The 53,129-nt window shown below is 64.3% G+C and carries 40 protein-coding genes; 15 read left to right on the forward strand and 25 right to left on the reverse strand.

Annotation, left to right across the window (positions count from 1 at the left end):
* The first annotated feature begins 112 nt into the window (after window positions 1-112).
* From ACLL97_RS01040 to ACLL97_RS01055, 4 genes are all read left to right on the forward strand, one after another.
* Window positions 113-1,090, forward strand: coding sequence for an epimerase (locus ACLL97_RS01040; RefSeq protein WP_411278617.1), 978 nt, complete (start codon window positions 113-115; stop codon window positions 1,088-1,090).
* Window positions 1,087-1,707, forward strand: a complete 621-nt coding sequence (locus tag ACLL97_RS01045) for a hypothetical protein (RefSeq protein ID WP_411278618.1) — start codon at window positions 1,087-1,089, stop codon at window positions 1,705-1,707. The genes ACLL97_RS01040 and ACLL97_RS01045 overlap by 4 nt, the downstream gene beginning before the upstream one ends.
* Window positions 1,708-1,810: 103 nt before the next feature.
* A complete protein-coding gene (locus tag ACLL97_RS01050) occupies window positions 1,811-2,965 on the forward strand; it encodes a 6-bladed beta-propeller (protein ID WP_411278619.1) in 1,155 nt (384 codons plus the stop codon).
* Between the two features lie 119 nt (window positions 2,966-3,084).
* Window positions 3,085-3,540 carry a hypothetical protein gene (locus ACLL97_RS01055; protein ID WP_411278620.1) on the forward strand — a complete coding sequence of 152 codons (456 nt, stop codon included), beginning with the start codon at window positions 3,085-3,087 and terminating at the stop codon, window positions 3,538-3,540.
* Between the two features lie 101 nt (window positions 3,541-3,641).
* Here the strand turns inward: ACLL97_RS01055 and ACLL97_RS01060 are convergent, their stop codons facing one another.
* Complete coding sequence (locus ACLL97_RS01060) at window positions 3,642-3,875, reverse strand: hypothetical protein (RefSeq protein ID WP_411278621.1); 234 nt, start codon at window positions 3,873-3,875, stop codon at window positions 3,642-3,644.
* A 123-nt stretch (window positions 3,876-3,998) separates the two neighbouring features.
* Window positions 3,999-5,627, reverse strand: coding sequence for an endonuclease/exonuclease/phosphatase family protein (locus ACLL97_RS01065; RefSeq protein WP_411278622.1), 1,629 nt, complete (start codon window positions 5,625-5,627; stop codon window positions 3,999-4,001).
* Window positions 5,628-5,643: 16 nt separating this feature from the next.
* Between ACLL97_RS01065 and ACLL97_RS01070 the strand changes: the two genes are divergently transcribed.
* Window positions 5,644-7,551 carry an ABC transporter ATP-binding protein gene (locus ACLL97_RS01070; protein ID WP_411278623.1) on the forward strand — a complete coding sequence of 636 codons (1,908 nt, stop codon included), beginning with the start codon at window positions 5,644-5,646 and terminating at the stop codon, window positions 7,549-7,551.
* A gap of 15 nt (window positions 7,552-7,566) precedes the next feature.
* On the opposite strand, the gene ACLL97_RS01075 is transcribed toward ACLL97_RS01070, so the two are convergent.
* The 3 genes from ACLL97_RS01075 to ACLL97_RS01085 form a co-directional block, all read right to left on the reverse strand.
* Complete coding sequence (locus ACLL97_RS01075) at window positions 7,567-8,592, reverse strand: hypothetical protein (RefSeq protein WP_411278624.1); 1,026 nt, start codon at window positions 8,590-8,592, stop codon at window positions 7,567-7,569.
* A 295-nt stretch (window positions 8,593-8,887) separates the two neighbouring features.
* Window positions 8,888-9,454 carry a TlpA family protein disulfide reductase gene (locus tag ACLL97_RS01080; RefSeq protein ID WP_411278625.1) on the reverse strand — a complete coding sequence of 189 codons (567 nt, stop codon included), beginning with the start codon at window positions 9,452-9,454 and terminating at the stop codon, window positions 8,888-8,890.
* Between the two features lie 207 nt (window positions 9,455-9,661).
* A complete protein-coding gene (locus tag ACLL97_RS01085; protein ID WP_411278626.1) occupies window positions 9,662-10,918 on the reverse strand; it encodes a VanZ family protein in 1,257 nt (418 codons plus the stop codon).
* 68 nt (window positions 10,919-10,986) lie between these two features.
* Between ACLL97_RS01085 and ACLL97_RS01090 the strand changes: the two genes are divergently transcribed.
* Genes ACLL97_RS01090 through ACLL97_RS01105 form a run of 4 tightly spaced genes read left to right on the forward strand, consistent with a single transcriptional unit; the run spans window position 10,987 to window position 16,475 of the window.
* Window positions 10,987-14,154, forward strand: a complete 3,168-nt coding sequence (locus ACLL97_RS01090; RefSeq protein ID WP_411278627.1) for a WD40/YVTN/BNR-like repeat-containing protein — start codon at window positions 10,987-10,989, stop codon at window positions 14,152-14,154.
* Window positions 14,151-15,413, forward strand: a complete 1,263-nt coding sequence (locus tag ACLL97_RS01095; RefSeq protein ID WP_411278628.1) for a serine hydrolase domain-containing protein — start codon at window positions 14,151-14,153, stop codon at window positions 15,411-15,413. Before ACLL97_RS01090 ends, ACLL97_RS01095 begins: the two co-directional genes overlap by 4 nt.
* 41 nt (window positions 15,414-15,454) lie before the next feature.
* On the forward strand, window positions 15,455-16,105 hold the full coding sequence (gene trhA / locus ACLL97_RS01100; protein WP_411278629.1) for a PAQR family membrane homeostasis protein TrhA: 651 nt from the start codon (window positions 15,455-15,457) through the stop codon (window positions 16,103-16,105).
* A 4-nt stretch (window positions 16,106-16,109) separates the two neighbouring features.
* Window positions 16,110-16,475 (forward strand): hypothetical protein, encoded by a 366-nt coding sequence (locus tag ACLL97_RS01105; RefSeq protein ID WP_411278630.1) that lies wholly within the window; start codon window positions 16,110-16,112, stop codon window positions 16,473-16,475.
* Between the two features lie 850 nt (window positions 16,476-17,325).
* Here ACLL97_RS01105 and pdeM read toward each other — a convergent pair.
* The 9 genes from pdeM to ACLL97_RS01150 form a co-directional block, all read right to left on the reverse strand.
* On the reverse strand, window positions 17,326-17,997 hold the full coding sequence (pdeM, locus tag ACLL97_RS01110; RefSeq protein WP_411278631.1) for a ligase-associated DNA damage response endonuclease PdeM: 672 nt from the start codon (window positions 17,995-17,997) through the stop codon (window positions 17,326-17,328).
* Window positions 17,994-20,555 (reverse strand): ligase-associated DNA damage response DEXH box helicase, encoded by a 2,562-nt coding sequence (locus ACLL97_RS01115; RefSeq protein WP_411278632.1) that lies wholly within the window; start codon window positions 20,553-20,555, stop codon window positions 17,994-17,996. The genes pdeM and ACLL97_RS01115 overlap by 4 nt, the downstream gene beginning before the upstream one ends.
* Window positions 20,552-22,153 (reverse strand): ATP-dependent DNA ligase, encoded by a 1,602-nt coding sequence (locus tag ACLL97_RS01120; RefSeq protein WP_411278633.1) that lies wholly within the window; start codon window positions 22,151-22,153, stop codon window positions 20,552-20,554. The genes ACLL97_RS01115 and ACLL97_RS01120 overlap by 4 nt, the downstream gene beginning before the upstream one ends.
* Window positions 22,150-23,193, reverse strand: a complete 1,044-nt coding sequence (locus ACLL97_RS01125) for a ligase-associated DNA damage response exonuclease (RefSeq protein WP_411278634.1) — start codon at window positions 23,191-23,193, stop codon at window positions 22,150-22,152. The genes ACLL97_RS01120 and ACLL97_RS01125 overlap by 4 nt, the downstream gene beginning before the upstream one ends.
* Window positions 23,194-23,708: 515 nt before the next feature.
* Window positions 23,709-24,500, reverse strand: a complete 792-nt coding sequence (locus ACLL97_RS01130) for a YdiY family protein (RefSeq protein ID WP_411278635.1) — start codon at window positions 24,498-24,500, stop codon at window positions 23,709-23,711.
* Window positions 24,501-24,539: 39 nt separating this feature from the next.
* Complete coding sequence (locus ACLL97_RS01135; RefSeq protein ID WP_411278636.1) at window positions 24,540-25,445, reverse strand: pirin family protein; 906 nt, start codon at window positions 25,443-25,445, stop codon at window positions 24,540-24,542.
* Window positions 25,446-25,509: 64 nt separating this feature from the next.
* Window positions 25,510-27,405 (reverse strand): serine/threonine-protein kinase, encoded by a 1,896-nt coding sequence (locus ACLL97_RS01140; RefSeq protein WP_411278637.1) that lies wholly within the window; start codon window positions 27,403-27,405, stop codon window positions 25,510-25,512.
* 121 nt (window positions 27,406-27,526) lie between these two features.
* Window positions 27,527-30,073, reverse strand: a complete 2,547-nt coding sequence (locus ACLL97_RS01145; protein WP_411278638.1) for a zinc-dependent metalloprotease — start codon at window positions 30,071-30,073, stop codon at window positions 27,527-27,529.
* Between the two features lie 106 nt (window positions 30,074-30,179).
* On the reverse strand, window positions 30,180-32,279 hold the full coding sequence (locus tag ACLL97_RS01150; RefSeq protein WP_411278656.1) for a TonB-dependent receptor: 2,100 nt from the start codon (window positions 32,277-32,279) through the stop codon (window positions 30,180-30,182).
* A gap of 218 nt (window positions 32,280-32,497) precedes the next feature.
* Between ACLL97_RS01150 and ACLL97_RS01155 the strand changes: the two genes are divergently transcribed.
* From ACLL97_RS01155 to ACLL97_RS01175, 5 genes are all read left to right on the forward strand, one after another.
* Window positions 32,498-33,217 carry a DUF4331 family protein gene (locus ACLL97_RS01155; protein WP_411278639.1) on the forward strand — a complete coding sequence of 240 codons (720 nt, stop codon included), beginning with the start codon at window positions 32,498-32,500 and terminating at the stop codon, window positions 33,215-33,217.
* Window positions 33,218-33,249: 32 nt separating this feature from the next.
* The gene (locus tag ACLL97_RS01160; protein ID WP_411278640.1) at window positions 33,250-33,810 is read left to right on the forward strand and encodes a DUF4331 family protein; all 561 of its coding nucleotides are present in this window, start codon (window positions 33,250-33,252) and stop codon (window positions 33,808-33,810) included.
* Window positions 33,807-35,063: a tetratricopeptide repeat protein gene (locus ACLL97_RS01165; protein WP_411278641.1), complete on the forward strand. Its 1,257-nt coding sequence runs from the start codon at window positions 33,807-33,809 to the stop codon at window positions 35,061-35,063. The genes ACLL97_RS01160 and ACLL97_RS01165 overlap by 4 nt, the downstream gene beginning before the upstream one ends.
* A 1-nt stretch (window position 35,064) precedes the next feature.
* A complete protein-coding gene (locus tag ACLL97_RS01170; protein WP_411278642.1) occupies window positions 35,065-35,664 on the forward strand; it encodes a HupE/UreJ family protein in 600 nt (199 codons plus the stop codon).
* Window positions 35,665-35,759: 95 nt separating this feature from the next.
* Window positions 35,760-36,224, forward strand: a complete 465-nt coding sequence (locus ACLL97_RS01175) for a DUF6702 family protein (RefSeq protein ID WP_411278643.1) — start codon at window positions 35,760-35,762, stop codon at window positions 36,222-36,224.
* Between the two features lie 37 nt (window positions 36,225-36,261).
* Here ACLL97_RS01175 and ACLL97_RS01180 read toward each other — a convergent pair whose 3' ends face one another.
* The 4 genes from ACLL97_RS01180 to ACLL97_RS01195 all read right to left on the reverse strand — a co-directional run bounded on the left by ACLL97_RS01180 (window position 36,262) and on the right by ACLL97_RS01195 (window position 41,772).
* Window positions 36,262-38,841, reverse strand: coding sequence for a zinc-dependent metalloprotease (locus ACLL97_RS01180; protein ID WP_411278644.1), 2,580 nt, complete (start codon window positions 38,839-38,841; stop codon window positions 36,262-36,264).
* A gap of 222 nt (window positions 38,842-39,063) precedes the next feature.
* Window positions 39,064-40,698, reverse strand: coding sequence for an alpha/beta hydrolase family protein (locus ACLL97_RS01185; RefSeq protein WP_411278645.1), 1,635 nt, complete (start codon window positions 40,696-40,698; stop codon window positions 39,064-39,066).
* A gap of 18 nt (window positions 40,699-40,716) precedes the next feature.
* Window positions 40,717-40,923 carry an Arc family DNA binding domain-containing protein gene (locus tag ACLL97_RS01190; RefSeq protein ID WP_411278646.1) on the reverse strand — a complete coding sequence of 69 codons (207 nt, stop codon included), beginning with the start codon at window positions 40,921-40,923 and terminating at the stop codon, window positions 40,717-40,719.
* 18 nt (window positions 40,924-40,941) lie between these two features.
* Window positions 40,942-41,772 carry an SPFH domain-containing protein gene (locus ACLL97_RS01195; RefSeq protein WP_411278647.1) on the reverse strand — a complete coding sequence of 277 codons (831 nt, stop codon included), beginning with the start codon at window positions 41,770-41,772 and terminating at the stop codon, window positions 40,942-40,944.
* 477 nt (window positions 41,773-42,249) lie between these two features.
* On the opposite strand from ACLL97_RS01195, the gene ACLL97_RS01200 reads away from it, so the two are divergent.
* Entirely contained in the window at window positions 42,250-45,528 is a 3,279-nt protein-coding gene (locus tag ACLL97_RS01200; RefSeq protein ID WP_411278648.1) for a WD40/YVTN/BNR-like repeat-containing protein, read from the forward strand.
* 64 nt (window positions 45,529-45,592) lie between these two features.
* On the opposite strand, the gene ACLL97_RS01205 is transcribed toward ACLL97_RS01200, so the two are convergent.
* From ACLL97_RS01205 to ACLL97_RS01235, 7 genes are all read right to left on the reverse strand, one after another.
* Window positions 45,593-46,780: an MFS transporter gene (locus ACLL97_RS01205; protein ID WP_411278649.1), complete on the reverse strand. Its 1,188-nt coding sequence runs from the start codon at window positions 46,778-46,780 to the stop codon at window positions 45,593-45,595.
* 75 nt (window positions 46,781-46,855) lie between these two features.
* A complete protein-coding gene (locus ACLL97_RS01210) occupies window positions 46,856-47,344 on the reverse strand; it encodes a hypothetical protein (protein ID WP_411278650.1) in 489 nt (162 codons plus the stop codon).
* Between the two features lie 12 nt (window positions 47,345-47,356).
* Window positions 47,357-49,270, reverse strand: a complete 1,914-nt coding sequence (locus ACLL97_RS01215) for an ATP-binding protein (protein WP_411278651.1) — start codon at window positions 49,268-49,270, stop codon at window positions 47,357-47,359.
* A 3-nt stretch (window positions 49,271-49,273) separates the two neighbouring features.
* Window positions 49,274-50,191 carry an enoyl-[acyl-carrier-protein] reductase gene (locus ACLL97_RS01220; RefSeq protein WP_411278652.1) on the reverse strand — a complete coding sequence of 306 codons (918 nt, stop codon included), beginning with the start codon at window positions 50,189-50,191 and terminating at the stop codon, window positions 49,274-49,276.
* 68 nt (window positions 50,192-50,259) lie between these two features.
* Window positions 50,260-51,312 carry an L-threonylcarbamoyladenylate synthase gene (locus ACLL97_RS01225; RefSeq protein WP_411278653.1) on the reverse strand — a complete coding sequence of 351 codons (1,053 nt, stop codon included), beginning with the start codon at window positions 51,310-51,312 and terminating at the stop codon, window positions 50,260-50,262.
* Between the two features lie 450 nt (window positions 51,313-51,762).
* Window positions 51,763-52,581, reverse strand: a complete 819-nt coding sequence (locus ACLL97_RS01230; RefSeq protein WP_411278654.1) for an SDR family oxidoreductase — start codon at window positions 52,579-52,581, stop codon at window positions 51,763-51,765.
* 60 nt (window positions 52,582-52,641) lie between these two features.
* Complete coding sequence (locus ACLL97_RS01235; protein ID WP_411278655.1) at window positions 52,642-52,902, reverse strand: hypothetical protein; 261 nt, start codon at window positions 52,900-52,902, stop codon at window positions 52,642-52,644.
* Window positions 52,903-53,129: the final 227 nt, after the last annotated feature.

The raw sequence follows: 53,129 nt of genomic DNA on the forward strand, positions 1-53,129 counted from the left end.
CCGCCAGACGCCACGGCAATTCATTCAGCACCTGTTCCACGAGACGCACGTGCCGTACGCCGCCTGACGGCACCACGCACGACGTTGCGGCCTCGTCAGTAACCGAACAGCATTGGGCCAGGTCGGGACGATCTTGGCGCGCACGTTTCATGCACGCGGCGTCGAGGTCGTGGTATTGAGTCGGCAGCCGTACCGTGCCCCGTGGCGGACGGTGCGCTGGGACGCGCGGTCGCGCGGGGAGTGGGTACAGGAGCTCGAGGGGGCCGATGGACTGATCAACCTCGCGGGACGCAGCGTGAATTGTCGCTACACGCCGGCGAATCGAACGGCGATTTTGCCGTCGCGCGTCGAATCCACACGGGCACTGGGCGAGGCTATTACGATCTCGTCGCGCCCGCCGGCATTGTGGCTGCAATCGAGCACGGCCACGATCTACGCGCACCGCTACGACGCGCCGAACGACGAAGCGACGGGAATCGTTGGCGGCAGCGAAGCGGATGCGCCCGATGCGCCCGATGCGCCCGATGCGCCCGATGCGTGGCGCTTCAGCGTTGCCGTGGCCACCGCCTGGGAGCGCGCGGCAACGGCGTTCGCGCGGCCCGAGACGCGACTGGTGTTGCTGCGATCGAGCATGATCATGAGCCCCGATGCAGAGGGTGTGTTCGACACGCTGTTGGGCCTCGTGCGCGGGGGGCTCGGCGGCACCTCGGGCAACGGGCACCAGTTCCTGTCGTGGATTCACGACATCGACTTTGTGCGGGCGCTGGACTGGATCATCGCGCGCGAGCATCTGGCCGGCGCGATCAACCTGGCCTCCCCCGGGCCGCTGCCCAATGCGGCATTCATGCGCACCCTGCGCGAGGCCTGGGGCACGCGCGTGGGCTTGCCGGCCATGGCCTGGATGCTCGAGATCGGGGCCATCTTCCTGAAAACCGAGACCGAGCGGGTGCTCAAGAGCCGCCGAGTGGTACCCGGACGCCTGCTCGAGGACGGATTTGTCTTCCAATTTCCCCTGTGGGACGAGGCGGCGCGTGACTTGTGCACACGTTGGCGACATCGGGAGCTTGCGGTCGAGTACCTTTCATCGTGACTCAGATTCCGATTACACGACCGGTGAGCCTTGATGTGCAGCTCACCGTCCTTCACCCCGATAAGTCGCTCGCCGTTGGCGTGCCGCTCCGGGTGATTCTTGGAACGGCGGCCGACTGGCAGTCGCCGACGGCCGGTGAGGAGATGCTCACCGGCGCCGATGGTACCGTGCAACGTACGCTGCCGGTGGTGCTCGCCTCGCAGCGTCGCCAAGTGGCAACGAACTTCGTGGCGCGGCTGATGGCCTCGCGTGAAACCACGCGGCAAGTACAGGTGGGCGTCGTCATGGAGTACGCGGGGCGCGCTTGGTTGACGGCGATCACCGTGGATCGTCGCGCCAACGGGGCCAGCCTGCGCCTCGATCCGATGCGCGTGTACGGCCGCGCCTCCGATGGCCGTTTCACCGACGATGTGCCATTGAACGACGGCTCGTGGCACAAGCGGCTGCCTAGCGGCAAGATGGCCTCGCTGCCGGGATTCGTGGTCACGTCAGCCTCACTCGATCCGGAGTCGCCCGCTGCCGATAACGCGGCGTGGCGGTTGCGAGTAACATTGCAGCAGTGGGAGCCGCATGTGATGCCCGTGCTTTCTGGAGCGGGAGCCGGCGCCGCGCCCTGAATTGGCTCGGTGGCGTGACGCGCATGTTGCGCCGACGAATGTCGGCGCGCTAAGGTAGCCCACCGCGCGGCATTCCACGTTCGACTGTCCCACGTTCCGTCCAATGCCCAACCTTCGTTTCGTATGTGTCCGTGCCGTTGTGTTGCTGGTGGGCCTGACGACCCCCCTCGCGCGGGCATCCGCGCAGCGTGTCTTGCCTCCGCGATGGCGCGGTACGATCGAGTTGACCATTGGAGGCGCCGATGCCGACGACAATGCGAGCTTCGGTCGGATTTCCGGACTCGCGGTCGATGCCACGGGACGTGTGTTTGTGGCCGACGCGCAGGATCAACAGATTCGCGTGTTCTCGTCGACCGGGGCGTCGGTGGCACGTATCGGTCGTAATGGATCCGGCCCCTTGGAGTTCAAACGGCTTGCCACGATCGCGTTCGGCCCTGATCGACTCCTCTGGGCGCGCGATGAGGGCAACGCTCGCATGCTCGGCATCGATGTATCGGCGACGCCGGTACGCGGCGTGAAGAACGTGCCGCTGACCTCGTTCACCGGTGGAAGTCGCTTACCGATCACCTTCGACCCCAGCGGATTGATCATTGACGAGACGAGCTGGTTCGACCCATCGACCACCAGTTTCCGCCCGGTTCGCGTGGGTCGCAACGCGAGCGGTGCGATCACGCGCAGCGACACGTTGGATGTGCCACCGGGAGCATCTGCCGGCGTACACAAAGTCACGCGCGTCGAGAAGGATGCGAAGGGGAATCACGTCGGCACGTCGCAGCGATACTTCTGGCAGCCGTTCGGGCCGCAGTGGATTCGCCAGTACGGTCCGGGCGGCCTACGCGCCGATGTCGTGACGTCACGCTATGAGGTAAGGATCTTCGACGAACGGGGAACACGCCTCCGGACCCTGTTGCGCACGGTGCCCGCCGTACCCTTGTCGGCGAGGGAGCGCGTCAAGGCCGATAGCTCGATCTCGGAATTGCAGGTGGATCTGCCGTTTGGCGTGCCGTCGGCCAAGTCACCAATCGTTGGACTCACGTACGCAAAGGATGGACGTCTCTGGGTTGAGCGCGCCGTCGCCGATGGCCGTCCACGCGAAGCCGACGTATACGATTCAGCCGGCCGACTCATCGCCGTCGCGGAATGGCCACGAGCGATCGACATGTTCAACGGACATCCGTCTATCAGCGGCAACACGTTGACGACCGTCGCCACCGACACTGATGGCGTCGAGCGCGTCGTACGGCTTCGTTTTCGCTGAACGCCACAGGTCTCGCCGGGTCGCTCGCTTGCCAAGCCTACAACCGCCGGCAATACTCCGTGACTCGCTGCGCGCTGCCCCTCCGCGCTGGCCGAATTTCCCCGTTTGCCGAGCACACCGTGCCTCTCAAAGAATATCCGGACCATCATGATGCGGAACTCGTACTCAAGTTGTACGAGCTTCGTCGTGAAGACGTCATGCGCGAATCGCGTACGCAGGTCATCGCCAAGTTTCTGCCCACGAGCTTCGAGGACGTAATCGCGGTAACGAAGGGCGATCATCCGCTCAACGCGGCCTTCCGTCAGTGCACGTCGTACTGGGAGATGACGTACGCCATGGCGCGCCATGGCGTGATGCACGCCGACTTCATGCTCGAGAGCAACGGCGAAGGCCTGTTGATCTTCTCGCGCATCGAACCGTGGCTCGCGGAGTATCGCGCGCAGGTGAACCCGATCGCGTTCCGCAATGCCGAGTGGGTGTCGAAGGAAACGGAGATGGGTCGCCTGATTCTCGAGCGCTTCCGTAAGCGCATGCAGGCGCAGCTCGACGCTGCGAAGGCCGCGAAGGCGTCATGACGACGTCACCTATGTCACGTCGAACGTGATGTAGGTGTCCCACTCGTCGTGGATGCTTCGTGCTGGTGCGCGAGTGCCGCGGCGTGCACCGATCGTCGCGGCTACGCCAGAAAACGGCGGGCCAGCTGTTCGAGTCGGTCGTCGCCCTGCTGCTCCGCTTCGACACGCAATTCCTCGACGAACGGCATGAGCAGCGGCTCACCCCAGTAGTAACCGGTGGCACGTTCGGCGAGCTGGGTCTCGTTCACCCGAGCCGCCTCGAGCAATGCCCGAGCGCAGGCGCGATCGTAGCCGACGTCACTGCGCTCCGGCAGGTGGTAATTGCGGCGGGGCATTTCGCCTTCCGCATCATCTCGTAGAAACGCCCGCGACATACCTGCCTCATCCGCTCATCATGGTTCCGCCCGGGTGCATCCCGGGCGTGGTGCAAGATAGCCAACTGGGCGACCGCGTGCGCTTTACCGCTTCCGGCGCAGGTCGGTCACCACGATCAGGTGATCCGCGGTCATGGCCGATGTCTCCCGGGTGATACCAAGCGCGGCGGCGACCGCGGGCGTGAGATCGAGACTCGAGAAGGTGAATCCGCCGGTGCGCTCGAACACCGCGTCAGAATACAGCGTGAGATCCAGACGCCCGGGGAGAAACTGCCCGACCTTCGGATCGGTCCATGTCGCGAGCGAGCGCTCACTCAGCCGCCACGAATCGCTGAGCGTGAGGTCGGAGGCGTCCACATCGAGCCCCTGCTGCAGCGTGTAAACCGACTCGTGGGATCCGATCGCGTTGAAGTCACCGGCAATCACGAGTGCTCCCCGCGTGGCGCGCGACGCGAACTCGCGCTGAATGTGCGCGCGGATCGCACGGCTCTGCAGCACCCGCAGCTGATCCTGCGGGCTACGAAAGAAGCCGCCACTCTGCAAGTCGAGCGGCACGAACAGCGTTGCAATACCGTCGATTGTGATCCAGGCGCCAGTGCTCGACAATTGCGCCTGCGCTTCGATGTCGAACAGATGCTGGGCCGCGCTCGGTGCCGTGGCGCGAACGCTGTCGAGCACGCCGGCTGGATACTCCACGCGCACCATCGACGCCGCTTGACGGATATCACGATCGCGCGTGGCGACCACCGTGTGCTGTCGACCACCAGTGCGGGAATACACGAAGCGCCAGCGACCGAGTGCAGCCAGCTCGGGCCGTGCGAAGAAGTCGGTGAGCGTGGCGTTGGAGGTTTCCGCGTAGGCCTCGTCGAGCAAGATCACGTCGGGCTGCACCGCCGCCAACAGCTTGGCGTGATTGGCGGGCGACCGGAAGGACCCTTCGGAAACATTCCACTGCGCCACCCGCACGGAGCCCGTGGCTTTCGCCGGAATAGCCGACACGATGGTGGTAGTGACACTCGTGTCTCGGGCAGTGGCGAAGACATAGCGCGCGGTCGGCAGCGCGGCGACGGTGCCGCCCGGTGATTCGAAGACCAAGCGGGCACGGACCGTGGCCCCGAGCCGCGCGAAGCCATCGAGCGCGCCGCCACGGGCGATGCGGAGCTCGAAACGCGTCGCACTCCACGTGGGGAACGCCACCACGCCCAACTCGTACGCACTGCGATAGGCGCCGAGGCCCGATACTTCCACCGTGCGCAGCGCCGCGCCGACACCGACGCCGTCCCCCTGCGCCTTGTCCGCTCGCGACAGGTCGAGCGAAACGTCAACACCGGCCAGACCGGTCGCCGCGTCAAACACCATGCCGCCCGTGTGCGCGTTGTCGTCGGCATCGATCAAGACGTGCAGTGTACCGGGCATGGTGGAGTGGCTGACACTGTCGCGTACCGAGAACGACAGGTACCACCACTGCGGATCATCGGTCGCCCACGCCTGCTGAAGCGGGCCGGACGATGACGCCGCCTGTGACCACAACGGCACGGCGGTCCAATCGTCGAAGCGCCCGTCGAACTGTATCGGGACGCGTGTGGCGGTTGGGCGCGCGATGACACCCGTGCGCGCGCCGATGCCTGTATTGCAGGCGGCGAGGGCGCCGAGCGTACCGCCCAGTACCACGCGACGGCCGAGGCAGAGTGCAGACGACGAGGATCGGTGCATACAGGAAAGTTATCCAATGGCCGCGATGGCCGGCGCGGGGGTGCCCACCCAGATTCACCGGATGGCCCGCCCCCGACAGTCTCCCCCACCGATCAAGTCATTCCGCGAACGGCTCGGCGCACTCAGGCACGTCGGGCCGCTCTTCCTGCTCGTGTGGGGGACCAGCGCGCCGCTCACAATAGCGACCATCAGCATCCGGCTCATCCGCTCGCTACTGCCGGTGAGTACGCTCTACGTAGGCAAGCTGATCATCGACGAGGTGATCCACACGGCGGCGCTGCCCGGGCATCCCGACACGTGGAATGCGTGGGTGGCCAGCGGACTGCTGGATCGCACGATGCAGCTGATCCTGCTTGAATTCGCGCTGGCCATCGGCGCCGACGCCTTGTCGCGCGCGGGATCGTTGGTGGATCGCATTCTCGGGATCAAGTTCTCGATCAGCACGACCATCCGCCTCATGGAGCACTCCGCCACGCTCGATCTCGAACAGTTCGAGGACAGCGAAGTGCAAGATCGACTGGAGCGGGCGCGCACGCAGACGTTTCAGGGGCTGGGCGTGATGGGGCAGCTGTTCGGGCAGGTGCAGACGCTGATCACGATCATCAGCTTTGCGGCCGGCCTGGTGATGTACGCGCCGTGGCTGATCGTGCTGCTGCTGGTGGCACTCGTGCCGGCCTTTGTCGGTGAGGCGCACTTCAATGCCCTGGAGTACGCACTGCAATGGTCGCGCACGCAACAGCGCCGCGTGCTGGAGTATCTTCGGCAAACGGGTGCGAGTGTGGAGACCGCGAAGGAAGTGAAGATCTTCGGATTGAATCGCTTCCTGATCGGCCGCTTTCGCGACATCTCCCTCGATGTGTACCGGGCCAATCGTGCGCTCGCTATCAAGCGTGAGAGTTGGATGGGACTGCTCACTGCCATTGGTACCGCCGGCTACTACACGGCGTACGGTTACATCGCGTGGCGCACGCTGACGGGTCAGTTCAGCATAGGAGATCTGACGTTCCTCGCGGGATCGTTCCGTCGGCTGGGTGACTTGCTTGCGAGCTTGCTGGTGGGATTCTCGAGCACGGCCAGTCAGGCACTGTATCTCGACGATCTCTTCTCATTCTTCACGATTACGTCGCGTATTCGTTCGCCGGCCAATGCACGCGCGATGCCCACGCCTATCGCCATCGGCTTTGAATTTCAGGACGTGGGTTTCCAGTACCCCGGTACCGAGCGATGGGCGGTGCGTCACTTGTCGTTCACATTGCACGCTGGCGAAACACTGGCATTAGTGGGCGAGAACGGCGCCGGCAAGACAACCATCGTGAAGCTGCTAGCGCGCCTGTATGAACCCAGTGAAGGGCGCATTCTGTTGGACGGGCACGATCTGCGCGAGTACGACCTCACGGCGCTGCGGGCCAATGTGGGCGTAATCTTTCAGGACTTTGTGCGCTACAGCCTTACCGCCGGTGAGAACATCGCGGTGGGGCGGATCGACGAGCGCGACGACACAGCGCGCATTGTGCAATCGGCCGAGCAGAGCTTGGCGGCGGAGATGATTGCACGGCTGCCGGCGAAGTACGACCAGCCGATCGGCAAACGGTTCTCCACCGGTGTGGAGCTATCGGGCGGCGAGTGGCAAAAGCTGGCGATTGCCCGGGCGTACATGCGTGATGCACAGCTCCTGGTGCTGGACGAACCTACGGCGGCGCTCGATGCGCGGGCGGAGTTCGAAGTGTTTCAGCGCTTCAAGGCGTTGAGCGCCGGGCGCACCAGCATGCTGATTTCACATCGTTTCTCGAGCGTGCGCATGGCGGATCGGATTCTGGTGCTGAATGAGGGCGCGGTGGACTCGATGGGCACGCACGAAGAGTTGCTGGCGCGGAAGGGGCGCTACGCCGAGTTGTTTGAATTGCAGGCGCAGGGGTATCGGTAGTGCAGCGGACTACGGTCAGCGTAGCGCACGCTCTAACGCCGCGCTGTCCCAGCGCAGCCGAACGATGGCCGGGAACTCCTCGAGCGAGACGGCAATGAGATCGCTGGTGCGTCCGTTCAAAACATTCAACCCGATGGGTATGCGAATACTCGCCCGATATCGTCCCGAGGCGGCGTCGTAGACGTCGAGTGTGCGTCCATCGAACGCTTCTCCCGCCGGGATGATGAACAGATTTGCGCCGACAATCGCCACGTCGCGGATGGCGGGCTTGGTACCGGCAGGCATCCCCGCCACGACGAGTCCGTTGTCGCCGGCGAGGGGTACGCGCGGAGGGAGTGGTCGGGCGTCGAGGCCATCGGCACCGGAGTCGAAGCTCATGGATGAACGTAGCGGAAAGATTCGACTCGTCACCGTACTGACAGCCGCTACGCGCCCATTGGCCCCCGACGCCACGCGCAATTGTGTGGCGAGACCCGACGCGGAGTCGGGCCAACCGGTCCAGCGGATCGAGCGGATGGGCGTGAACGCGGAATCCAGTCGCGTGGCGGTGGGCCGCCCGTTCTGGCCTCCAAAGGCGATGAGCGTAGAGCCTGACCCACGCGCCAGTCGCTGCGGTATGTCCGCCGTTGTGACGAGACGGGTAAACCGGCCGTTGGCATCGACGCGGGTGAACCGTGCGGACGCGCCATCGACGACCGCGACGCCTCCGCCTTGGACGGCGAGGATGGATGTGGGATTCGCCCACTCGTTGGGACCCTGACCGCGCCGTCCGGCACGCCAGAGCAACTTTCCAGTCGTATCGATCGCGCTGAGACGACCGTCGCCATAGTCGTAGTAGTAAACACGACGGTCATCAGCTGCCAGCAACAGTGGGCGAGCGAGGGTGTCATCGCGCGCGCCATCGCGCAGCGTGTCTATGCGAACTGTCAGCGAGACATAGCGTCGCGACGGTAAAAGATGCACGTCGGTGACCGAGTGATCACTCCAAAACAACGACGCGAGCGCAACCGATACCGATAGGTACGACGCGAGCGCGGTCATCGCTATTCGACCCAATAGCTGTAGCAGTCAGCCTTGGACGCGGATGGGTCAGGGCCGCCACCCCAACCGGCAAGTAGGCACCCATCGTTGGACGGAGCGCATTTGATTGGTAACGCCGAGGTTGCCATCCTCGGCGTACCTGCCACAACAATTACTGCCATGATCACTCGTGAGAAGCCGAAGCGCATTTACCCTTCCGCTGCTACTGGTGAGATAACCTTTACGCATGATTACGATGCCGGCCCGACTTCGATTCGTCAAGCAAACCGAAGCATTTCGTGTTGGAGGTTACGCGCTATCGCTCCGCCAGCGCACGCCGTATCGCTGGTTCCAGCGACAGCGGCCCTATCGGCCCCATCACGCGATGTCGTACACGACCATCGCGTCCGATGAGGATCGATGTGGGATAGCCGCGCACACCGCCCAGCTCGGCGATCACGTCGGATCCTACGATGGCGATGGGATAGCTGATGCGGCGCTCGGAGATGAAATCGCGAACCGTTCGCGGATCGCCTTTATCGACCGAGGCACCAAGTATGAGGAGACCGGCCGCTTTGTGGCGGTTCCACGTGGCCTCCAGCAGTGGCATCTCCGCGCGGCATGGTATGCACCATGTGGCCCACACATTCACGAGCACCACGCGCCCGCGGAGTGACTGTGACGTGATCGTGGAGTCGGTGAGTGTGCGTACGGCGAAGGTCGGCGCGGTGCGATCGCGCGCGGTGACGTTCACGAGGGCACCCACGTGCGGCAGCAGGCGTGGTAGAGCCCAGATGCCGAGCGCGAGCGCGAGCCACGTTGTCCAATGGAACGCGGCGAGTCGCCGCTTGAGCCAGGTGCGAGGGGAGTCGAGAAGTTTCACCTCACGAACGTAATGGCCTGCGGACGCTTGGCGTGTATGACGGACGGAAGCTGAACTGATGACACCGTGAAAAAGAGAAAAGGAGGGAAAGAGAACGAGACAACTTGAGTAGCCTTCTTTTCTCTTATTCTCTGTTGCTCCGTGTGATCAGTTCCCGATCTTTTGGAATATTTCTGATGGTGGAAGGCGCACAGGAGAAATCCACCCCTACGCCGCGTGCGCCACCATCGGCTTCGTCTCCGCCAGCGACGCCAGCAACCGTCGCCGGTCCACCAGTGCACGTACGTGATCGCGCTGCAGCAGATACAGCCAGCCGCCGAACAACGCTGCGACCACGGTGAAGATCCAGAGCAACACACTCGCTCCCGTGTCCGGATACCACCCGCGCGCAAGTTCCAGTAGCAACGAAATCCCCCCGGCCCACAGTGCCACTCTCGGTGCCGCTGCTCGCAGTCCGCGCGCGTCGCGGCCGTGGAACTCGGCGATGACGTAGCCGACGAGCGTGAAGGCGGCGACGTGCTCAAGCAGTCGGTACACGACCGGCTGTGTGAGCTCCACCTGCGACGGCGCAAGCGCCACGGTCCACTGCCACACCGGCATCGCCGCATCCAGTGGCCAAAGCGACGAGAGCGCCAGATATGCCGCGAAGAGCGGTAGCACGAGCCGCAGCGTGGGTAGTTCAAAGCGGCGGTGCACATCGACGGCGCGGTCGCGAGTCGTCGCGATGCCGCGCAGGAGCGCGACTCCAATGGTCAGCGTGGCACCGGCGCAGATCAGGTCGATGTCGCCGCGCGCACCCGGGACCACGGCCACGATCACCCAGCCCAGCGCCATCGCGACCAGCCATCGCCGATCCTGATGTCGCTGGGGAGCGAGATAGGCGGCGTGCACGGTGCCCAGAATCGCGCCGGCAAAGGCGGCTACTGGTAACACGAAAATCCGGCGCACACCGCCTTCGCTGCCCAGTCCGATCAGCCAGCAGAGGGGAATGAGCTGATAGACCAGCCCCATGAGCGGCAGCTCGAGGGCCAGCGACTGCACGGCGGTGTCGTCTTCCACGCGCCGTGCCAGCCGGGCGAACGCCCACGCCCCGATCGCGGCGCCGGCCGTGTTAGTGGCCAGGTCCAACAGCGACGTAAACCGTGTGGGCGAGAAGAGCTGCAGCGTCTCGATACTGCCACTCAGAGCGGCGCCGAGCACCACGACCCGCGGCCAATCGGGCGGCGCTCCGCGGGGCCGCGTGAGCTGGTACACGAAGCCGAACGGCACGAACATCAACACGTTCATGGCCAGGTCTGACCAGTTCCATATGTTGGTCAGGCCGTGCGCCGGTGTCCACTGAAAGCGGAACGGCGCCATCGTGATGATCGACGTGATCAACGCGAGGTAGCCGAGCACCGCCCGTCCGAGGCGGAGGGCGGTAAAATCGGCGGTGCGCCGGAAGCGGAAGCGAGGTGAAAGCATGCTCCAGGGAGTATCGGCCGGTGATAACTTTTCATGGTCCTAATTCCACCCCTGCCAGGCGTTTTCCGATGCGTTTTCTGCTGCGTTATTCCGCCCTTCTGACTCCGCTCGCCTGCGGCGTCCTGTTCCAGACCGTGGTCGCTCCGTCGGTCGCACGCGCACAAGCGTCGCGAGCCGCTGCCGGACTCTCGGCGTTCGACTCGACCACCTTCACGGCGATCTCGTGGCGCAACATCGGCCCGTTTCGCGGGGGCCGCTCGGTGGCCGCCGTGGGAGTGCCGTCGCAGCCGCTCGTCTACTTCGCGGGCTACACCGGCGGTGGGTTGTGGCGCACTGACGACGCCGGCAACAGCTGGCGCAACATCTCCGACGGGTTCCTCAAGACGGGGTCGGTGGGTGCGATCGCGGTGGCACCCAGCGACGAGAACGTGATCTATGTGGGCATGGGTGAGCACGCGATCCGTGGTCAATCGTCGACGTACGGCGACGGCATGTACAAGAGCACGGATCAGGGCCGCACCTGGACGCATATCGGACTGACGTCCTCGCGACAGATCTCGGCCGTGCGCGTGCATCCCAGCAATCCCGACGTGGTGTACGTCGCGGTGCAGGGCGATCGCTGGAAGGGCACGAGTGACCGCGGCATTTACCGCACGACCGATGGTGGCAAGACGTGGACGCAGCTGCTGAAGGGCGACAACGCCTTCAGTGGCGCGAGCGACCTGTCGATGGATGCAACCAACCCGCGCATCCTGTACGCCGCGATGTGGGATCATCAGCGCACACCGTGGATGGTGCGCAGCGGTGGCGCGGGCAGCGGTATCTGGAAGTCGGTGGACGGCGGCGATACGTGGAAGCGCGCCCAGGAAGGACTGCCCAAGCTCGTGGGCAAGATCGGCGTGTCGGTGTCGCCGGCCAATCCTGATCGGGTGTTCGCAATTGTGGAAGCGGAGAACGGGGGACTGTTCCGCAGTGACGATGCCGGCAAGACATGGCGGCAGATGTCGGGCGACCGCCTGATTCAGACGCGCTCGTGGTACTACATGAACGTCACGGCCGATCCCAAGAACGCCGATGTGGTGTGGGTGATGAACGCGCCGGTGATGAAGTCGATCGATGGGGGTCGCACGTTTGCCAGTGTATCGGCCACGCATGGCGACAACCACCAGCTGTGGATCAATCCGACCAATCCGAATTACCTGATCAACGCCAACGATGGCGGCGCGTCGATTTCGCTGGATGGCGGCAAGAGCTGGAGTACGCAGGACAATCAGCCCACGTCGCAGTTCTATCATGTGGCGGTCGACGACGGTTTTCCGTACAAGCTGTACGGCGGTCAGCAGGACAACAGTTCGGTGATCATCCAGTCGAAGAGCGACGGTGGCAGCATCGGGATTCGCGAGTGGACCGAAGGGCCCGGCTGCGAGAGCGCCAACATGGGCGTGAGCGCGAAGAACCCGCGCTACATCTACGGCGGCTGCTATCAGGGTCTCATCGACGAGATGGATGCGACGAATGGATTGTCGCGCACGATCATGCCGTGGCCCGAGATGAATCTCACGGAGCCCACCGACAAGACGAAGTATCGCTTCAACTGGACGGCGCCGATCGAAGTGTCGATGCACGACGACAAGGTCGTGTACCATGGTGGCAACGTGCTGTTCAAGACGACCACGCGCGGACAAAGCTGGACGCCGATTTCTGGCGATCTCACGCGCAACGACAAAACGCGTCAGGGTTGGGGCGGTGGTCCGATCACCAACGAAGGCGCGGGCGGCGAAGTGTATGCCACGATCGTGGTGATCGAAGAGTCTCCGCACGATGCGAACACGATGTATGTGGGCACCGACGACGGCTTGATTCAGCGCACGCGCGACGGAAGCAAGACGTGGACGAACATCACGCCGGCGGCGTGGGGTGATGGGCTGGTGAACGAGATTGCGATCTCGCCGCACGATGCGGGCACGCTCTACGTGTCATTCCGCAGGGATCGCCTGGGCGACCCCACGCCGCACATCTTTGTATCGAAGGATTATGGCGCCACGTTCACGCGGATCGTGAAGGGGTTGCGCGACGATGAGCCGGTGCGTGTGGTGCGTGAGGACACCGAACGGAAGGGTCTGCTGTTTGCGGGTACGGAAACGGGCGTGTACGTGTCGTACGATGCCGGTGCGCAGTGGCTGCCATTCCGCGGCAACTTCCCCGTTGTGCCGGTCACGGACCTTCAGGTGAAGCACGGCGATCTGATCGCAGCCACCGAAGGTCGTGCATTCTGGATTCTCGACGACCTCTCGGTGCTGCGTCAGCGCGCGGATGCGATCGAGAAGGCGGCGATGCATTTGTACGCGCCGCGCGCCGCCGTGCTGGCCGGCGGCGGAGGTGGCTTCGGCACGCCGCGTAATGTGGGCAAGAATCCGCCGAACGGCGCCGTGGTGAGTTTCCGCGTGGGCGTGGTGCCCGATACGGCCGCCTCGTTGCTGCTCGAGTTCGTGGATGCGAAGAACACGGTCGTGCGCTCGTTCGCCACGAAGGGCGACTCGATCAACAAGTTCACCGTGAAGCCGGGGCTCAACACGTTCAACTGGAACCTGCGTCGTGCCGCCCCCGCGCGCCTCGCTGGCGTGTTGCTGTTCGGCGCACCGGGAGACGGTGGCGCGCGCGTGGTGCCGGGGCTGTACACGGTGCGGCTCACGATGGGCAGCACGGTGCTCACGCAGAAGCTGGAGGTGAAGCAGGATCCGCGGCTCGACGTGCCGGCGCGGGTGGTGGCCGAACGTGATTCGGTGGCGAATCTCCTGTCGAGCCGCATCAACGAGATTCACGAGGCGGTGTTGCGGGTGCGTGATTTGAAGACGCAGGTACAGGGCTACGTCACGCGCGCCAAGGAAACGAGCGCACCGGACACGATCGCCAAGGCCGGCCGCACACTCACCGACAAGCTGGGCAAGCTCGATCCGCGCATGACGACCAAGGCTGGCAACGGGCAGGACATTATCAACTACGCGAACGGCATCAACGGCCAATACGGCTTCTTGCTGGGTCAGGTGGAAGGCAACAGCGAACTCACGCAGCCGGTCAAGGATCGACTGGTGGAGCTCGAGAAGCTGTGGCAGGCGCTCAAGGCGGAAGTGGAGCAGGTGGAGACGGTGGACGTGAACGCCTTCAACGCCCTGTTGCAGAGGAGCAACGTGCCGGGCGTGATCGGCGCCGCGAAGAAGAAAGGACCGATTGCATGACTACAGTTTTGAGTGTTGGGTTTCGAGTGGTGGGTGTTACGGCGCTGGTGAGTGGGCTGGCGATGCCACTGTCTGCGCAGAAGGGGCGCGCTGTCGCGGCGCGGTATGTACCGCCGGCGGGGGCTTGGGAGCGTCGATCGCCGAGTGCGATGGGGATGGACTCGGTGAAGCTTGCCGGTGCGATTGCGTACGCGATTGAGAAAGAGAGCAAGACTCCGCGCGATCTCGAGCTCAATCACTACCAAACGTTTGGTCGCGAGCCCTTCGGGGCCGCGATCGGACCGTTGGCCCCGCGTGGTGGTGCCACCGGCGTGATTGTGCGCAAAGGCTATGTCGTGGCCACGTGGGGCGATCCCAACGCGGTCGAGATCGCGAACAGCGTGACCAAGAGTTTCTTGAGCACGGTGGTGGGCCTGGCGTTCGATGCGGGTCGTATTCGCAGTGTAGACGACACGGTGTCACAGGTGATGCCGCCCATTCTGCGTGCGTATCCGAACGGCACGGGACTCGGTGCCGACTGGCCAGGCGACGCGAAGTGGCTCCGTCCTTTCGACAGTCCGCACAACAGGCGTCTCACGTGGGATCACTTGCTGCGTCAGGTGAGTGACTGGGAAGGCACGTTGTGGGGCAAGCCGGAATGGGCCGATCGTCCGGCGCAGCCGGTGAATAGTTGGACCACGCGCCCGCGGGTGGAGCCGGGTTCGGCGTATGAGTACAACGACACCCGCGTGAATGTGCTGGCGTTGGCGGCGCTGCAGGTGTGGCGTGAGCCGCTGCCGGAAGTGCTGCGGACCAAGATCATGGAGCCGATCGGCGCGTCGAATACGTGGCGCTGGTACGGCTACGACAACTCGTGGATCGTGCTCGACGGCAAGATGGTGCAATCGGTGAGCGGTGGCGGCCACTGGGGTGGTGGCATGATGATCAACGCCTGGGACATGGCGCGCTTCGGCTTACTCACGCAGCGCCGTGGTGTGTGGGGCAGCAAGCAGCTGCTGTCCGAAGCGTGGGTCGCGAAGGCGCTCACGCCAACGCCGGCGCAACCGACGTATGGGTACATGAACTGGTTCGTGAACACCGACCGCAAGTATGTCCCGGCCGCGCCACCGCAAGCCTTCGTGCATGTAGGCGCCGGGAATAACATCATCTATGTGGATCCGGTGAATGATGTCGTCGCCGTGGTGCGCTGGATCGACACGAATGCGTCGGTGAATGGCTTCGTGGAGCGACTGCTGACTTCGCTCGCGCCGGCCAAGTAGGGCGACGATTGCGGCAACTCGATTCGATTAGATTTCATCGTATGCCTTCGGATCGAGTAGTCAGTCTCCGCGAGGAGCTCGCCAACGCCGTGACGCACGGCGTTGGCCTCGTGCTCAGTCTGATCGGGATGCCCATCCTGATTCTCGCCGCACTGAGCCGCGGCGAGCGCGTGACGGTAATCGGTGCCAGTGTCTTCGGCGCTACCCTGATCGCATTGTATGCGGCGAGTACGCTGTATCACGCGATCCCGCATCCCACGATCAAGCAGCGGTTGCGCGTGGTCGACCACGCCGCGATTTATCTGCTCATCGCCGGCACCTACACCCCGTTTACGCTTGGCGTACTGCGTGGCACGTGGGGCTGGACGCTGTTCGGCATCGTATGGACGCTGGCCGCGCTTGGTATACTGTTCAAGGTGCTCTTTGGCAGCGGCGCGATGGCGAAGTTGTCGACGGCGATCTATGTGGCGATGGGCTGGGTGATCATCATTGCGATCAAACCGCTGATGGCCTCGATGGATCACGCAGGGCTGATGCTCTTGATCGCTGGTGGTTTGTGCTATACTGGTGGCGTGATTTTCTACGTAGATCGTCGCCGGGCGTGGACCCACCCGGTGTGGCATCTGTTCGTGATGGGTGGCAGTATTTGCCACTACTTCGCCGTGCTCTGGTACGCTGCACCTGCGCGATAGGCGGATGTTTCCTCTCGCAGTTCTCGGTCCGGCCGCGCTGTTCTTCATCGCCGGCGGACTGCATTTCGTGATGCCTGGCTTTTTTGATCGCATCATGCCGCCGTGGATACCCAACGCGCGCCTCGCTACGTACGTGAGCGGAGCCTTCGAAATTGCTGGTGCGATCGGATTACTCATCCCCGCCACACGCGTCGCCGCCGCGTGGGGCCTGATCGCGCTGCTGGCCGCGGTGCTGCCGGCCAATATCCACATGCTGAATGAGGCTCGCGCCGCCAACGCGTCAGCTGGATATATCGCCGGACTGTGGGTCCGCTTACCGTTGCAGCCGCTGCTGATGTGGTGGGTGTGGCGGGTGGCGATTCGCCGCTGACCGTTCCATTGCTTGTGGTGCCGTTCGAACGTGCGGAAGAACCGCTAAACAATATGGATCACTCACGAAAAACGCGCCCGACCACACGATCGCCGTTGGGCACAGAAGTGAAAACCGTTGAGCGGTTCAATTGGCGGTCATTCGCGCCAATCCGCAGTCCAGCTGTTCCTGTATATCACACCACTCCACGCGGTGACAACGAGCAATTCAACAAAAGGCCTGACCGCTGATCGACACGGATTACTCACGGATAATACGCTCGACTACTCGATCGCCGGTGGGCAAATCCATTCAAGATGTTGAGCCGCTGAATCCGCGGCGGCGGGACTACGGCAAACGAACGAGCGCAACGGTTAATGACTGCGTCTGCACGGCTTCACACCGGCCCGTCGTCGGAACAACAACGTTAGGGTTCACAACATCAGCGTAGCCGGCAGCACGTACCGTCACCCGAAAAGTCCCTGCGCGACCCGTTCCAGTCGAAGAGATACGAAGCGGGTCAGCGCTCTCTTGCGAGGTGGACCCGACGCTGACCATGCCTTCTTCCAGCATAAGCGAGACGGTGGTGCTTGGTGGACGTCCAGTGAGCGCGTCCGTAATGGTCACGGTGACCGCAGACGCCGGAGAGCCGACACAGGTGTCATTAGCGGTCAAGATGCCACAGCCGAACGCGCTCAGTAGCACGCAATTCGATGAGATGGTGCGAACGCGCGCCAATACACGCGGCTGCGCGCGCACACTAACAAACGATTCAACCGGCATTGGAGTCTCCTTATGGAGGCGGAAGAGTAACGCGCAAGACGTGAGGCCGCTATCCACGTGACATCTCCTTGTGCCATGCGGTGAGGCGCTAAACCGCGATCACGTCACGGTCAGCAATCACGAACAGCGTATCCTGATCCGATCGCTCGTACATGCCGGTGCCGGTGAAGCTGGAGAAGGCAGGAAGCACGCCGACGCGGGGACCGAAGACAAACGCGGCGAGCCGAATGTGCTGTCGACCGCGGCCGTATACCGACACGCAGGGGTGCAGATGTCCGGCGAGCACGTAGCCGTTGGGGTGCTCCTCCGGTTCGTGTACGCCAATGAGCGAACCGATGGCGTAGGGTGCGTCAACACAGGCGATGCGAAGCGCCGCGGGCGGGTCGCCGGCGTGGGTATCGTGATTGCCACGTACGAGGGTGATGTCGACCGTTGCATGCGCCTCACGCCACGCCGTAATCGTAGCCAAGGTGTCGGCATGACGACCGGCGCGCGCGTGCAGCAGGTCGCCCAACACCACCAGTGATGTCGCGGCGGTCTCGTGCAACACTCGACTGAGCCGCGCCAGATCGCTGGCCGTGGTGCCACTGGGAACCGGCACAAACGCCGCCCGAAACGCGGCGGCCTTGCCCCAGTGCAGGTCGGCCACGACTACCATATCGCGCCCCGGAAGCCAGATCGCCCGGTCGGGCAAGAGCACCAGCTGTTCGCCCGCCACGGTGTGCGTGACAGCACCGGCCGGCATCGCGCCGGCTGTCACTTCACTACCTTTGTGGCGCGTCCATCGTGCGCACGAAACTCCATCGCCTTGCCCGAACGCGTAGACTTCTCGGCGGACACCGTCATGCGGCGTACCCGATCCGCCAACTTCTCCGACGACACACGGGAACGCGTGGAGTCCACCAGCAGCGGAAACGCCAGCGGCGTAGGTCGCTCCACGTCAATCACCCGCACTGTGCTGTCCGACAGACGAGCGAGCACACGACCGAGTCGGCTCGACTCAAGCTGCCGCTCCAGTACTTCACGGCGTGCCTGATGAATAAGCAAGTTGTCAGGATCATAGTTCACGAACACATCGTACAAGAGACTACTCGATGCTTGCATCTGCTTGACTGACTTGGATTGACCGGGATAGCCGGAGAAAATCAGTCCCGCCACGCGCGCGATCTCCCGAAACTGTCGCCGCGCCAGCTCGGCGGCGTTCAGACTCTGCGTAATGTCGTGCAGCAAGTGGTCGGTCGAGAGCAATCCCGACTCCAGTGCGTCCTCCAGCGGTGCCGGTTCGGCGGTGAGAAGTTCAAAGCCGTAGTCGTTGCAGGAAAACGAGAATGTTGTCGGCGCGAGTTGCGCCATGCGATAGGCGAAGAGGGCCGCCAAACCCTCGTGCACGAGACGTCCTTCAAACGGATACACAAACAGGTGAAAGCCGTCGCGTGTTTCGCAGCGCTCGATGAGAAGTTCGTCGGGACGAGGAATGATGCTGCGTTCCGCCTGCAGGGTGAGCACCGGCCTCACCGATTCCATCTCGTGGCCACTAAAAACGCCTTGGCGCGCCTCCTCGAGCTTGAGGCGTACGGCGTGCGAGAGTTCGGTGCTGAGCGGCATGCGCGCGCCCTGCCAGCGCGGAATAGCGCCCGAAATTCCCTTGGCTCGGCGCACCCACGCGGTGAGGTCGCGCAATCGCACAAACTCCAACGGCGTACCGGCGAAAATGAACTTGTCTCCGGGAGAGAGCCGCGAAACGAAGCTTTCTTCGACCGTACCCAGTCGGCCGCCTGTCAGATAGCGCACGGCGATGGCGGCGTCGCTGACGATGGTGCCGATATTCAGCACGTGTCGTAGCGCAACTCGACGGTCGGTGACCTCGTACCGCCCGTTCACGAGCTGCACTCGCGCGAACTCTGGATAGGCCTTCAGCGCATCGCCGCCGCGGGTCACGAAGTCGATAACCCAGTCGAGTTCCGACTCGGTGAGCAGTTGGTACGCGCGCGTGCTGCGCAACTCGACCAGCACGTCGTCGCGAGTAAAGCCGCCGCCGAGCGCCAGCGTGACCAGATGTTGCGCGAGCAGGTCGAGCGGTCGGTCGAGTGGATCACGACTCTCGATCGAGCCGGCAGCGATCGCATCTCGCGCGGCGGCGACTTCCACCAGTTCGAAGGCGTGCGTGGGCACGCAGAGAATGTGCGACACCCGACCCGGCGAATGGCCCGATCGACCGGCGCGTTGCATCAATCGCGCCACGCCTTTGGGGCTGCCGATCTGCATGACCAAGTCGACCGGGGAGAAGTCGACGCCGAGGTCGAGCGAGCTGGTGGCGACTACGACGCGATAGCGCCCTGTCTTGAGACCGTCCTCGACATCTTCGCGTTGGGCGCGCGAGAGCGAGCCATGATGGATTGCCGTGAACTCAAACCAGGCGGGGTTGGCGGCGATGATCGATTGAAACCAGATCTCGCACTGTGAGCGGGTGTTGGTGAACACGATCGCGCTTTGCGCGGCCTCCAGTCGCTCCATGACCTGCGGCAACAGTTTGGTGTTGAGATGGCCAGCCCACGGAAAGCGGTCCATCTCGCCGGGTGTCACCGCCTCGATGTGTGTGTTTTTTGGAACGACGCCGCGCACGAGGCGTCGCGGCCGCGACTGTCCGTTTGCGTCGTAGCCAAGGAGCGTGTCGGCGGCCGTGTCGAGATTGCCGAGCGTAGCCGATACGCCCCACGTGCGCAGTTGTGGGCAGATGCGTCGTAGGCGCGCGAGCGCAAGTTCCACCTGGGCACCGCGTTTGGTGGAGAGCAACTCGTGCCACTCGTCGACCACAACGCAGCGGACATCGGCGAAGATCGCTTCGTGATCCTTGCGGCAGAGCAGCAGCGAGAGTGACTCCGGCGTCGTGACCAGCGCCGACGGCAATCGCGTGCGCTGGCGGGCGCGCGTTGCGGCCGAGCTATCGCCGGTGCGCGACTCGATCGTCCAAGGTAATCCCAGTGCTTCGATGGGCTCGCGCAGCGCCTGTTCGGTGTCGGCCGCCAGCGCGCGCAGCGGTGTGATCCACAACACGCGTAACGGCGCAGCATCACTGCGCTTGCGCACCGATCGCGGGCGCACCGGCTCAGCGAGTGCTTCGAGCACGGGCCCCATCCACGCGGCGTACGTCTTACCCGTACCGGTGGCGGCGTGAATGAGCCCCGACTCCCCGCAAGCATACGCGCTCCATACCTCACGTTGGAACTCGAACGGGCTCCACCCACGCGAGGCGAACCACGCGTGTACACGCGACTGCGCGTCTGGCCATGCGTCCATCGTGGCGATCGCCGGTGTCACAGCAGCGCCTTCACCGTTTCCAGTGTATCGGCCTCGCTGACCGGCTTATCTTTGCGCCGGCGCACGATCCGGGGAAAGCGCACGGCAATGCCGCTCTTATGACGCGTGCTGCGCTGAATGCCTTCGAACGCGAGTTCAAAGACCAGTTCTGGCTTCACCGTGCGCACTGGTCCGAACTTCTCGACCGTGTTCCGACGAATGAACGCATCTACCTCGCGAATTTCGATATCAGTGAGCCCCGAGTACGCCTTGGCGAAGGGTACCAACGTGTCGCCATCCCAAATAGCAAAGGTGTAGTCGGTGTACAGCCCGGCGCGCCGGCCGTGCCCGGCTTGCGCGTATACCAGCACCGCGTCCACCGTGAGTGGATTCACCTTCCACTTCCACCAGTCGCCGACCTTCCGTCCCACACCATACGCCGACGAGCGGCGCTTGAGCATCAGCCCTTCGGCGTTCATGCTGCGCGACAGGTCCCGCGCGTCGTGCGCGGCTTGCCACGACGCAGTCTCGAGCACCGGCGACAACCCCATCGACGCCCCGCCAGGCAAGCGCGACACAATCGACGCGGCCAGCACTCGTCGCTCGTGCATGGGTTGCTCGCGCACATCGATGCCCTCGTATTCGAGGCAGTCGTATACGAGCAAATGACAAGGCACGTCGGCCACTAATTTCTTGCCGACGGTCTTCCGACCGATGCGTCGTTGCAGTTCACTGAAGGGAAGCGGTGTACCATCGCGCCACGCCAACAGCTCGCCATCGAGTACGGTGCCGTCGGGCAACCACTCCGCACTCGCCTCCACTTCGGGAAAGCGATCGGCCAGCAGCTCTTCACCGCGACTCCACAGGAATGTGCGTCCACGTCGTCGCACGAGCTGCGCGCGGATGCCGTCCCACTTCCACTCGAGCTGCCACTGATCGGGCGCGCCGAGTGACTCCAGCTCGGCCTCCAGTGGATAGGCGAGATAGAACGGATACGGGCGACTCCAATCGGCGTCCGTCGTTTCCGTGGCCACCAGCTGCGTATACCACGTCTCACTCGGCTCCCACTGGCCCATGAGTCGATGCGCGATCGATTCGACGCTGATGCCGGAGACCTGCGCCAGCGCACGCACCACGAGACCGTCGGAAACGCCCACGCGAAACGATCCGGTGAGCAGTTTGTTGAAAAGGAACCGCGAAGTCCCCGTGAGCTCTTGCCACGCGTGGCTGAGCGCATCACGCTGCGCGTTGGGCGCCATCCGTGCGAGTGGAAGCAGCCGCTCCGTCACCCACCACGCGAACGGGCGCTCGTTGCCTTCCTCGTCACTGTCGCTGGGGTCGCGTTCCGGAACCAACAGCGAGATCGTTTCGGCGAGGTCGCCCGCCTGAGCGTAACATTCTTCAAAGAGCCACGCGGGCACGTCAGCTGCGAGCGCGGCCCACGCGCGCAGATCAGGTGAGCGGACCAGTCGCTTCGGCCTACGCCCGACGAGGAACGAGACCGCCCATGCCGCATCGTGAGCGGGGGCTTCGTGAAAGTAGGTGACCAGTGCGGCGACCTTCTCACTGGTCGCCGTGGTGGCATCGATGGCGTCGTAGAGTGCAGCAAATCGATTCACGGCGTGACGGCCGGCGCCGGTTGGACCACCAGCGGTTCGATCGCGGCATCGTCGTGCTCACCTTCGTATCGAGTGGCGATGGCCTGCGCGTCGAGGCCGTGGTCAGTGAGCCATTTCACGACGGGGCCGGTAAATCCATGCGTCACCCACACGCGTTCGGCGCCGGTGGCCTCAACAGCGCTCAAGAGCTGCGGCCAATCCACGTGATCACTGAGTGTGAATCCCATGTCGACGCCACGTCGACGTCGCGCGCCACGCACCCGCATCCATCCACTCGCAAAGGCGGCGCGCGTGCTCCCGAATCGGCGGGCCCACGTCGATCCATCAGCGCTCGGTGGCGCGACCACGATCGCGCGCGACGTCGCCGCCGATTTAGTGGCCGTGAGCGCGTAGGTGGTGCTCGGCATCGCAATACCGCTGTCGCGATACACCTGTGTCATGCGCTCTACGGCACCATGCGTGAGGATCGGTCCGATGGTTGGATCGAGCCCGGCCAGCATGCGCTGTGCTTTCCCCAGCGCATAGCCATACAACAGCGACACGTGCCCGTCACCCGCGTTTTGCGCCCACCACGCGTTGATATCGGCGAACACGCGCTGTTGCGATGGCCATCGATAGATCGGTAGACCGAAAGTACTCTCGGTGATAAACGTGTGGCAGCGCACGGGCTCCCAGGCTGCGCACGTGGGATCGGGGTCGGTTTTGTAGTCGCCCGAGGCCACCCACACTTCGCCCTGGTGCTCGAGCCGGATCTGCGCCGATCCCAGAATGTGGCCAGCGGGATGCAAGGAGACCGTGACGCCGTTGATGTCCCGCGTCGCGCCGTAGGCGATCGATTCGAGGCCTGCTGCCCACGTGCCAAGTCGTTCGCGTGAGACGCCTTCGCCATCGCGCGCGACGAGGTAGCGCTCACATCCCCAGGTAAGGTGATCGCCGTGTGCATGCGTGATGAGCGCGCGCGGTACGGGGGCCCAAGGGTCGATATAGCAGTCGGCAGCGGCACAGTAGAGTCCGCGAGCGGTCTCCGTTATCAGGGACATGAGCTATTGAGTGTCCGACCACGCAGCGAGGTTCCCACCGCGGCATTCACTGCGGGCCCATCCGTGCGGTGTCCGAGTGATCGGTTGATGTGGTGTTCTGGCGGATAGGATCGTGCCGGTCGGCAGGCACCCGGGTTAGCGGACGGATCGAACACCGCCGGAATACCGTTACCGCGGATCACACGGACACCACACGGATCGGCTCCGTCGGTGCGACGGTCGTCGCCGGCTCGATCGGACGGCGCGTGTGTGTTGGTTCAACAACAGGAAGGCGATGTCGTGGTGGCGATCGAGTGGCCCGTCCCGCTGCGTCCTGCTTATTCGTGTGGTGTCCGTGCGATCCGTGGCCGCCCTGTTTCAGCGGTGGAGATGGTGCCGGTCGGCAGGCACCCGTGTTAGCGGACGGATCGAACACCGCCGGAACACCAAGACTGCCGATCGTACCGGAAAAACACCAAACAGTCCCGCGATAGTCGCCGGGAAGCTCAGACAGACGACACGGAACGTCGTCGGCGCTAGAAGCTCAGCGTGAGTCCACTCGAGAAGAACGTGTCGGTGGTGCGGAGCTGTACGCTGTTCCGCACCGGCGGCTCGGAGTTGTAGCGGATCACGTAGCCCACTTTGAGACCGACTTTCTTGGAGATCGGTGCTACGATTGCGCTTTCGGTGTTCAGGAAATACGCGCTCATGCTGTCACCGATAGCCGGCAGGTATTCGGCCGTCTGCTGCACGTACGCGAGATCGGTGAGACGATGCCGGAAGTCCATCGCCGCTCGTGCGGCGGGGAACGCCCGCGCGGCCTTGGCCGTCGAGCCCGGGGTGAGCGTCTGTTGAAAGAACGAGCCGCCCAGCGCGACGTTGAACTTTGTCTGCTTGTCGTCGACAGCGGCCACGGTCACGCCGAAGCCCTGCTGGAAGCGACTGCTGATGCCTTGCACTACGTTGCGGTCGTAGCGTGACGCCAGAAACAGCGCCACGCGATCGGCCACCGTGCGCTCGCCGCGCACACCACCGTTCCAGAAATTCGTGTTGACCTTCTCGTTTGCCTCGCCGTAGAAGAACGCAAGGTCCTGTACGACGGACCACCCGACCACGCTGTACTTGAGTCGGTTGGTGATGTTGGTGGCAAGGACGTTGGCGTTGCCGCTCGTCTGCGAAAAGCCAAGCGAGCCGTTGAACTCCCACATCTTCTTTTTGGGCTCGGCCGACGGCTTGCCTGCGTTCTGGGCAGCGGCCGTGGTGGGCGCCGTCGACAGCAGGAGCGCCGTCAGTAGCCACGACGCAAAGGAGTGTAAGCGAGCAGTCATGGCGACTCCGTTCGAGATCGGGGCGCCATGAGGGCGCCGTTAGTGCTTGATGAACGTCCCAGCCTGCAGTTCGCGCATGGCGACCTGCAACTCTGCCTGAGTGTTCATCACGATAGGACCGTACCACGCGACAGGCTCCTTGATCGGAGCGCCGGAGACCAGCAGGAAGCGAATGCCCTCCTCGCCGGCCCGCACCACGACCTCGTCGCCGCTGTCGAAGAGCACCAACGACCGATTGCCGGACATGTCCCGCACCAAGTCGTCGTCATTGCCCGCGGTCCGTTCCGTCAGCACGCCCATCGGATCGGAGGCATGACGGAACGTTCCTGTCCCCTCAAAAATGTAGGCGAAGGTACTGCGATAGGCGTCCACCGGTAGCGACTTTGTGCGCCCAGCTGGGACGTGGACATCGAGATAGCAGGGATCGGCCGCGATGCCGTCCACCGGTCCTCGCTTGCCCCAGAACTCGCCGCAGATTACGCGCACCGTGGTGCCGTCATCGTCCACGATCTCGGCGATCTCTTTCGACTGCACATCCTGATAGCGCGGCGCGGTCATCTTGAGCGACGAGGGCAGGTTGGCCCACAGCTGGAAGCCGTGCATGCGGCCCTGCGCGTCACCCTGGGGCATCTCGTGGTGCACGATGCCACTGCCGGCGGTCATCCACTGCACATCACCGGCGCCCAACATGCCGCGATTGCCCAGCGAGTCGGCGTGCTCGACGTTGCCGGCGAGCACGTAGGTGATCGTTTCGATGCCGCGATGCGGGTGCCATGGGAAGCCCGCCTGGTACTGCCGAGGCACGTCGTTCCGGAAATCGTCGAACAGCAGGAAGGGGTCGGTTTCGGACGTTTCACCAAAGCCGAAGGCGCGGTGCAGGTGCACGCCGGCGCCTTCCATAGTGGGCTGGGCCTGAACGATTCGCTTCACGGGACGGATAGACATCGGATTCTCTCGGGTTGGGATACCCTAAAGATGTCTCAGTAATGAGGGAAAGCAAGCGGCGACGCTAGTACGGTAGCACGTCGCCATGCGCGCCGATCGACCGCGGCGGTGGGGGCGGCGGTGCGTCGCCGAAGATATCGATGGAGCGCATGGCGACATCGATGGCGGCCAGCGCGGCCTGCAGCTCCGCTTCAGTTTTCCGAATCTCCCAGCGATACAGCGGTCCTGCTGTCGCCAGTAACGCGACACCAGCGAGCAACGCCCCGGCCAATGCTGGCCCGCCGATCGCGACGCCTGCCAGCAGCAGCGCCTTCTTCCCAATGACGGCACCGATCATTCCGCCGAAGGCCCCGCCGCCGCCGGCAAGGATGCTGCACCCGGCGATGTTGGCCATCAGCCCTTCGCGGAGATCGACCTGAATGGTGACTTCGCAGGCTTTGGCGCTGCCCGGCGCGGCGGCAACCGACACCCGAAGTTCCTGGACGTACACGCCGTAGCGGGTCCACGTCCATTTGTAATTGCCGTCTACCATACCAGGAAGATCGAACACTAGAACGCCACCATCGAGAGGGTGTCCCCCCAGTGTGTCGCGAAGCGACAGCGACCAAGGTACCGACTGCAGCGATCGACCCAACACTTGAAGTACGGCGCGAGGTGAGGCGGCGTAGCGTCGGGTGACGGACAGGGTGCGTTGGGTGGTGCCGAAGAGTCGCGTGGCCAACGTTTCCTTCCATTGGGGCATCGGGTGCGCACGCTGGATCGCGTTCGGCGATGCCCGGAGCTCGTCGAGGGCGAGCGCGACATAGCGTTGCGAAATGCCCGCTTCAACTGCCGCCGCCTCTACGTCGCGCAATCGGTACGAGTCGGTCGGTAGTGCCGCTGTAGTGTTGCTTCGCTGATCAGATGCTGTAGCATCTGTTTGCGTGCCCGCGGGCGCCATCGACGTCGTGACCAACTGCTTCGTGCCGCTCACGGCGCGCATGCGCGACTCCAACCGGGCCGCCGCTTCCGCCTGCAATTCGGCCGCGCGACGCCAGATCAGCATGGCATCGTCGCTCGACAGCGCCGTTTGACCGGTCTCGTCGCGGGCCGCGCTTTCCACTGCCTGAAGCGCCTTCCCTAGCGCATCGGCCAACTCCTCGCCGTTGGCGAACCGGTCGTCGGCCCCTTTGCGCAGACACTGATCTATCACCGCGGCCAAGGCCGGCGGCACCGACGGAGCTACCGATCGGAGCGACGGTGGCTCCTTGGTGGCGTGAGCCACCAGAATCGCTTGCGGCGCCGATCCTTCAAAGGGCAGTCGTCCGCTGAGCGCCAGAAAGCCGATACACCCCAGCGCGTAGAGGTCGCTGCGCCCGTCGAGCGGTTCGCCGCTGGCCTGTTCGGGGCTCATGAAATGCACGGTGCCCAGCACATACCCGTCCTGCGTAAGCGCTGGGTTGAAGTCCGATCGGGCGATGCCGAAGTCGGTCACGACCGATCGACCGGTGCCGCGCTCGAGCAGAATATTGTCAGGCTTGACGTCCCGATGCACGATGCCACGGGCGTGCGCATAGGCGAGTGCCCACGCGACTTCGCGCAACACCCGGACCACATCGGCGGCCGGCAGCGCGCCACGATCGCGTATCCGCTCACCGAGCGTCTCGCCTTCCACGAAGCCCATCGCGAAAAACGCGAAGCCGTTGATCTCGTCGGCCCGGTACACGGGCACGATGTTGGGATGCGACAGCTGCGCTGCCATCCGCGCTTCGCGCAGAAATCGCTCCTTGGTCTCCGCCTGCTCGGCCAACTGCGGCGGCAGCACCTTGAGGGCGACCAGTCGGTCGAGCCGCTCGTCGCGAGCCAGCAACACGATCCCCATGCCGCCTCGGCCCAACTCCCGCTGGATTTCATACTGGCCGCGCAAGGCGGATCGGACCGGGGCGACATCGCCAGGAGCGGATTCAGCGTGCAATGACATATGGAGAAATTTACGTGCGCGCCCCGTTGGCGGTTGCAGACTCTGCACGAATCAACGTCAACGGGGCGACCGCGCTGTCTGCGCGACCGCCCCGTTTCGACCCTCGACTTCACCCGTGAGACTACTTCTCGGTGTCGAGCATCGCCTTGATCTGATCGCGCGCGTCCAGCAGGTGGGCGCGGGTGGTGCGGTCGTTTGAGCGTCCCACGGCCGCCGCGAGCTCACGATCCAGTGTCCGCATCTCGTCCTTGAGCAACGGGCGGAAATCGCGCGTGTTCACGATGGCCTGTCCAAAAAGCGCGGCGAGGGCCGCGTCCTGCGCGGTCGGAGCGGGAGGCTTGATCTTGGACGCCATCGCCTCGAGATACGTGGCCTGTAGGCGACGACGATAAGCGTCGATCGGCTTGCCGCTGTAGATCTCGCTGAAAAGACCTTTCCGAAGATCGGTCAGCATCTCACCCAGCGTGTACACTTGGGCCTTGTTCGTGGCTATCGCCTCGTACTCCACCATGCGCTGGAGTTTCGCGTTCTGCACCAGCGACGACAGTGTGCGCGCCTGCGCACCACTCACGCGGTTGATGTTGCCGTCCGACTCGATCTTGCGAAGAATATCCGGCTTGATCATCGCGGTCGGAGTGGTGAACACCTCGTCGTTCAGGAACTTCATGGCGTCCTTCTGACGCGTGCGAGGCACTATCGTCCATACCGGTCCGCTCTGGCTGACGGCCTTTTCCTGCTTGTCGAGTCCACCGACTACGCGCGTGACGTGCTGCGCTTCGGTCGCCCACTGATTGAGCACACCGCCGTAGGTGGCGCGCAGCAGGGAGTAGTCGGCCGTCTTATCGGTTGTCGCGGCGGGCACGACAAGGTCTACGATGCGACGAAGGTTCTTGAAGCCGAGGCGCGTGGATTTCACCGCATCGGCATCACCGATCGCCTCAGACTGTTCACCGGGATCGACCTGACCGCCGCCGTAGCGATACCACGGCACCGAATCCTGCATGCGAGCCCACATATCGAGCGTGGTCTTCTCGTCCTCCGGCTTACGCGCGCTGGCGATCGGCGTGTAGCCCCATTTCACGGCAAACACGTCGTACGGACCGACTTTGGGCACGAGATCGCCGAGCGGGATCCCGTCTTCCGGCTGCGCAACGTAGTTGAAGCGCGCGTAGTCCATGATACTCGGCGAATGCCCCATTTTCGCGATCCACGTCTTGCTGCGAATCGAGTCGACCGGATACATCGCGCTGCCCTTCATGTTGTGCGGGAAGCCGAGCGTATGGCCGACTTCGTGGGCGGCGACGAACTGCACGAGGCGTCCCATGAGTGAATCGGGGAACGGGAACGTCTGCGCACGCTTGTCGAGATGGCCGACCTGTGAGAAGTACCACTCGCGCTGGAGGTCCATGATGTTGTGATACATCTGTACGTCGGCGTCGATGATCTCGCCGGTGCGCGGATCGACCGTGCTCGGGCCAACGGCATTGGCCACCGGCGACGGCAGCCAGCGCACCATCGCGACCGACGCGTCCTCTCCGGAGAAGTCAGGATCGTTCGGCACGATGCCGGCCACGATGCCCTTGGCGAAGCCCGCCTGCTCGAACGCGCCCTGCCACTCTTCGATGCCGGCCTTGATCCACGGCTTGAGCCAGTCTGGCGTAGCCGGGTCGACGTAGTACGTGATGGGCTTCTTGGGCACGCAGAGATTGCCGACCTTCTGATCGGAACACTCGAGACGCCAGCGCGAGATGTAGCGGCGCGGCAGTACTCGCTGTTCGGACGAGCCGAAGTCGGTCTTGAACGGACCGAAGTATCCGACGCGCGCGTCCATGAAGCGCGGCATCATCGGCACGTCGGGGAGACGCACGATCGAGAAGGTGTACGCTTCGGTAGTCGCTTGGGCACCACCGAGGTTGAGGCCCGGAATCGCGATGCCACCGGCACCCTGCGGCGTAAACGTCTGCGTGGCCGTCACGTTCACATTGCGCGTGAAGGCCGCGAATTTCTCGATGTAGGAGCGCGTCGCATCGACCGCGGCCCGACGTCCGCCGGCGGCAAACTCCTGGATGCCACCGGTGAACATGCGTGTCACTTCAATGACCGCTGCGCTGTCCTTGCCGTACGCTTCGACGTTGAGCGCGGCAATAATCGGATAGAACTCGATCAGCGACATCGCTCGGCGGGTGGACAGCATGCTGTCGGTTGCGACGTTGTTGTAGTTGATATCGCGAATGAGGATGCGATTGTCGCGGCGCTCGAAGCGGATCACGCGGTCGGGGCCGAGCGTGCCATTGATGCCGATGCCGGCGGGCGTACCGGCGAGTACAGTCGTGATGACGAAGTCCTTACCTACTTCTGAGGCGGGGATTTCGAAGTACAGGCGCGAACCGACCTGGTGCACGCCGAACACGCCGGTCTTGGTCTTGGCTTTCGGCGTGATGACGGTGGCGTACGGGCGCGGGGTTGGGTCAGCCCCTGCACCCCCGATGCCGGCGAGTCCGGCGAGTCCGGCGGGAAGTCCGCTGGCGGGCGGCTGGCCTGGAGCGGGCGTACCATTGGGGGCGGCGGGACGGGCGGCAGGCGTCGGAGCGGGCGTCGGCTTCTTGGCCGGCTGACACGCGGCGAGCGCGAGCCCTGCCGCCGCGAGCGGGAGGGAGCGAAAGCGCATTGGAGCTGATCGGAAAAGGGGTTCGCCCGCTCATTCGGCGGGCTCCCCTAGAGTTTAGGGGAGCGTCCGATGCGAGGCGAGTGGCGTCGGCGTCTCGGCCTGTGCTTTAGAAGCCGCGTGAGACCCCGAGGCGCAGCGAGCGCGGTTCCACAGGGTGGAAGTGCACGTCGGCCACACCGGCGCGCGCCTCACCCGAGAGGCGCGACGCATAGAAGTACTGCACGTCGCTCGCCCGGGCGTTTCCGGCATTCAAGACGCTGGCCGTGAGCCGATTGCCGAGGATGGTAGCACCGACACTCAAATTGAGCAGCGTGGTGGGTGTACCTCGAACGCGGTTGTCTTCGATCAAGGCGCTGGAGCCGAAATGACGCACGCGTGCCACGGCATGGACCCCGCGCACCGGCTCCCACGTGGCGCCGGCGGTGATCACGCGCTCGAGCGCCCCGGGAATGCGATTGGCGTCGCTCGCGACATCGGCGAAGCGCGCGCGGGTGAAGGACACGTCGGTATCGACGCTGAGCGTACTCACGGGCTTCCAGTAGTTCGACATGGTGATGCCGACGCGACGCGTGCGCCCCGTTGCCTCGGTGGCGCCGGCGTCGCCGATAAACAGCAACTCACTATCGAGATTGAGCGCCCACAGCGACGCCGTGGTGCGCAGCCACTCCCCCTTCGATGTTCGCAGGCCGAGTTCCGCGGCGCGCGAACGTACCAACGGGCTGACCTGTGACGCGGAGTCTCCGCTGACCGGCTCGAACCGAATCGTGGTGCCACGTGCATCGTTGCTGTGGAAACCAAGGCCGGCTCCCACGTATAACTCGGTGCCGTTTACGGGGGAGAAAATGAGCGACGCTTTTGGACTCCCGATGGTCGCCAACCGCGAGCCGCTGTTCCGATCATCGTCGCTCCGCACGCGGAATCCGTACCCGTCCTGTCGTAGGCCGAGCACCGTCCGTATTCGCGGACGCCACTGCGACTCGAGAATGGCATAGCCGCCAACGCTGCCTTGGTCGATCTGGTCGCGGCGCACGGTATCGGTGGGGACACGTCGGTCGCTCCGATACAGCCCCACCGAGATGTCGTCATACCGGACTTGCACACCGGTGCGCAGCAGGTGCGCCACACCGGCTACGACGCTCACTCGCGAGACCTCGGCGTTTACGCCGCTCAGCGTGCGGACGTCAGTTTGATGGATCTGATCGCCCCCGGCGGCGTTCTCGAGAAAATAGGTGAAATTCGAGAAGAGGCTGAGATCGTGTCGCACTGAGTACGCGTCGACGGAGAGCTTGCCGCGTCGCTGAGCTCGCGTCCACGCCAGCGACAGGCTTTGCCGAGCGGCCTCGCCGCCAAGCGTCGGGTCGATGCGGCCGAACCGTCCGATCGCGCCCGAGGCGACGGCGCGGGAGGGGATTTGGTCGGACGCACGCCACGCGTTGGTGTATCCCAAGGCAAGGAGGGAGAGCTCATCGCGTTTTCCGGTCCACGTCCACCGCGCGAGACCGCTGAACTTCCCGAGCTTTTGCGGCTGCTCCCACGGTCCGTCGTATTGTTTGGCCTCGCCGCCGATCAGCCACTGACTGCGCCCGCGCTGCACTCCCGCACCGAGTACCGCCCGTCGGAATCCATACGCACCTGTCTCCAGTGACGCGACCGGCTTGGGCAGGGCACGGGTAAGGTGCAGCGTGGCTCCGCCGGCGCTCCCGAAATCACCAATGTCGGCGTACATGGGACCGAGTTTGTAGTCCAAGTGATCTACGAACTCGGGAATGAGTGGGTTCAGGTCGGTGTAGCCCTGCCCGTGTCCGTGCGTGGGGAGGTTCAGGGGCATGGACTCGAGCCGGGTCTGGAAGTCGGTTCCATGATCCAGGTTGAAGCCGCGCACCACCATCTGATTCGCTTTGCCGTCGCCACTGTGTTGGGTAAGGATCATGCCGGGAACCGCCTCGAGCAGTTCGCCTTCGCGCTGGAGCGGGCGCAATCGCAGGTCCGCTCGACCCACTCTCCCCTGGGACGCCGAGGTGGCGACGCCGACGAGATCGTCCGCGCGACCTCGAATTCGAACCATTTGTAATGTTGGGCTCGCTACGGAGTCCGAGCGGACCGAGTCACGCGCTTGTTGGGCGTGGACTTCGGTTGTGCCAAACCACGGCGCCAGCGCGAGTACGACAGCGTAGACGCCTGAGCGAACGACGGGTATACGGGACATGAGGGCGACCGGCACAAGGAACGCAAACGGGATGGACACGAGCCAGATACGCCCGCGGTCTGTCCGTGGATTGCTCGGGCCGTCCGCCCCCAACTCGATCTGACCACCGTCATCACGATCTCGATGCGCGGAAGGGATCTAGCCGGAGACGAGCGGCGTATATCCCTCGTTGGCCAGTGCACGACTGTGCCCGCTTCCTCTCCAAACCAGGATCTCCTGTGGACATTTCCTTTCTCTCACGGCGCGCCACCCGCGTGGTCGCATTGGTCGCCGCCGTCGGCTCGATCGGTGTGGCCGGTGCGGTCTACGCATCCGATCATCAAGACACGCCGGAAGTCGAACTGAATCCGCGCATGGACATCAATGATGTGTATGCGTTTCCTGGCTCGTCGGCCGATCGCATTGCACTCATCATGACGACGTCCAGCCCGATCGCCGGTACGACCGCCTCGTTCGATCCAGACCTGCTGTATCAGCTCAAGGTCGACAACAGTGGCGACGCTATCGAAGATCTGGTTTTCCAGGTCACCTTCGACGGTGGCATTGGCGCCGCGCAGAAGTACACCGTGCGTGGACCGGTTGCCCCGACGATGACCGGCACGAAGGCGGCGCTCGTCACGACTGGACCAGTAGTGACAGGCACCGTGGGTTCGATGGGCGGCTCGGCCACCGGCACGCAAGTGTTCACCGGCGTGCGCGCTGACCCGTTTGTGATCGACCTCGAGCAGTTTTTCAACATCGTCCCTGATCGTCGTCCGTCGACCGGCCCATTGTCGGGACCGGCCACGCCCACGGCCTCCGCGTTCCGCACCCCCGGCATCGACTTCCTGCGCCCGTTCAATACGCTTGCCATCGCGATTGAACTCCCGAAGGCCCTGTTGCAGTCGAATACGGCCGCGACCGCCAGCTTCGGCGTCTGGGGCACGATCAGCCGATGAACACTTCTCTCAATTCTCACGGAGTCCTGCGCATGCGTCGCTCAATTGCCACTCGCCTGTTCACCGTCGCGGTGGTCCTTCCGTTGTTCGCTGCTTGCAGTGATGAAGTCAACAACAACACGATGACTGGACCCACTGGAACCACTGTTCGTGTGTACTCGCAGGTCGAGCGCCTCGGCAATCCGTTGGTGAGCGAAGTGTTCTTCGCCAAGCGTGATCACGGCTTGCACAACACGACCGCGCCGGCGACCGATATCGCGAATGGCTTCCGCACCAAGATCAAGGCGTTCACGGATGCGTTCAATCGTGGCAACACGATCGGCACTACGCTGGGCGCCGTGCTCGTGCCGGACATGCTGATGGTTTTCCCGAATCGCGCCGGCTCGACGTCGGGTTGGTTGAGCTGGGCGCTTGCCAGTGGCTACGGCGGTCGCAATCTGAAGGACGATGTCGTTGACGCTGGTCTCACGGCCACGTTCGGCAACCTGCTGGATCCGTCGGCGACCGTGCTCTCTGGTCTGACGTCGGACAACATCAGCACGTCGGTTCGTACGTACGGCACCGCGTTCCCGTACCTAGAAGCCGCGCGATGAATCCGAGGCTGATGATGTGGCCGGTCGCGATCGGTATCACGATCGCGGGCGTCGGCGGCGTTGCGTATCAAAGCGCAATGCGGGTCGATCTCGACGTTCCGTCGCCGAGCACGGCCACATCATCAGTGGGGGCGTCTCGGGCCGACTCGCGTGAAGCAGCGCGAGCGGCGCGGGATGTCCAGATCGTTGTATGGGGTCAGGCGTTGGCGGCCGATCCAATCAGTGCCCTAGCCATGGGCCAGTTGGCGGCGCTGCACATGCAGAAGGCGCGTGAGAGTGGATCGTTCAGCGAGTATCTCGAAGCCGAAGCACTCGCCCGTCGATCACTCGCTACCCGAACCCGGCGCAATGCCGCGACGGCGGTAACACTGACGAATACGCTGCTGGCGCAGCACCGCTTTACCGAAGCAATGAGTGTCGCCCGCAAACTGGTCGAATGGGAACCCGAGCAGCCGGCGTATCGCGCGCTGCTTGGTGAAGTGGCCATGGAGCTCGGTGACGACTCCACGGCATCCGCGATGTTCAACACGGTGTGGACCGCGCGCTCAGGCCTGTCGATCGCCCCACGGCTGGCGCGTTGGCTCGAGCTCACCAATCATGTGGAAAAGTCGCGACGTGTGCTGCACGCGGCGCGCGATGAGGCGCTCGCTCGACGCGACCTCTCGACAGAAACCAAGACGTGGTTTCATTTGCGGGTGGGTGATCTCGAACTTCGTGCCGGTCGTGCGCGCGATGCGGCGCAGGCGTATCGCGCCGGACTGGCACTCGATGACCAGGATCCACGACTGTTAGCCGCGATGGCGCGATTGGCCGAACAGCAGGAGAAGCCCGATGCGGTCATCGCGTGGGGAGAGCTTGCGATCGCCGTGCGGATGGATCCGGCAACGCTCGGGTTGCTGTCAAACGCGTACGCACAGCGGGGCGACAGTGCCAAGGCTGGTGAATATGCGCAGACACTGGCCATCGTCGCGGCGGCGCAGCGTGGACCGTACGATCGCGCGTGGAGCCTACATTTGCTGGATCAGCAGCAGGAAGTTTCCGCTGTGCTAACGCGAGCACTCGTTGAGTTGGAGACGCGCCGCGATGTGTATGGCTATGACCTGGCGGCGTGGGCACTATATCGCGCGGGACGATATGGCGAGGCACGCGCAATGATGGCTCAGGCGCTGCGCTTCGAAACGCCAGATCCGCTGCTTCGTACGCATGCAGCGTTGATCGCGACTGCCCCCGCTGTTGTGTCGGCGAGCCGGTAAGATGTTCTCTGAACTCCTGAGTTTTGCGATTCTTGGCTTTCGGCATATCGTGGCTATCGACGCGTTCGATCACGTGCTCTTTCTGTTGGTGCTGGCCGCGATTTACCGCGGCCGGGACTGGCGCCAAGTGCTCTGGGTGATCAGCGCGTTCACGGTCGGACACTCGATTACGCTGGCATTGGCGGTCACCAATGTGATCGTTCTACCGTCGCGCCTCGTCGAGTTTCTGATTCCGCTCACGATTATTGCGACGGGTATCGAAAACCTCGTGCAGCGCGCCCGGGCCGCACAGGGCACATTCTCCAGATACCGCGTGTTGTTCGCGGCGCTGTTCGGGTTGGTGCACGGGGCTGGCTTTGCGGGATACCTGCGCAGCTTGTTTCTCGACTCGATCGCGGTGCCGTTGCTGGGATTCAATCTCGGCATCGAGGCCGGGCAGGTTGTGGTGCTCGCCGCCACCGCCGTGCTGTTTCGCGTGCTCGATCGCGGATTGTCCATTGCGGTACCATCGCGCGATCCGTTTGCGCTGCGATTGTCCGCCGTGTCGCTGGGTGTCACATTGATCGCAACGGGGTGGGCATGGCAACGGTTTCCGTTTTAGAGGGCTTGGCGATGAGCCGCTTGGCGCTGAGGTGGCTTGCGGCGCGGCGCGTTACGGTGAGACCGTACGCCGTTGTCTCCCTGTTGAGTCTCGGGATGCCATCCACGGCGCATGCGCATGCCATTCACACGACGCACACCACCGTGACCGCCGACGCACACGGCTATACGCTCACCGTGCGGGCGTTTGCCGACGACCTGTCGGCGTCAGTGGCCCGTTTCAGCGGACGGACGCCTCCCCCCGATTCGTCGGTGCGCGTCCCTGAGCTGCTGTCGTACGCGACGGCGCGGATGGGAATCGCGAGTGCCGTCGGCGTGCACGTCGTGCTGCAGTCGTGCGGTGTGAAGCGCCTGCAGGACGCCTACGTGCTGTGCTTTCGCATCGCCACCCCCTCTCGTACGGCTCCGCTGCGGCTCGGCAATCAAATGCTGGTCGAGCTGCACGCCGACCAGGTCAATATCGTACAGTGCGATGTGGCGGGCAGTCGTCGCACCAATCTCTTCACGCGCGGTCGCGCGCCAAAGGCCATCGTAGAGCGCGGGGTATGCGCGGCCTCGTAGCGATGAGCCGCGCACACCCCACATTCGAACCAATGCGTTAGTTCTTCGGGTCGAGCATCTTGGCGATCTGATCGCGCGCATCTTCGAGATGCGCCTTGCTCATGCGGTCGCTCGTCTTGGCGATCGCCGTGGCCAGCTCGACGTCGAGGGCGCGCATCTCACTTTTGAGGATCGGACGGAAATCCGCCGTCGTGACGGGCGCGGCGGCGCCACGGGCACCAGCCGGCGCCTGCGGGGCAGCCGATGCGGCGGGCGGGTTGATCTTGCTCGCCATCGCCTCGAGGTACAGGCGCTGCAAGCGGCGACGGAAGGCATCGATCGGCGCACCGGTGTCGATCTCCTTCCACAGTCCGCGGCGAAGATCGGTGAGCATGTCGGCCACTGGATACACGTCGCTCCTGGACTTCGCCATCGCTTCCATTTCGATCATGCGGGCGAGGCGATCGTTACTGACCACCGACGCCAGTGAGCGCGCCTGCGCATTACCCACACGGCTCAAGCTGCCGTTCGACTCGATCTTGCGTGTGATGCTTTGGTCGAGCAACCACGTGGGCGTGGTGTAGGCGTTGTCGAGCAAGAACTGGAGCGCGTCACGCTGGCGCTTGGGCTCGACGTTCTGCCACACGACCCCCTTCTGTCCCACGAGCTTCTCCTGCTTGTACTCGCCGCCGATGATACGGGCTACGTGGCCCATTTCGGTGGCCCACTGACCGACGGTACGACCATAGATCTCTTCGAGATCGTCGTAGGTGGCGCCGTCCTTCCAGGCCGTGGCCGACTCCAGCATGGCCATGGTGCGCTTGAGATTCTTCACACCGAGGGTTGTCGCCTTTACGGCGTCGGCATCACCAACGGCTTCTGACTGCTCACCCGGGTCAGCACCCTGACCGCCCGCGTCGCTGGCGAAGCGATACCATGGGATGGTGTCCTGCATCTTCGACCATTTGTCGAGCGTGGCTTTCTCCGCTTCCGGCGTTTTGGCGTTCGGAATCGGCGAGTAGCCCCACATCACAGCGTACTTGTCGTACGGACCAACCTTCGGGATCAGGTCGTCGAGTGCGATCCCATCTTCGGGCTGTGCGACGTAGTTGAAGCGCGAGTAGTCCATGAGCGTGGGCGTGTGGCCCATCGTCTTCACGAATGACTTCGAGCGCACCGAGTCCAGGGGATACATGGAACTCGCCTTGAAATTGTGCGGGAAGCCAAGCGTGTGTCCCACTTCGTGCGCGGTCACGTACTCGAGCAGTCGGCCAGCGAGCGAATCAGGGAACGGGAACTTCTGCGCACGTTTGTCGAGATGCCCGACCTGCGTGAAGTACCAGGAGCGACCGAGGTTCATGACGTTGAGATACGTCTGTACATCGGCGTCGATGATTTCACCGGTGCGCGGATCCTTGAGCGACGGACCGACGGCGTTTTCGGTAGCCGACGGCAGCCAGCGCACCATGGCGACGGTGGCGTCTTCACCGGAGAAGTCGGGATCATTGGCCGGCGCGTCGGCAGCGACGATGCCCTTGTAGAAGCCGGCCGCCTCGAAGGCCACCTGCCAGTCTTCGATCCCCTTTTTGATCCACGGTTTGATCCACGCTGGCGTGGCGGGGTCGAGGTAGTACGTGATCGGCTTCTTGGGCACGCAGAGGTTGCCGACCTTCTTGTCGGAACACTCCAAGCGCCAGCGCGAGATGTAGCGCTTGGTTTCTACCCGCTGCGTGGCGCCGGAGAAATCACGCTGTTGCACGCCGAAGTAGCCCACGCGTTCGTCGAGCAAACGCGGCTGCATGGGGACGTCGGGCAGCTTGGCGATCGAGAAGGTGTACTTCTCGGTTGTCGGCGCGGTCGCGGCGGCGGGCGCACCGGGAAAGCCACCACCGCCAGCACCGGGTGCACCACCCTGCGGCGTGAAGCTTTGCACGGCGGTGACATTGACGTTGCGCGAGTAGGCGGCGAAGCGTTCGACGTACGAGCGAGTGGCGTCAACCGTGGCCCGTCGACCGAGCGCGGTGTATTCGGCCACCCCACCGGTAAACATGCGCGTCACTTCAACGACGGCCGAGCTGTCGGGTCCGTAGGCTTCGATGTTGAGGGCGGCGAGAATCTTCGTCACGCCGATCAGTTCGGCCGCCATACGTTGCGATGACGCGGTGTCGGCGATCACGTCGCGGTAGTCGGCTTCGCGCACGAAGATGCGGTTGTCGCGACGTTCGAAGCGCACCAAGTTGTTGCCGCCCTGTGTCCCGCGGATGCCGATTTCGTCGGGTGTGCCGGCAAGCGTGGTGACGATCACGTAGTCCTTGCCGAGTTCAGCGCGCGGGATCTCGAAGTAGAGACGGCTGCCGACGGAATGGACCTTGAACACGCCGCTCTTGGTGACGGCGCGCGGCGTGATGACGGTGCCGTAGGGGCGCGGCTGGGGATCCGGCGCGGCGTTGGCGCCGCCCGGCACGCCGGGCTGACCGGCACCCTGGGCTCCACCCTGATTGGGGGCGCCAGCGGGGCGACCACCAGGAGCCCCGGAGGGGGCCGGCGTCGGCGCCGGGGTGGGCGCGGGCGTCGGCTTCGGGGCGCAGGCGCCGAGCACGAGTCCGGCGGCGGCGATCGACAATGAAGCGTGTCGCATGCGGGTTGGTTCGTATTTAGGGACGGGCCTCCGGATCGCGTTGTGGCGATCGGGCTGGCTTGAGGAATACGCGTGCGCGCGGCTGGTCGCTGAACGGCCAACGGCCAACGGCTTAGGAAGCAGGGGGGAGGGTTTCAGGGGGGAGGATGCAGGTCGCGATTTCCTGCCTCCTCCTTCCTGCCCCGCTCCAGCTAGCCGCTACGCGGTTGGCAGTTTCCCCACCTACCGCATCACTCCGACCATCCAATCCGCCAACGCCCCCAGTACGTCGCGTCGCAGCTTGGTGTCTTTGAGCGCGGTGTAGCCGCTCGGCGCGCCGGATGCATCGACCAGGAACAGGTGGTTGGTGGCGGGGAAGTGTCGCACGGTGACGCGCGAGTTGCCGCTGCTCTTGAGGACGGTGGCGATGGAGTCGGCTTGTTCGGGAGTGACTTGCTGGTCGGTGTCGCCCTGCAACACGAGCGTGGGCTGCTTCACGTTCCGTAGCGCGGTCGCAGGATCGGTTTTCATGAAATAGCCCATCCACGGGTTTGCGGTGGCGAGCGAATCGAGCGCGCGCGGAACGGTACGGCGCAGCGAGTCGCGCTGCACTTCAGTGAGCTGCACCAACGACTTGATACCGTTTTCGTTCTGGAATTCCAGGATACGGCGGCCGTTGTAGGCGGTGCCGGCCAAAAGGGCGATCGCGCGCACAGACGGATTCTTCGCGGCGACCATTGGCGCGATGAAGCCCCCTTCGCTGTGGCCGGCTAAGGCGATGCGCGTGCCATTCACATCTTTTCTCGTGCGAAGATACGCGATGACCGAGGTGACGTCGTCGGCGAAGTCGGCGCTGGTAGCTTTGGCGCGCGTGGATGCACCACCGCTTTCGCCGACACCACGGTCGTCGTAGCGCAAGACCGCGATGCCACGCCTACCAAGCGTATCGGCGATTTCGCGGAATGGCGCATAGCCCGAAAGGCCAGGAAGTCGTGAATCGCGCCCCTGTGGTCCGCTACCGCTGATGGTGATCACCACCGGTACCTTGGCAACGCCTTTTGGTCGCGTGAGCGTGCCGGCCAGCGTGTAGCCGCGCCGCGTCGGAATCACGACGTCTTCCGCCGTGTACGGCGCGTTCGCCGGTGCGCTGTAATTCAGGACCGCCGGCGCACTGGTGGCACTCGATGCATTCGATCCACTCACGGTACCCGTGGCGCGCACGACACGCAGGTTTTGCGCCGGGATCGTGATCTCGCGCGGGCCGCCGTTCGGGTCCCACAGAATGCGCGCGTCCATGCCGGCGATCGAGAACACCGTGGTATCGCCCCGCTCGCTCACAGTGGCGGTGATCGTGCGGCCACCATTCGTGAGAAACACCGGAAGCGACGTCTTCTTCGCGCCGCGCGCGTGGTCGGCCATGAGCGCAGTGTGTAACACGCTGTTGCCCACGAGCGCGACCGCGCCGCCGGCGCTGAGCAGCGATTGCTCGCTTGTGGTGCCGTTGGCGGAGATCGTGAGCTTCGCGCTATCACCGACCATGTTCACGACGATGTTCTGCGTGGGCACACCGGTGGTCGGTGCGCCGGGCGCGAAGACGGACAGCGTGAGGCGACCGGGATTGCGGTTCGCATGCTGCTGTTCCCAGCGGACAACCGGCGCGTCTCGCATGGTGAGCAGTCCAACGATCGACGACGGTCCCGGCGTCACCACTTCGGTCCCCAGCGTATCGATGCTGCGCAGGTACACGAACTGGTATGTGGGCGCCGACTGCGCCCGGGCGGTGGTGGCCAGTAGCGCGCCGAGCACGAGGGCAAGCAGGACCGCGATCAGCGCGATGATGCCGCCGCGACGCGAGCGCTTGAAGATGAGGTGCAACATTGAGGAACTCGGTGCGAGTTAAGAGGACTCGTGGTCGACATCATCGACCGCGGGGTTGAGCTCTGCTGGTGCCTGCTTCGACACACGCCCGGCATCCCGGAGCGCGCGTCGCAGCAAAAACTCGATCTGCCCATTGAGACTGCGCAGGTCATCGTTGGCCCAACGCTGCACCGCGTCGAGCACATCGCGGTCCACGCGAAGCAGGAATGACTTGCGATCAGCCATGAGACGTCGCTCCCGTGATCAGGAGTAGAGCGACCCGGTGTTGACCACCGGCTGCGCGGCACGATCGGAGCAGAGCACGACCAGCAGGTTGCTCACCATCGAGGCTTTGCGTTCGTCGTCGAGCGTGACGATGTGGCGGCTGGACAGCGCCTCGAGCGCCATCTCCACCATGCCGACGGCCCCTTCCACGATCGTCTGCCGTGCCGCCACGATGGCACTCGCTTGCTGCCGCTGCAGCATCGCGGCCGCGATCTCGGGAGCGTACGCCAGATGACTGATGCGCGCCTCGAGCACTTCAACCCCGGCCTTGCCGAGCCGATCGTGGAGCGCCTCGAGTAACCCTTTGGACACTTCCATGGGATGCGTGGAGAGCGCGATCGCGTCGTCGCCATGGTGATCGTACGGGTACGACGAGGCCAGCGCCCGGACCGCCGACTCGCTCTGCACCGCGACATACTGCACGTAGTCGTTCACCTCGAAGGACGCTTCGGCGGTATCGATCACCTTCCAGACCACGATCGCCCCAATTTCCACGGGGTTCGAACGCGCGTCGTTCACCTTGAGTTTGTTGGTCTCGAAGTTTCGGATCCGCAGCGAGACGGCCTTCTTGGTCATGAAGGGGTTGGTGAACCAGAGTCCCGGCGTCTTGGCGGTGCCTTTGTAGGTCCCGAAGAGCGTGAGGACCTTGCCTTCGTTGGGGGCGACAGTAAACAGCCCCGCCATGCAGATGCAGGCGAGCGTCATGATCACCACTCCGATCACGGCTTCGAGGCCGTTCTCGCCGCGGGCGCCGGAGAAGAAGACGAAACCACCGGCGAGGACGCCGACGGCGATCAGGACAGCGATCATGATGCCAGGAGAGGGGCGGGCCTGAATTTCGCGAAACATTGTGTGGGACCTCGATTTATGGAGGGATGGTATTGAAGTGATATCACTTCGGTATCGCCGTACGCAATACTGGCGGCTGGAGTTTCGTCTGGGCGGCTGTGTTGAACCCATGGCCCATGGCCCACGGCCCACGGCCCACGGCCCACGGCCGAGAGCCGTTAGCCTTAAAGCCTTGAACCTGGGAGCCGACAGCCGTTAGCCCTCGCGCCTGCGGGGAACAGCGGGGCTGTAGGCTCTCGGCTCCCGAGGCTTGGGGCAAGGAGCTCTCGGCTCTCGGCCGTGGGCCATGAGCCATGGGCCGTGGGTTACACTGCGACGCAGTCGGAACTTCACGGTTGTCAGCAGAACCAGTCTTGCGAGCAACGGAATGCGGAGCATGATAGTCGCGCGTAGTAAGACTGCCCGTCCCCCCCATGTACGCCCCTGGAGAGCATTGTCGTGAAACGATTTAGCCCACGGTTGGCTTTCGCTGCCGCCGTTCTCATTCCCTGTGCGTCGGCCGGTTCGCAGCCGTCGCGTCCTGTCGCCCGCACGGCGGCACGTCCTGCGGCGATTTCACCTCTTGCCGCCCCCTTCGATACCGGTGCGCTGTCGGCCATCAAGTGGCGCGAGATCGGTCCGTTTCGTGGTGGTCGTTCGGCTGCAGTAGGGGGCAGTGTGGCCCGTCCCAAGGAGTACTGGATGGGCACCGTGGGTGGTGGAGTCTTCAAATCGGTTGACGGCGGCGACAATTGGACGCCGATGACGGACAAATATTTCGGCGGCACGATCGGGAGCATCGGTGTGGCGCCGAGCAATCCCGATGTGGTGTACGTGGGCGGCGGCGAATTCACGATCCGCGGCAACGTGTCGCACGGCGATGGCGTCTGGAAGACAACCGACGGCGGCAAGACGTGGACGAATATCGGATTGAACGACACGCGGCAGATTTCGCGCCTGTTGGTTCACCCCACCAACCCCGAAATCGCCTACGTGGCGGCGCAGGGTCATGCCTGGGGCCCGAACGTCGAGCGCGGCGTGTTCCGCACGAAGGATGGCGGCAAGAACTGGACAAAGGTGTTGTTCCGCGATGACTCCACCGGGGCGGCCGACCTCGCGATGGATCCTAGTAATCCGAACGTGCTGTACGCCGGATTCTGGCAGATGCATCGCAAGCCGTGGATGCTGGTGTCGGGCGGCAAGGGCTCGGGGATGTTCAAGAGCACCGACGGCGGCGATACGTGGAGCGAGATCACGAAGAACAAGGGGCTGCCCGCCGGCATGTGGGGCAACATCGGTCTCAGTGTGAGCGGCGCGAACACGCAGCGCATCTACGCGCTTATCGAAGCCGATGAGGGCGGAGTGTTCCGCAGTGAAGATGGCGGTGCCACCTGGGCGCGCGTGAACGATGAACGGAAGCTGCGTCAGCGCGCGTGGTACTACTCGAAGATTTACGCTGATCCGAAGAACCCAGACGTCGTATACGCCAGCAACGTGCAGTTCCAGGTTTCGCGCGATGCGGGCAAGACGTGGAGCAACATCAACACGCCGCACGGGGACTCGCACAACTTGTGGATTGCGAGCGACAACAGCGACCGCATGATCGAAGCGAACGACGGCGGCGCCAACGTGAGCACCGACGCGGCGAAGACGTGGACGGCGCAGGACTTCGCGACGGCGCAATTCTATCACGTGACAACCACGAATCACTTCCCGTACAAGATCTGCGGCGCGCAGCAGGACAACAGTACGCTCTGTGGTCCGTCGCGAGCGGCGGGTGGCATCACGATGGACCTGTGGCAGGATGCCGGCGGTGGTGAGTCGGGCTTCATCGCGGCGCTGCCGAACAATCCGGACATCGTGTTCGCCGGCAGCTACGGCGGCTACCTCACGCGCAAGGATATGCGCACCGGACTCGCGCGCGACATCAATCCGTGGCCGCTCAACCCAATGGGACACTCGGCCATCGATTCGAAGTACCGTATGCAGTGGACGTTCCCGGTCGTGGTGAGCCCGCACGATCCGAAGACGATCTATGTCGGATCGAACGTGCTCTTCAAGACCACGAACGAAGGCGACAGCTACACGGCGATCAGCCCCGATCTCTCACGCAACGATCCGCGTACGCTCGGACCGTCGGGCGGCCCGATCACGAAGGACCAGACCGGTGTGGAAACGTACGGCACGGTGTTCGCGATTTCGGAGTCGCCGGTGATGAAAGGCGTGATCTGGGCCGGTACCGACGATGGCACGGTACATGTGACGCGCAACGGCGGGACGTCGTGGACGAATGTGACGCCGGCGCTCTTGAAGGAACGGGAATGGGCGCGCATCTCGATCATCGATGCATCGCACTTCAACGCCGGCACCGCGTATGTGGCCGCGAACCGTTTCCAGATGGACGACAACGAGCCATACCTGTTCAAGACGGCCGACTACGGCCGGACGTGGTCGCGCATCGACAATAGCGGCAAGGCCACTGGCATCCCGGCCACCGAATTCACGCGTGTGATACGTGAAGACGCCGTGCGCCCCGGGCTGCTGTTCGCCGGCACCGAGCGCGGTATCTACGGCTCGCTCGACGACGGTGCCACGTGGTTCTCGATGCGTCGCAACCTACCGATCGTGCCGGTGCACGATCTGGCGATCAAGGACGGTGACCTCATCGCGGCGACGCATGCCCGTTCGTTTTGGGTGATCGACGACATCAACGTGCTGCGTCAGCTCAGCGCCGCCGCGATGGCCGAACGGGCGCATCTGTTCACGCCACGTGCGGCGTATCGCATCAATTGGAGCGGTGGATTCAACCCGGGCGGCGGTAGCGGTTCACCGGTTGGTGCCAATCCACCCAACGGCGCCATCGTGTACTACTGGCTCAAGTCGCCGGTGAACAAGGTCACGATCGAGTTCAAGGATTCGACGGGTCGCACGGTCCGCACGTTCTCGAGCGACACGGCTGGTGCGGGTGCCGCAGTGGCGCCGGCTGGCGGTCGTCGTTCGGTGGCCGCCGATGCAGCACCCACGAACACGGTCGGCATGAACACGTTCTCGTGGAATCTGCGCGAGAGCGATGCAACCACGTTCAACGGCATGATCATGTGGGCCGGCGTGCTCACGGGTCCGCTGGTGCTTCCCGGCAATTACTCGGTGCGTCTGCTGGTGGATGGTGCGCCGGTGTCGGAGACCAAGCTGCTGGTGAAGAAGGACCCGCGGAGCGATGCGACGGCGGCTGATCTCGTGGCGCAGTACAAGATGCTCATGCAGATCCGCGACCGGACCACCGACGCGAACGATGCCGTACGGACCGTGCGTTACGTGCGGAGCCAAGCGGTGTCGCGTTCGAAGGAAGTGGGCGCGGACTCCGCGCAGTATGCGCAGCTGGTGAAGACGCTTGACACCAGGATCAGCGAGATGGAAGCGCAGGTCTATCAGGTGAAGAACCAGAGCGGTCAGGACCCGCTCAACTACCCGATCAAGGTGAATAACCAGATCGCGGCGCTGGCGGGCGTGGTAGGCAGCACCGAAGCGCGTCCCACCAAGCAGTCGCTAGTGGTGTACGACACGCTGTCGAAAGAGCTCGAGGTGTATCTCGTGGAGCTTCGCAAGGCGTACAAAGAACTGCTACCGCCGATCGACGAGATTCTCAAGAAGCACGGCTTGCCAGCGATCGAAGTGAAGGCCGGTGACGTGCAGACCCCGCGTCGTATCGGCGCCGAGGAAGAAGTCACGGGGATGTAAGTTGGTCTCGGTGGTCGCTGGTGCAGCGAAGCACGCGGCGGGTCGTGGCGGGAACCTCTGGTTCCTAGCGGCGGGCCGCCGTGTGGCGTACCAACCGTTGAATGGCCGCAATCCCGAACAGCGGACCCAATGCCAACGCGGCAAACGCCCATCGCCAACCGACAAACGCCGCCAGTGGTGGCACGAGTTGAATCACGACCGCCGTGAGCAGGAATCCCAGCGAGGTTTGCAATGTGAGCGCGGTGCCCACCGCATGCGGCGGCACACTTTCGGTCACCAGCACCGAGAATTGCGCGCTGTCGGCGATGACGAAGAATCCCCACACCAACGCGATCGGAACCAGCAGCCAGAGCGACCGGCCATAAGCGAAGCCGATCAGCACCGCGCAAACGCCGCTGATGGCCATGGCGCGGGTCACGAGCCAGGCGCGCCCACGCCGGTCGGCGACGAGTCCGCCCCAGATACAGCCGGCGCCGCCGATCGCGAGCGCGGCGAAGGCGATGGCCGACGCCAACGATGTCGCGTGCGCGGCGGCAGCAGGGTCACTCGCGGGATCACGGACGGCGATGCTGGCCGCGATGAACACGGGCAGCCACGTCCACGCGGCATAGAGCTCGAACATATGCCCGAGATAGCCGCCGGTGGACAAGCGCCACGTCGGCGTCCGCACGACATCGCGCACCAGACTCCACGAGAACGGCCGTGCAGGGAATGGGTACGGTCCTTCGCGGTAGCCGAACCACACCAGCAACGCGGCTACGCATGCGCCGATGGTCGCGCTGAGGACGACCGGGGTGATACCGGCACCGGGGATCGCGTGCACGAGATACGGCATCGCCTTGCCCACCGTGAGGGCGCCTACGATGGTGCCGACCGCGAGCCCGCGTCGGACGCGAAACCAGGTGGCGATCATCTTCATCGCCGGTGGATACACGCCGGCGAGTGCGAGGCCGGTCACGAAGCGCCACACCAGCGCAGTCGATAGCTGGTCCGACGTGAGCAGCAACGCGTTGGCCGCGGCGCCGACTAGCGCGGCGACGGAAAAGAGCCATCGGGCCGGCACGATATCGGCCACGTTGAGCAGCGCCGACACGGCGGTGCCAACCACAAAGCCCAGTTGTACGATCGTAGTGAGCCACGCGGCTTCGCTGCCGGTGAGCGACCACTGCGCGGTATACTGCGCCGACACCGCGCTGGCGGCGAACCACAACGTCATCCCCAACAGCTCGGCGACGGTGAGTATGCCGAGCATGCGCCAGCGATCCGGATGGGAATCGCCTCGGGGCGTGGGGTCAGCGATGGCGGACAAGAGGCTGGGAAGCCGCAGTCACTTTTCGACGCGTTCGACGGAGACGCCGAACGCGTCGAAATGCTCCGCCAGCGCGCGCAGCGTGCGCTCGGCGTTTCCACCGTGTCCGCGTAACGCAGCGAAGAACCGAATCACGGGATTCCCCACGCGTCCGAGTTCCGTGAGCGTGACGGTGCAGCGTGCCGGCCGCGACACTGCGTCGGCAGTCACATCCCATTCCCACTGTAGCTGCGCCTTCGTGTCGTCGTCGGTCAGGTCCAGCGCGATGACATTCGGATCGGTGTCCGCATTCACGTTAGTCGATGACGTTCGTTCGATGGTCGTCGGTGACGGCATCCACTGTTCGTACGCCGTGAGGTCAGCGAGCAGGGTGCGTACGTCGTGTGCGCCGCGCTGCAGGCGAATACGACGTACGACGCGATAGTGAGCTGGCGTGACAAGCCCACCAACGACGAGCGCGATCAGACTCGCCGCGATGGCGGCCATGATCACCAGAATCCAATACATGGCCGCTCGTGCTCAGCTCACACGCAGCGATTGATCGAGCACCACGCGGACGCGTCGTGCGAGTTCAAGCGACGTGAACGGTTTCTGCATGAACGTGCGGGCGTCGAGCGACACACCCTTGAGCAATACGGCATCATCGGTATAGCCCGACACGAACAGTACGCGCATGTCCGGACGCATTTGCCCGAGCTGCTCGGCCAATTCACGCCCGTTCATGCCGGGCATCACGACGTCGGTCACGAGCAGGTCGATGCGGCCCGGAAACGCACGCGAGATCGCAATGGCGGAGTCGCCATCGGCCGCCGCCAGCACGCGATAGCCGCGTCGTTCGAGGGCCGCCGTGGCGACGGTGCGCACGCTGTCTTCGTCTTCGGTGAGCAGGACGGTTTCCTCGCCCATGAGTACCTCGGGTACGTCTTCTTCGACGGCGAGATCGGTGGGGAGCTCGCCGAGGCGAGGCAGCAGCAGATGGAAGGTGGTGCCGAGTCCCGGGGCGCTGCTCACGCGAATCTCACCACCGGATTGATCGATCATGCCGTACGCCAGCGGCAGGCCAAGTCCCGTGCCCTTGCCGCGCTCCTTGGTGGTGAAAAAGGGCTCGAAGATGTGCTTGCGGACAGCATCGGTCATACCGACGCCGGTATCAGTCACGCGGATCACGATCCACTCGCGCTGGGCGTCGAGGCCGAATGACTGCACTTCGCTGTCGCTCACACGCGCGCTGGCAATACGAAGTGTGCCGCCGGCGGACATCGCGTCGCGTGCGTTGCTGGCGAGGCTGAGCATGACCTGCTCCAGCTGTGCGGCGTCAATGCGAATGGTGCCGAGGTCACCGCCCAGCGTGGTGGTGACTTCGATGTGCTCGCCCATGAGCCGGCGGAGCAGGCGGTCGAGTCCCGCAATCACGGAGTTCGGGTCGAGCACCGTTGCCTGCACGATCTGCTTGCGACTGACGGCAAGAATCTGCTTGGAAAGATCCGTACCACGCACGGCGAGCGCGCGGATCTCACTGACATCGCGGCGTACGGGATCGTCGGCCGACATCATGGCGAGCGCGAGATCGCAGTAGCCCAGCATGCCGGTGAGCAGGTTGCTGAAGTCGTGCGAGATGCCGCCGGCGAAGGTACCGATCGCTTCCATTTTCTGTGACTGGCGCAGCTGCTCTTCACTGCGGGCCAGCGCACGTTCGGCTTCGCGGCGCGCGGTAACATCGATGCCCACCGACAGCCAGCTGGCGCGTCCGAGTCGACGGGACGAGGTGGTGATGACCTCCATCTCGAGCAGTCGACCGCTCGCGGTGCGATGTTGCCAAGAACCGGCGCTCTGCTTCGATTCCGAGAAGGGCAGGCGGGCGCCGCTGAATCGTGCGTGCTCAACGGGGTCGAGCAGGTCGACAATGCGCAGCGAGAGAAACGTGTCGCGATCGTACCCGTACTGCTCGACGGCGGATTCGTTCACGGCGAGGATGAGCATGGTGTCCGCGTCCCAGGCCCACATGGGCAGCGGATTGGAGTCGAACAGAAAGCGATACCGGCGCTCGCTGTCGGCGAGTGCCGCGCTACGTCGCTCGACCGTTTCAGCCATCTGGTTCAGCGCCGTCGCGAGTGAACCAATTTCATCGCTGGATCTGATGCGCGACCGATGTCCCGCTACGCCGACCGCCAGTGCATGCGCGTCTTCAATCAGCGCCTGCACCGGTCGGGAGATCTTGGTACCGAAATACAATGCGAGCGTGATCGACACGATCAACGCTCCGCCGAACAGCAACACGCCTCGCCATCCGCTGTTCGGCATCGGCGTGAGAAGACTGACCAAGAGTGGTGGCGTTGACACGATCAGCGCCATGCCCAGCAGTCGCGTGCGGAGCCCCGTTCCGCCTGGTGGCAGTGGAACGTCGTCCTGCTGGAGGGGCGCTCGGTCGGGCACGGCCTACGCGCCGAGCGGCTCTGTGCCGAGCGGCATGGTCACGGCCATTCCCATCGCGTGGTATCCCTTGTCCACGTACACGGTGGACCCCGTGATTCCGCTGGCCAACGAGCTCGAGAGGAACGCGGCGGTGTGGCCGACTTCGGTTGCGGTGAGCTCTTGAGGAAGCGGCGAGTTCGCTGCGCAGTACTTCACCATCTTGTCGATAATGCCGATCGCACTGGCCGCTCGCGACGCATACGGACCGGCGCTGATTGTGTTGACGCGCACGCCGTACTTGCGACCGGCCTCGAACGAGAGCACGCGCGTGTCGCTCTCGAGGGCGGCCTTGGCCGACGACATCCCACCGCCGTAGCCGGGAATGGCGCGTTCACTGGCCATGTACGTAAGTGAGCAGACCGAGCCGCCTGGACGCATGAGCGGCGCGAGGCGCTGCACCATCGACACCAGCGAGTACGCGCTCGCGCTGGAGGCGGCGAGATACCCGGCGCGACTGACCTCGAGCAGTGGCTTCTTCACTTCAGGCCCATTGGCCAATGAGTGAAAGACGATGTCGAGCGACTGGTCGCCGAAGTCGGCCGCCAGGCGCTGGGCGAGACCGCCGATCGAGAAGTCGCCGATATCCTTGTAGCGCTTCGATTCGCGCACGTCTGGTGGCGCATCGTCGAGCGAGTCGTAGACGGCGTCGAGGGGATAGATGCGCTCGAAGGTGAGCAGCGATCCATCGCTCAGACGACGGGACTCATCCATCTTGCCGCGTTCGAGCAGATTGAGGAAGATGTTGAGCGCAGGCGGCCACGTGGCGACACAGACAGAGGCGCCGGCCTCCGCGAAGGCCTTCGCGACGGCGAACCCGAAGCCGCCGTCGTCGGCGACGCCCGCGACGAGGGCGCGCTTGCCGGAAAGATCGATGGGTAGCATCCGGGCAAGATAGCAGCGAAGTCGGGCTCGCGCCGAGCGCCGAGCGCCGAGCGCCGAGCGCCGAGCGTCTAGCGACTAGCCCGGGCGAGGCGATCGCGGAGGCCAGCCCAGCGATCATCGTCCGGGGGACGCTCGATCACGATGAGGGATGCATCAGCCGCGTCGGCCGCGTGTAGCGCGGCATAGAGCTCGCGCGCATACGCGGCCGGTTCATCCGGCATGCGGACGATCGTGCCATCCGGCAGAGAAAGCGTGGTCGTACGCAGGAGCGCCGTCACGCGCCCGGTCGCCGGATTCCGCGCCGCGAGGGCGACGGTGAGTGCTGCTGCGATCTCGGGCTGTTGCTCCGGGTCGAACAACCAGACATCGGCCCGCGGCGCATAGTGTCGATCGGCCATACCCGGCGAACGCTGAGCCGGCGCGTCTCCGGCGGCGTCGTGCCGCACAGTGGTGGTGACGCTTCGAACCGCCACTCCCGAGCCACGCAGGGCGAGCGCGATATCGGCGGCGGAGATCATGCCTGGCCGCAGGATGACCGCGTCGGGGCCGGTGAGGTCGACCACCGTGCTTTCGATGCCCACCCTACTCGGACCGCCGTCGAGAATGAGCCCGACCCGGTCGCCCAGCGACGCCTGCACATGCTGCGCCGTAGTGGGACTGACCTGGGTGAACCGATTGGCGCTTGGGGCCGCGATGGGCACGCCGACCGCGCGGAGGAGGGCGAGCGCGACGGGATGGGCCGGCACCCGAACAGCCACCGCATCGAGCCCGGCGGTAGCCACGTCGGGCAGGTGTGCTGCCTTGGGGAGCACCACGGTGAGCGGGCCCGGCCAGAAGGCCGCCGCTAAGCAGTCGGCGGCGGGAGGCCACTGCCGCGTGAGGAGGCGGGCCGCGGCAGCATCGGGCACGTGCGCGATTACCGGATTCCACGCCGGACGGCCTTTGGCGGTATAAATGGCCGCGACCGCAATCGGGTCGAGCGCGTTGGCGCCGAGTCCGTATACGGTTTCGGTGGGAAAGGCGACGAGTCCGCCACGACGCAGTAGGGCGGCCGCGTGCTCGACCACCACGGGGTCGGGATTATCGGGGTCGAGCCTGAGTACTGGAGCGCCGGCCATCATGGAATCTAGCCGGGGACGACCGGGCGCCGGAGGCCGCACCGAGCGCCATATCCGTGCTTACGCGTCGAATCAGACGTCTCCGTGCTCTCGGCGCTGCCATCGTGCGCATGAACGGGTGGGTGTGCGATCGGCCAGACCGCAAACCGCCGGAACACCGAGGCCGCGGATTGCACGGAAAAAACACGGATCTGCTCCGCCGGTGCGATGCCTGCCCGTGGCTCGGCGACGGCGTGCGCTTTGTTGTGGAAAAGCAAAAGCCATCGCATCGACCCGCCGCCTGAGGCGGGCCTCACATGGCTTGGCTTATCTGTGCGGTACGGTGTAATCCGCAGTTTCCGTGTTCCGGCGGTTCGCGATCGTGCCGCGCTGCCAACGGCTGCGTAGACGGACAGACCGCAGACGGCTGGAACACCGAGGCCGCAGATGATTTTGAGGCCGCAGCAAGACTGTCTACTGCCGCGACTCGATCGCGCGCTGGGCGATCCGGTCGACGAGTCTCGGAGCGATCAGCTTGAGCAGCCGTCCGATCTTGCCGCGCCACGTCATAACCAGATCGCGGTCGCGCCCAGCCACCGCCGCGAGAATGAGACGACCGCACTCGTCGGTCTCCATCGTTTCACCTTTCCGTCGCACAAAGGCGCGCTCGCCGAATGGGGTGCCGTCGGGTGAGAGCGCCCGCTGGTTGATCTCGGAAAAGACGAAACCGGGATAAATGACGGTGACCGACACACCGGAGCTCTCGAGCTCGATGCGGAGCGAATCGAAGAAGCCGGCCATCGCATGTTTGGTGGCAGCGTAGGCGGTGCGTTTGGGGACGCCGGTGAGTCCCGTCAGGCTCGACATGGCGACGATGCGTCCCTGCGACCGTTTAAGGTGCGGCAGGGCATGCGCCGTGCACCACACACTGCCCAGGTAGTTCACCCGCATGAGCGTGTCGAAGATTGAGAGATCGGTGATCTCCTCGAATGGCCCGCTCGAGCCGAGTCCGGCATTGTTCACCAACATGTCGAGGCGGCCATAGTGCGCCACGGTGCGCTCCACGATCCACGCGCACGCCGTCTCGATACCCACATCGCCCGGCACCACCAGCGCGTCGGCGCCCCGCGCTCGGCACTCGGCGGCCACCGATTCCAGCCGTTCCGCATCGCGCGCGGCGAGCGCCAGCCGCGCCCCTTCGGCGGCGAATTGTCGCGCCAACTCCGCCCCGATCCCACTCGAGGCGCCGGTGAGCAGGATCACCTGCCCGGCAAAGCGATTGCTCACGGACATCCGGTCATGGATTCAAGGTCACGGACGTAAGGTCACGGACGCAAGGTCACGGACGCAAGGTCACGGATGCCCCGCGGCGTCGTCGGGACCGAGGAGCTCGTCAACGTACTCGTCGCCCTCGAAGGGGGCATCGAGGATGCGCAGCGCGTGCGTCGCGTCTCCCACTCGCACGGCAAGCCGTACGGGATACACCAAGTGCATCGAGGGGAGCATGCCGCCCGCATCGTCGCGGAGCACCACAGCCGGAATGTGATGTGCTTCCAACACGCTGCGCGCAACGAGCGCTTCCATCTCGTTCACGTATTCTCGAATGACCTTCATGGCGGCTCCCATAGGGCGAACATATCGCGTCGACCGCGCCACCGTGAGGGTAGCGTGTACACCGACTAGATTGCGGGAATGGCGGCGTCCTTCGGCATTTTCGTACTGGCAGAGCTTCCTGGCGAAGCGGGTGCCATGGTGCGAGAGATTCAGCAGCGTTTCGACCCCAAGCTGGCCCGGCTCACGCCTCCACACGTGACGCTGGTCGGCTCGTCGGGCGTGGGCGC

It is taken from the genome of Gemmatimonas sp., from assembly GCF_046594945.1.
Lineage (GTDB): Bacteria > Gemmatimonadota > Gemmatimonadetes > Gemmatimonadales > Gemmatimonadaceae > Gemmatimonas.

What these genes read in the sequence shown, in the direction of transcription:
- ACLL97_RS01050 (WP_411278619.1), top strand. Translation starts at nt 1,811, where the DNA reads ATGCCCAACCTTCGTTTCGTATGTGTCCGTGCCGTTGTGTTGCTGGTG.
- ACLL97_RS01060 (WP_411278621.1), bottom strand. Translation starts at nt 3,875, where the DNA reads ATGCCCCGCCGCAATTACCACCTGCCGGAGCGCAGTGACGTCGGCTAC.
- ACLL97_RS01065 (WP_411278622.1), bottom strand. Translation starts at nt 5,627, where the DNA reads ATGCACCGATCCTCGTCGTCTGCACTCTGCCTCGGCCGTCGCGTGGTA.
- ACLL97_RS01070 (WP_411278623.1), top strand. Translation starts at nt 5,644, where the DNA reads ATGGCCGCGATGGCCGGCGCGGGGGTGCCCACCCAGATTCACCGGATG.
- ACLL97_RS01075 (WP_411278624.1), bottom strand. Translation starts at nt 8,592, where the DNA reads ATGACCGCGCTCGCGTCGTACCTATCGGTATCGGTTGCGCTCGCGTCG.
- ACLL97_RS01085 (WP_411278626.1), bottom strand. Translation starts at nt 10,918, where the DNA reads ATGCTTTCACCTCGCTTCCGCTTCCGGCGCACCGCCGATTTTACCGCC.
- ACLL97_RS01090 (WP_411278627.1), top strand. Translation starts at nt 10,987, where the DNA reads ATGCGTTTTCTGCTGCGTTATTCCGCCCTTCTGACTCCGCTCGCCTGC.
- ACLL97_RS01095 (WP_411278628.1), top strand. Translation starts at nt 14,151, where the DNA reads ATGACTACAGTTTTGAGTGTTGGGTTTCGAGTGGTGGGTGTTACGGCG.
- trhA (WP_411278629.1), top strand. Translation starts at nt 15,455, where the DNA reads ATGCCTTCGGATCGAGTAGTCAGTCTCCGCGAGGAGCTCGCCAACGCC.
- ACLL97_RS01105 (WP_411278630.1), top strand. Translation starts at nt 16,110, where the DNA reads ATGTTTCCTCTCGCAGTTCTCGGTCCGGCCGCGCTGTTCTTCATCGCC.
- ACLL97_RS01125 (WP_411278634.1), bottom strand. Translation starts at nt 23,193, where the DNA reads ATGTCCCTGATAACGGAGACCGCTCGCGGACTCTACTGTGCCGCTGCC.
- ACLL97_RS01130 (WP_411278635.1), bottom strand. Translation starts at nt 24,500, where the DNA reads ATGACTGCTCGCTTACACTCCTTTGCGTCGTGGCTACTGACGGCGCTC.
- ACLL97_RS01135 (WP_411278636.1), bottom strand. Translation starts at nt 25,445, where the DNA reads ATGTCTATCCGTCCCGTGAAGCGAATCGTTCAGGCCCAGCCCACTATG.
- ACLL97_RS01140 (WP_411278637.1), bottom strand. Translation starts at nt 27,405, where the DNA reads ATGTCATTGCACGCTGAATCCGCTCCTGGCGATGTCGCCCCGGTCCGA.
- ACLL97_RS01145 (WP_411278638.1), bottom strand. Translation starts at nt 30,073, where the DNA reads ATGCGCTTTCGCTCCCTCCCGCTCGCGGCGGCAGGGCTCGCGCTCGCC.
- ACLL97_RS01150 (WP_411278656.1), bottom strand. Translation starts at nt 32,279, where the DNA reads ATGTCCCGTATACCCGTCGTTCGCTCAGGCGTCTACGCTGTCGTACTC.
- ACLL97_RS01160 (WP_411278640.1), top strand. Translation starts at nt 33,250, where the DNA reads ATGCGTCGCTCAATTGCCACTCGCCTGTTCACCGTCGCGGTGGTCCTT.
- ACLL97_RS01165 (WP_411278641.1), top strand. Translation starts at nt 33,807, where the DNA reads ATGAATCCGAGGCTGATGATGTGGCCGGTCGCGATCGGTATCACGATC.
- ACLL97_RS01170 (WP_411278642.1), top strand. Translation starts at nt 35,065, where the DNA reads ATGTTCTCTGAACTCCTGAGTTTTGCGATTCTTGGCTTTCGGCATATC.
- ACLL97_RS01175 (WP_411278643.1), top strand. Translation starts at nt 35,760, where the DNA reads ATGCCATCCACGGCGCATGCGCATGCCATTCACACGACGCACACCACC.
- ACLL97_RS01180 (WP_411278644.1), bottom strand. Translation starts at nt 38,841, where the DNA reads ATGCGACACGCTTCATTGTCGATCGCCGCCGCCGGACTCGTGCTCGGC.
- ACLL97_RS01185 (WP_411278645.1), bottom strand. Translation starts at nt 40,698, where the DNA reads ATGTTGCACCTCATCTTCAAGCGCTCGCGTCGCGGCGGCATCATCGCG.
- ACLL97_RS01190 (WP_411278646.1), bottom strand. Translation starts at nt 40,923, where the DNA reads ATGGCTGATCGCAAGTCATTCCTGCTTCGCGTGGACCGCGATGTGCTC.
- ACLL97_RS01195 (WP_411278647.1), bottom strand. Translation starts at nt 41,772, where the DNA reads ATGATCGCTGTCCTGATCGCCGTCGGCGTCCTCGCCGGTGGTTTCGTC.
- ACLL97_RS01205 (WP_411278649.1), bottom strand. Translation starts at nt 46,780, where the DNA reads ATGCTCGGCATACTCACCGTCGCCGAGCTGTTGGGGATGACGTTGTGG.
- ACLL97_RS01210 (WP_411278650.1), bottom strand. Translation starts at nt 47,344, where the DNA reads ATGTATTGGATTCTGGTGATCATGGCCGCCATCGCGGCGAGTCTGATC.
- ACLL97_RS01220 (WP_411278652.1), bottom strand. Translation starts at nt 50,191, where the DNA reads ATGCTACCCATCGATCTTTCCGGCAAGCGCGCCCTCGTCGCGGGCGTC.
- ACLL97_RS01225 (WP_411278653.1), bottom strand. Translation starts at nt 51,312, where the DNA reads ATGATGGCCGGCGCTCCAGTACTCAGGCTCGACCCCGATAATCCCGAC.
- ACLL97_RS01230 (WP_411278654.1), bottom strand. Translation starts at nt 52,581, where the DNA reads ATGTCCGTGAGCAATCGCTTTGCCGGGCAGGTGATCCTGCTCACCGGC.
- ACLL97_RS01235 (WP_411278655.1), bottom strand. Translation starts at nt 52,902, where the DNA reads ATGAAGGTCATTCGAGAATACGTGAACGAGATGGAAGCGCTCGTTGCG.